The sequence below is a fragment of the Paenibacillus sp. 22594 genome (assembly GCF_052044425.1).
GTDB lineage: Bacteria > Bacillota > Bacilli > Paenibacillales > Paenibacillaceae > Paenibacillus_AQ.
In genome coordinates this window covers 288,357-346,027 of sequence record NZ_JBQENA010000003.1, presented here as the reverse complement: position 1 = coordinate 346,027, position 57,671 = coordinate 288,357, and the positions used below count along the sequence as shown (strand labels likewise).

General features: G+C 52.0%; 47 protein-coding genes (2 of these 47 cut by a window edge). 32 read left to right on the top strand and 15 right to left on the bottom strand.

Annotated elements, in window-relative coordinates:
• From ACTJKB_RS12235 to ACTJKB_RS12225, 3 genes are all read left to right on the top strand, one after another.
• On the top strand, window positions 1-330 hold the 3' portion of the coding sequence (locus ACTJKB_RS12235; protein ID WP_440834265.1) for a biotin transporter BioY. Its footprint begins 297 nt before the window's first position; only the last 330 of its 627 coding nucleotides appear in the window; the start codon falls outside the window, past its left edge; its stop codon occupies window positions 328-330.
• Window positions 331-775: 445 nt separating this feature from the next.
• Window positions 776-1,093: a transposase gene (locus ACTJKB_RS12230; protein ID WP_440834264.1), complete on the top strand. Its 318-nt coding sequence runs from the start codon at window positions 776-778 to the stop codon at window positions 1,091-1,093.
• Window positions 1,090-1,965, top strand: coding sequence for an IS3 family transposase (locus tag ACTJKB_RS12225; protein ID WP_440834749.1), 876 nt, complete (start codon window positions 1,090-1,092; stop codon window positions 1,963-1,965). Before ACTJKB_RS12230 ends, ACTJKB_RS12225 begins: the two co-directional genes overlap by 4 nt.
• A 295-nt stretch (window positions 1,966-2,260) precedes the next feature.
• On the opposite strand, the gene ACTJKB_RS12220 is transcribed toward ACTJKB_RS12225, so the two are convergent.
• Together ACTJKB_RS12220 and ACTJKB_RS12215 are read right to left on the bottom strand one after the other, a co-directional pair.
• Window positions 2,261-3,925, bottom strand: coding sequence for an alpha-amylase (locus tag ACTJKB_RS12220; RefSeq protein ID WP_440834263.1), 1,665 nt, complete (start codon window positions 3,923-3,925; stop codon window positions 2,261-2,263).
• Window positions 3,926-4,039: 114 nt separating this feature from the next.
• On the bottom strand, window positions 4,040-4,882 hold the full coding sequence (locus ACTJKB_RS12215; RefSeq protein WP_440834262.1) for a DUF72 domain-containing protein: 843 nt from the start codon (window positions 4,880-4,882) through the stop codon (window positions 4,040-4,042).
• Between the two features lie 277 nt (window positions 4,883-5,159).
• On the opposite strand from ACTJKB_RS12215, the gene ACTJKB_RS12210 reads away from it, so the two are divergent.
• Entirely contained in the window at window positions 5,160-6,014 is an 855-nt protein-coding gene (locus ACTJKB_RS12210) for an MBL fold metallo-hydrolase (RefSeq protein ID WP_440834260.1), read from the top strand.
• A gap of 488 nt (window positions 6,015-6,502) precedes the next feature.
• Window positions 6,503-6,805, top strand: coding sequence for a hypothetical protein (locus ACTJKB_RS12205; RefSeq protein WP_440834259.1), 303 nt, complete (start codon window positions 6,503-6,505; stop codon window positions 6,803-6,805).
• Here the strand turns inward: ACTJKB_RS12205 and ACTJKB_RS12200 are convergent.
• Window positions 6,792-8,384: a histidine kinase N-terminal 7TM domain-containing diguanylate cyclase gene (locus ACTJKB_RS12200; protein ID WP_440834258.1), complete on the bottom strand. Its 1,593-nt coding sequence runs from the start codon at window positions 8,382-8,384 to the stop codon at window positions 6,792-6,794. The genes ACTJKB_RS12205 and ACTJKB_RS12200 overlap by 14 nt on opposite strands.
• 378 nt (window positions 8,385-8,762) lie before the next feature.
• Here ACTJKB_RS12200 and ACTJKB_RS12195 point away from each other — a divergent pair, with 378 nt between their 5' ends.
• From ACTJKB_RS12195 to ACTJKB_RS12170, 6 genes are all read left to right on the top strand, one after another.
• Window positions 8,763-9,545 (top strand): ABC transporter ATP-binding protein, encoded by a 783-nt coding sequence (locus ACTJKB_RS12195; protein WP_074087412.1) that lies wholly within the window; start codon window positions 8,763-8,765, stop codon window positions 9,543-9,545.
• A 2-nt stretch (window positions 9,546-9,547) separates the two neighbouring features.
• On the top strand, window positions 9,548-10,360 hold the full coding sequence (locus ACTJKB_RS12190; RefSeq protein ID WP_440834256.1) for an ABC transporter permease: 813 nt from the start codon (window positions 9,548-9,550) through the stop codon (window positions 10,358-10,360).
• Window positions 10,285-11,262, top strand: a complete 978-nt coding sequence (locus ACTJKB_RS12185; protein WP_440834255.1) for an ABC transporter permease — start codon at window positions 10,285-10,287, stop codon at window positions 11,260-11,262. The genes ACTJKB_RS12190 and ACTJKB_RS12185 overlap by 76 nt, the downstream gene beginning before the upstream one ends.
• A gap of 144 nt (window positions 11,263-11,406) precedes the next feature.
• Entirely contained in the window at window positions 11,407-12,513 is a 1,107-nt protein-coding gene (locus ACTJKB_RS12180; protein ID WP_440834254.1) for an ABC transporter substrate-binding protein, read from the top strand.
• A 93-nt stretch (window positions 12,514-12,606) separates the two neighbouring features.
• Window positions 12,607-14,070: a CoA-acylating methylmalonate-semialdehyde dehydrogenase gene (locus ACTJKB_RS12175; RefSeq protein ID WP_440834253.1), complete on the top strand. Its 1,464-nt coding sequence runs from the start codon at window positions 12,607-12,609 to the stop codon at window positions 14,068-14,070.
• Window positions 14,071-14,101: 31 nt separating this feature from the next.
• A complete protein-coding gene (locus ACTJKB_RS12170) occupies window positions 14,102-15,469 on the top strand; it encodes an aspartate aminotransferase family protein (protein ID WP_440834252.1) in 1,368 nt (455 codons plus the stop codon).
• On the opposite strand, the gene ACTJKB_RS12165 is transcribed toward ACTJKB_RS12170, so the two are convergent.
• Window positions 15,435-17,123 carry a PucR family transcriptional regulator gene (locus ACTJKB_RS12165; protein WP_440834251.1) on the bottom strand — a complete coding sequence of 563 codons (1,689 nt, stop codon included), beginning with the start codon at window positions 17,121-17,123 and terminating at the stop codon, window positions 15,435-15,437. The genes ACTJKB_RS12170 and ACTJKB_RS12165 overlap by 35 nt on opposite strands.
• A 302-nt stretch (window positions 17,124-17,425) precedes the next feature.
• On the opposite strand from ACTJKB_RS12165, the gene ACTJKB_RS12160 reads away from it, so the two are divergent.
• From ACTJKB_RS12160 to ACTJKB_RS12140, 5 genes are all read left to right on the top strand, one after another.
• Complete coding sequence (locus ACTJKB_RS12160) at window positions 17,426-18,817, top strand: NAD(P)-dependent oxidoreductase (RefSeq protein ID WP_440834250.1); 1,392 nt, start codon at window positions 17,426-17,428, stop codon at window positions 18,815-18,817.
• 69 nt (window positions 18,818-18,886) lie between these two features.
• The gene (preA, locus tag ACTJKB_RS12155) at window positions 18,887-20,176 is read left to right on the top strand and encodes an NAD-dependent dihydropyrimidine dehydrogenase subunit PreA (protein WP_440834249.1); all 1,290 of its coding nucleotides are present in this window, start codon (window positions 18,887-18,889) and stop codon (window positions 20,174-20,176) included.
• 2 nt (window positions 20,177-20,178) lie between these two features.
• On the top strand, window positions 20,179-21,606 hold the full coding sequence (gene hydA, locus ACTJKB_RS12150) for a dihydropyrimidinase (protein WP_440834248.1): 1,428 nt from the start codon (window positions 20,179-20,181) through the stop codon (window positions 21,604-21,606).
• Window positions 21,607-21,846: a hypothetical protein gene (locus ACTJKB_RS12145; RefSeq protein WP_440834247.1), complete on the top strand. Its 240-nt coding sequence runs from the start codon at window positions 21,607-21,609 to the stop codon at window positions 21,844-21,846.
• Window positions 21,847-22,028: 182 nt separating this feature from the next.
• Entirely contained in the window at window positions 22,029-22,673 is a 645-nt protein-coding gene (locus ACTJKB_RS12140; protein ID WP_440834245.1) for a TVP38/TMEM64 family protein, read from the top strand.
• Here ACTJKB_RS12140 and ACTJKB_RS12135 read toward each other — a convergent pair.
• The 7 genes from ACTJKB_RS12135 to ACTJKB_RS12105 all read right to left on the bottom strand — a co-directional run bounded on the left by ACTJKB_RS12135 (window position 22,659) and on the right by ACTJKB_RS12105 (window position 32,031).
• Window positions 22,659-24,170 (bottom strand): aminotransferase class V-fold PLP-dependent enzyme, encoded by a 1,512-nt coding sequence (locus ACTJKB_RS12135; protein ID WP_440834243.1) that lies wholly within the window; start codon window positions 24,168-24,170, stop codon window positions 22,659-22,661. The genes ACTJKB_RS12140 and ACTJKB_RS12135 overlap by 15 nt on opposite strands.
• 194 nt (window positions 24,171-24,364) lie before the next feature.
• On the bottom strand, window positions 24,365-24,841 hold the full coding sequence (locus ACTJKB_RS12130) for a DsrE/DsrF/DrsH-like family protein (protein ID WP_074087401.1): 477 nt from the start codon (window positions 24,839-24,841) through the stop codon (window positions 24,365-24,367).
• A 134-nt stretch (window positions 24,842-24,975) separates the two neighbouring features.
• Window positions 24,976-25,857: an AraC family transcriptional regulator gene (locus ACTJKB_RS12125; RefSeq protein WP_440834240.1), complete on the bottom strand. Its 882-nt coding sequence runs from the start codon at window positions 25,855-25,857 to the stop codon at window positions 24,976-24,978.
• A gap of 258 nt (window positions 25,858-26,115) precedes the next feature.
• The gene (locus tag ACTJKB_RS12120) at window positions 26,116-26,439 is read right to left on the bottom strand and encodes a hypothetical protein (RefSeq protein ID WP_440834239.1); all 324 of its coding nucleotides are present in this window, start codon (window positions 26,437-26,439) and stop codon (window positions 26,116-26,118) included.
• 90 nt (window positions 26,440-26,529) lie between these two features.
• Window positions 26,530-28,674, bottom strand: coding sequence for a bifunctional diguanylate cyclase/phosphodiesterase (locus tag ACTJKB_RS12115; RefSeq protein WP_440834237.1), 2,145 nt, complete (start codon window positions 28,672-28,674; stop codon window positions 26,530-26,532).
• A 256-nt stretch (window positions 28,675-28,930) separates the two neighbouring features.
• Window positions 28,931-29,554 carry an acetate uptake transporter gene (locus ACTJKB_RS12110; RefSeq protein ID WP_440834235.1) on the bottom strand — a complete coding sequence of 208 codons (624 nt, stop codon included), beginning with the start codon at window positions 29,552-29,554 and terminating at the stop codon, window positions 28,931-28,933.
• Between the two features lie 80 nt (window positions 29,555-29,634).
• A complete protein-coding gene (locus ACTJKB_RS12105; protein WP_440834233.1) occupies window positions 29,635-32,031 on the bottom strand; it encodes an EAL domain-containing protein in 2,397 nt (798 codons plus the stop codon).
• A 211-nt stretch (window positions 32,032-32,242) separates the two neighbouring features.
• On the opposite strand from ACTJKB_RS12105, the gene ACTJKB_RS12100 reads away from it, so the two are divergent.
• The 5 genes from ACTJKB_RS12100 (at window position 32,243) to ACTJKB_RS12080 (ending at window position 39,152) form a co-directional block, all read left to right on the top strand.
• Window positions 32,243-33,196 carry a 1,4-dihydroxy-2-naphthoate polyprenyltransferase gene (locus ACTJKB_RS12100; RefSeq protein ID WP_440834231.1) on the top strand — a complete coding sequence of 318 codons (954 nt, stop codon included), beginning with the start codon at window positions 32,243-32,245 and terminating at the stop codon, window positions 33,194-33,196.
• 93 nt (window positions 33,197-33,289) lie between these two features.
• Entirely contained in the window at window positions 33,290-34,291 is a 1,002-nt protein-coding gene (locus ACTJKB_RS12095; RefSeq protein ID WP_440834229.1) for a Gfo/Idh/MocA family protein, read from the top strand.
• Between the two features lie 171 nt (window positions 34,292-34,462).
• The gene (locus ACTJKB_RS12090) at window positions 34,463-35,263 is read left to right on the top strand and encodes an ABC transporter ATP-binding protein (RefSeq protein ID WP_074111370.1); all 801 of its coding nucleotides are present in this window, start codon (window positions 34,463-34,465) and stop codon (window positions 35,261-35,263) included.
• The gene (locus tag ACTJKB_RS12085; protein WP_440834227.1) at window positions 35,256-36,911 is read left to right on the top strand and encodes a hypothetical protein; all 1,656 of its coding nucleotides are present in this window, start codon (window positions 35,256-35,258) and stop codon (window positions 36,909-36,911) included. The genes ACTJKB_RS12090 and ACTJKB_RS12085 overlap by 8 nt, the downstream gene beginning before the upstream one ends.
• A 231-nt stretch (window positions 36,912-37,142) precedes the next feature.
• On the top strand, window positions 37,143-39,152 hold the full coding sequence (locus tag ACTJKB_RS12080) for a putative bifunctional diguanylate cyclase/phosphodiesterase (protein WP_440834226.1): 2,010 nt from the start codon (window positions 37,143-37,145) through the stop codon (window positions 39,150-39,152).
• Between the two features lie 309 nt (window positions 39,153-39,461).
• On the opposite strand, the gene ACTJKB_RS12075 is transcribed toward ACTJKB_RS12080, so the two are convergent.
• Window positions 39,462-41,156, bottom strand: coding sequence for a methyl-accepting chemotaxis protein (locus tag ACTJKB_RS12075; RefSeq protein WP_440834225.1), 1,695 nt, complete (start codon window positions 41,154-41,156; stop codon window positions 39,462-39,464).
• Between the two features lie 211 nt (window positions 41,157-41,367).
• Between ACTJKB_RS12075 and ACTJKB_RS12070 the strand changes: the two genes are divergently transcribed.
• The gene (locus tag ACTJKB_RS12070; protein WP_440834224.1) at window positions 41,368-41,799 is read left to right on the top strand and encodes a MarR family winged helix-turn-helix transcriptional regulator; all 432 of its coding nucleotides are present in this window, start codon (window positions 41,368-41,370) and stop codon (window positions 41,797-41,799) included.
• Window positions 41,800-41,907: 108 nt separating this feature from the next.
• On the opposite strand, the gene ACTJKB_RS12065 is transcribed toward ACTJKB_RS12070, so the two are convergent.
• The gene (locus ACTJKB_RS12065; RefSeq protein ID WP_440834748.1) at window positions 41,908-43,794 is read right to left on the bottom strand and encodes an LTA synthase family protein; all 1,887 of its coding nucleotides are present in this window, start codon (window positions 43,792-43,794) and stop codon (window positions 41,908-41,910) included.
• 255 nt (window positions 43,795-44,049) lie between these two features.
• Between ACTJKB_RS12065 and ACTJKB_RS12060 the strand changes: the two genes are divergently transcribed.
• Both ACTJKB_RS12060 and ACTJKB_RS12055 read left to right on the top strand, forming a co-directional pair.
• A complete protein-coding gene (locus ACTJKB_RS12060; protein ID WP_440834223.1) occupies window positions 44,050-46,353 on the top strand; it encodes a helicase C-terminal domain-containing protein in 2,304 nt (767 codons plus the stop codon).
• 52 nt (window positions 46,354-46,405) lie between these two features.
• Entirely contained in the window at window positions 46,406-47,374 is a 969-nt protein-coding gene (locus ACTJKB_RS12055) for a Gfo/Idh/MocA family protein (RefSeq protein WP_440834221.1), read from the top strand.
• 90 nt (window positions 47,375-47,464) lie between these two features.
• Here the strand turns inward: ACTJKB_RS12055 and ACTJKB_RS12050 are convergent, their stop codons facing one another.
• Window positions 47,465-48,145 (bottom strand): CidB/LrgB family autolysis modulator, encoded by a 681-nt coding sequence (locus ACTJKB_RS12050; RefSeq protein WP_440834747.1) that lies wholly within the window; start codon window positions 48,143-48,145, stop codon window positions 47,465-47,467.
• Window positions 48,145-48,516: a CidA/LrgA family protein gene (locus tag ACTJKB_RS12045; protein ID WP_074087383.1), complete on the bottom strand. Its 372-nt coding sequence runs from the start codon at window positions 48,514-48,516 to the stop codon at window positions 48,145-48,147. The genes ACTJKB_RS12050 and ACTJKB_RS12045 overlap by 1 nt, the downstream gene beginning before the upstream one ends.
• 136 nt (window positions 48,517-48,652) lie before the next feature.
• On the opposite strand from ACTJKB_RS12045, the gene cidR reads away from it, so the two are divergent.
• The 8 genes from cidR to ACTJKB_RS12005 form a co-directional block, all read left to right on the top strand.
• Window positions 48,653-49,576 carry a cidABC operon transcriptional activator CidR gene (gene cidR, locus ACTJKB_RS12040; RefSeq protein WP_440834746.1) on the top strand — a complete coding sequence of 308 codons (924 nt, stop codon included), beginning with the start codon at window positions 48,653-48,655 and terminating at the stop codon, window positions 49,574-49,576.
• A gap of 109 nt (window positions 49,577-49,685) precedes the next feature.
• Entirely contained in the window at window positions 49,686-49,970 is a 285-nt protein-coding gene (locus ACTJKB_RS12035; RefSeq protein WP_440834219.1) for a Spo0E family sporulation regulatory protein-aspartic acid phosphatase, read from the top strand.
• A 135-nt stretch (window positions 49,971-50,105) separates the two neighbouring features.
• Complete coding sequence (locus tag ACTJKB_RS12030) at window positions 50,106-51,506, top strand: DNA-binding protein (RefSeq protein ID WP_440834217.1); 1,401 nt, start codon at window positions 50,106-50,108, stop codon at window positions 51,504-51,506.
• Between the two features lie 29 nt (window positions 51,507-51,535).
• Window positions 51,536-51,694: a hypothetical protein gene (locus tag ACTJKB_RS12025; protein WP_440834215.1), complete on the top strand. Its 159-nt coding sequence runs from the start codon at window positions 51,536-51,538 to the stop codon at window positions 51,692-51,694.
• 222 nt (window positions 51,695-51,916) lie between these two features.
• Window positions 51,917-52,303: a MarR family winged helix-turn-helix transcriptional regulator gene (locus ACTJKB_RS12020; RefSeq protein ID WP_440834213.1), complete on the top strand. Its 387-nt coding sequence runs from the start codon at window positions 51,917-51,919 to the stop codon at window positions 52,301-52,303.
• Window positions 52,296-54,056: an ABC transporter ATP-binding protein gene (locus ACTJKB_RS12015; protein ID WP_440834212.1), complete on the top strand. Its 1,761-nt coding sequence runs from the start codon at window positions 52,296-52,298 to the stop codon at window positions 54,054-54,056. Before ACTJKB_RS12020 ends, ACTJKB_RS12015 begins: the two co-directional genes overlap by 8 nt.
• Window positions 54,053-55,966: an ABC transporter ATP-binding protein gene (locus ACTJKB_RS12010; protein ID WP_440834211.1), complete on the top strand. Its 1,914-nt coding sequence runs from the start codon at window positions 54,053-54,055 to the stop codon at window positions 55,964-55,966. Before ACTJKB_RS12015 ends, ACTJKB_RS12010 begins: the two co-directional genes overlap by 4 nt.
• Before the next feature lie 303 nt (window positions 55,967-56,269).
• Window positions 56,270-57,671, top strand: partial view of an MMPL family transporter gene (locus ACTJKB_RS12005; RefSeq protein ID WP_440834210.1) — the 5' portion only. It continues 824 nt past the right edge of the window; 1,402 of the gene's 2,226 nt are visible here — the first part of the coding sequence; the start codon lies at window positions 56,270-56,272; its stop codon lies off the right edge, out of view.

Below are 57,671 nucleotides of genomic sequence, written 5' to 3'. Positions count from 1 at the left end.
CCGGTGGTGGCCTTCCTGATCGGCCTGTCTGCGCAGCGTATCGGGCAGACTAAATATACTTTCGTGAAGCTGCTGGCGGTGAATTTCTTGTTCGGGGCACTTCTTGTGTACCCTGGCGGCGTATGGTGGCTGGCCCACTCTACAGGCATGACTTCTCTCTCCAAGGCATTAACGGCAGGCATGTGGCCGTTCCTCCCCGGTGACCTTATCAAAGCAGTCTTAAGCGCTGCCGTTGTAACCGCCGTATGGAGAGTCTATCCGATTGAGCGTATCCTGAATACGGAACCGGACACTTGGACCGAAGGTGGAAAATCAGCGGTCAACCGTTAATGGATTTTTCCTGACAACATAAGAGATCACACAAATAGGTGACTCCGGCCATGGCTGGGGTCACCTATTTGCTTGAAGCCTCAGTTACGATTGCCGACTTCCGCTCCGCGGGATTGTTGGAAGGGGTTGGACTTGCTGGACTGTTGGACTAGCTGAACTTGCCTGGTGAAATCTTATCAGTCGACTCAAAAAAAATTTTGTGTATCAGCATGTGATAAACCCGATTGGACTTAGCGTATTTTTGCAGAAACGCTCGCGTTATTCAAATGGCGGACTGTTCAACGAACGGTGTGCATAGGTGAAAATGTATGCTAAGTGGAATTAGTAAAACTAAATTTGTCGAAATCTATCCGCAGTAGTGACTAGTGGGATTTTTGCAATTAGAATAAAAAGTGGACACCCGTTAAGAGAGCATGAATAATGAACTTAACGAGGAGGTGTTCACATGGGTGAACAACGGCAGCGGTACAATGAAAAATTTAAAAGAGAAACCGTCAAGTATATCCAGGATCAGACGAAGACGGTGGTGGAGATTGGGGAGGAGCTGGGCATCTCCCCTGGTGTGCTGCACAACTGGCTGGCGAAATATCGGGAGTTTAGCAATGAACCTGTAAACAGTGCGGAAAAGGTTCGCAAGCTCGAGCAACGACTGCTGGAACAAGAAAAAGAATTACAGGCAAGAGCACAACGAATTGCAGACGTTGAAGAGGAGCTTGCCATCGTAAAAAAAGCCGTGCACATCTTCAGCAAACCAAAGAGCTGAGATTTCAGTTCATCGAAGATCACCGCTCCGAGTTTCGAATGGAGAGGATGTGCAGTGTTCTTAAAGTGTCCCGGAGCGGGTATTACAAATGGAAAAGCATTACCGTGAGTCCGCAGGCAGAGCGTAAGGCACTTGTACTCCAGCGAATCCACTATCATTTCAAAGATAGCCACAGACGTTATGGCAGCCCCAAAATCACCGACCTTCTGCGAAAAGAAGGGCACACCCTGAGCGAGCGGACGGTAGGAAAATACATGCGAGAGCTCGGATTACGTTCGTGTGTAGCCAAGCGGTTTCGTGTCAAGACGACGGATTCCAATCACGATCTCCCCATTGCCCCCAACCTGCTGAATCAAAAATTTGCGACAGACGAACCCAACAAAGTCTGGGTCACAGACATTACCTACATTCCCTGCCGTCAAGGTAGACTGTACCTAGCCAGTGTGCTCGACCTCTGCACGAGAGAAATCGTCGGATGGAGACTGGAGGAGCGAATGACGACCGACCTGGTACTGGGCGCACTAGACGATGCCTACAAAGCCAAGCGGCCCCCAAAGGGACTCATTCATCACTCCGATCGGGGATCCCAGTACGCCTCTGCTGACTACCGTAAACGTCTGAACAAATACCGTATGAAGGCGAGCATGAGCCGCAAGGGGAATTGCTATGACAATGCCTGCATCGAATCTTTTCATAGCATCCTAAAGAAAGAGTTTGTCTATTGCACCAAATTCAAAACAAAACAGCAAGCGCAGGATGAGATGTTCCAGTATATTGAGTTTTTTTATAACCGCAAGCGAATCCACAGTGCACTGGGTTATCTTTCTCCTGTCCAATTTGCAGCGAAGTTCAAAAAGAAAAAGACCGCATAAATCTGTTTTTTTATGTCTACTTTCTTGACGGAAGTCCATTTGTCCACCTAATTTCGATGAATGCCCTACATATGGAGCAATTTAGTAGTATTAGGTGTACTTTTTACCACTAAAGCTCGTGTGGGAATGAGACAGCGCAAATCAGGTGTACTTTTTCCATTTCAGCCCGCTCGCATTAAGGTGCATCACACCTCAGTTATTTAGCGGGTAGGGGCATATTTCCATCCAAGCTGCGCATCGCCGCTGAGGTGAGAGTGTTCCTTTGGTTCTCTGAGCAGAAATTATTTGCTTTGAATCATTTAACTTTTTCCCCGGTGACGGATTCGCCGTCAGTATCCCCACTGTCAGTATCCCCGCTGTCCGTAGTACCGCTGTCCGTAGCACCGCTGTCTGTAGTACCGCCGTCAGTATCCCCGCTGTCTGTAGCACCGCTGTCTGTAGCACCGCGGTCCGTGGTACCCTTCGCCTCCGCATTCTGCGCCTCTGCGGCAGGCTCCTCTTCTTCCGCATCCGGCAGTGCCCACACGGAGACACTTCCGCCGTTCACCGGGAATGCCACCCAGCCGTCTTCACCGATCGTTACGGACTCCCCGCGGTTATGGGTGAAATCGACCCATACTTCCCCAGCACGCTCTTCACCGAGGAACATCCGCTTCTCGCCGTTGTCTCCGTTCGAGATGACTACAGCGCAGCCCGAGCCTTCCATCTCTTCAATGCCCCGGCGCACCCAGCCGATGGTGTTCGGGTGATCGAAGTAATCATCCTGCTCACCGTAGGCTTTATGGCAGCGGGCGTACAGCAGGGGATTAATGGCTTCTTTTTTGCCTTCAATCGGAGCAGGTCCGCCGATACCGTAATAGTCACCGTAGAAGACTACCGGGTACCCGTCACGGCGCAGCAGAATGAGGGCATAGGCGCTCTGCTTGAACCAGTCCCCGACCCAGGATTCCAGTGCTTCATGCGGCTGGGAATCATGGTTGTCCACGAAGGTCACGGCATTGCCGGGATGGGTCTGCACCAGCGTGTCGTCAAAAATATGCGTCAGATCAAAGTCCCTGCCGCCAAGGGCAGCCGCATACAGCTTGTAATGCAGCGATACATCGAACAGGTCAATCTGATAGTCAACCGTATTGAGAAATTCCCGGCAGGCTTCGAGATTCGAGTTCCAGAATTCCCCGACGATGTAGAAGTCCTCGCCGCGTTTCCTGGTCATTTCTGCTGCGAATTCTTTAATGAATTCATGATTGATATGTTTGATGGCATCCAGGCGATAGCCGCTGCACTGCAGCGTATCCACCAGCCATTTGCCCCACTCCAGCATCTCGTTCTTGACTTCCTCGTGGCTGTAGTCAATGTTCGCGAACATAAGATAATCGTAATTGCCAAACTCGTCATCCACGTTCTGATTCCAGCTCTTGTTCTCGCCGTTGATCCGGAAGACTCCGCTTCGTTTCCCTTTGGCATCAAAGTCGGTGCCGTTGAAATGGTTATGATCCCATTTGAAGGAGGAGTACTCGTCACCGCGGCCAGGGAACGTGAACTTGGTCCAACCCTCGATTTCAAAAGGTTCGGAGATCTCCTTATTGCGGTCATTCCGATCTACCTCAATAACTTCGAAGACCTCGGTTTCATCTGCACCTGCTTTATGATTCATGACGAGGTCCACATACACGGCGATGCCGTTCTTGAGACACTCGGCAATAGCGTCGATCAGTTCCTGTTTGGTGCCATATTTCGTGCGGACGGTCCCTTTTTGATCGAACTCGCCCAGATCATAGAGATCATATACGCCGTAGCCCGTATCCTCAGCGGAGACGGCCTTGGTTACCGGAGGCACCCATACGGAATCAATGCCTATCGCTTTCAGCTCGGGAGCCATTTGGGCCAGCCGCTTCCAGTGCTCTCCGTCCGCCGCGACATGCCATTCGAAAAATTGCATCATAGTATGGTTTCTCTTCATTTTCTGTGGCCTCCTTCATAGAAATGAAACGGATGGATAGGTGTATTGTTTCGCTTAGTGCTTCAGCAAGGAGTGGAAGAGATTATGTAGACCTCCAGGCATCACCCGGGCAATTTAGAAAAAATTCAGCTGGCGCGGAGCCAGGCCGCCATCGATTCCGAGCAGCGACTGCAGCTCTTTTGCATTGTCAGTGGCGTCTCCACCAGAGTTATTATTAAACACAACATACAGCTCGCGGCATGTTTTTTCAAGTTCCAGCAGCCGGTCCCGCCACTCCGTCAGCTCTTCGGTGCTGTAGCGGTACAGGTAGCGCAGTTTGCGCCAATCCGGGTGGCTGCTCTGGTTCCAGCCGCTGATATTGCGTCCGTGCAGCCGGATATAAGTTGCATCAGAGGTAGTGGACACCGGCACGATGGGAATCGAACCGGACCCGGCCTGCGGCTCATCTGCCACTGTATGAATCCAGCCCTCCTTCTCCAGGAAGCTCAGTGTGTTGTCACGCATTTCAGGGCTGTACCAGGATTCGTTGCGGAATTCGATTGCGGAAGGAACATCCAGCATCCTTTCCTTGGCCTCGCGCAGAAACTCCACGTTGTCCTTGGTACAGTCGAACCAGGGCGGGAATTGAAAAAGAGCCATGGCCAGCTTTCCGGCTGTCCGTACAGGCTCTATCGAGGTGTGAAAAGCCTGATACATCTCTTCGGAGGTATCATAGTAATTCTTTTTACCGCGCAAGTGTCCGGTCATGCCCTGATATGCCTTGACGATGAACTGGAATTCATCCGGGGTCTGAGCTACCCATTTGGCGTAATTCCTGACCGGCTGCACCGCATAGAAAGAACTGTCGATCTCCACGATGGGGAAATGAGCGCTATAGACAGGCAACCGTTCAGCCGGTTTAATTTTGCCGTACAGCTCCTCATGATCTCCAAAGCCCGTTAGCCCGATTTTGATCATGGAATCTCCCCCTCTTCCGCTCGAAGCGTGCTTAAATGAATCGGTTATATAAGTTCACGTTCTACAACTCTTATTAAACTGAAAACCGCTATTCACAAACAACGGGCAGTTGATTAATATTTGGAATTCATGCAACATGGGAATATAGCTGCGGTACAAGCGGCGGAGCCGGTTATAGGGTTATGGGAGCTGTTATCACCCAATCATGCAGCAGATATACGATACAGAGTAATCTCTATTCAATGCCATAAAGGTGGACACAGAAAGGGAGCTATACATGAAGCATGAATTTCAGCAACTCAGTCCGCACATTTTGATCATGCATGCGGAGCATGAGACCGACCGGCCCATTCTGGCAGCAATTACGGGGGAAAGGCGCACCCTGCTGATGGATGCGGGGAATTCGCCAGCCCACGCGGAGCTCTTCCGCCAGGAAATGGCTAAGCGCGGTATGAGGCAGCCGGAGCTGATCGTTCTGACGCATTGGCATTGGGACCATTCCTTTGGTATGGCCACCTGGAAAGTGCCGGTTATTGCCCATGAAGGAACGGCAGAAGTGCTGGGTAATCTTGCCGGGCGCAGCTGGTCGGATGATGATCTGGAGGAACTGGTTCTAACCGGAACCGTCAGCGATGAGAGCGCGCAGCATATTCGTCTGGAATACGGGGACAATAGGAACATAACGGTTGTGAAACCGGATATCGTGTTTACGGAGAGCATTAATGTGGATTTGGGCGGAGTCACCTGTGAATTGAGCCATGTGGGCGGTGACCATTCGGCAGATTCCTGTATTCTTCACGTGAAGGAAGACAACGTCCTCTTTCTGGGGGATGTCCTGGGTCCTTCCGTATACGGTGGTCCCCGTCAATATAGCAGCACAGGCTTTCTGAATTTACTTGGACTTGCCTACGGCTATAATGCCCAGTGGGTTGTGGAATCGCACGGCATACCGATGAGCACAGAGGAATTTCGTGCCGATCTGGCACCGTGGGAACGGCTGGCCCGGATTGTGGATGTCTTCGGGCATAACCGCGAACGCGTAGTGAAGGAGCTGAAGGATTATCTGAAGCTCCAGGAGCTGCCGGCTGATCTGCTGCAGGGTGTGGAGTATTTTCTGGCCGGGAGTAAATGAATAAAGGAAGGAATAATGAATAAATGAATGAGTGAATGAGTGAATAAAGCCCATCATAATAAAATAATGCGCGTTAACGGCGGATGCCTAACGCAGAACAGCCCCGTTTCTTTGCAAGCGATAAGCCTGCTAAGAAACGGGGTCTTATTGTTGTTATAGGAAATGTAACGTCTCATGGACGGATTTGTACTTACCTAGGAAAGAAAAAGGGGTAGCGTGTGAGGAACTGCTGGATGTTGGAATTAGTTCACTTAATCAGACGAAAAAGCCATCTGCGGAGAGAATAGTAGGAAAAAGTAGACTTAATTTAAGCGAATTCACCCGAAAGGGAGGAAATCGGACGAATTAGTTCTACTTTTTCCAACATGTGCTTACTGGGAAGTGGGTGAGGACGAATTAAGTTCACTTTTTCCAATTAGCTCGGCGCCGCGTCTAATGAGGCCATTCGTGCAACTCTAAACTGGAAATTGCAACGGCTATGCTGTTAAGTGAAGTACGGTTTTAGCATCGCAACAACGGCAGAAACGCCGTTACTGAAGCGCCGCCGGCAGGTTTGCCCCGCAACAACGGCAGAAATGCCGTTACTGGAGCGCCGCCGGCAGGTTTGCCCCGCAACAACGGCAGAAATGCCGTTACTGGAGCACCGCCGGCGGGCTTGCCCCGAAACAACGGTAGAAATGCCGTTGCTGGAGCGCCGCCGGCAGGTTTGCCCCGCAACAACGGCAGAAATGCCGTTGTCGGAGCCCCCCCTCACCGCAGGCAATCACCGTGGGCTGCTTATACCGGTGTGAAATGGGTGATAGAGGAGCCGCTGGATACGTGAACCGCATTACGTCCATTTCGCTTGGAGGTATATAGGGCATGATCCGCTTCGGAGAGCAGCTCTTCGAGAGAGAGGTTCTTGCTTGAGGAATCCACCACTCCGAAGCTTGCTGTTACATGAATGGACCCGGAAATTGTATAGACGGAGCTGCGCTCAATATCCTCACGAATCGCTTCAGATAACAGAGCGGCCTGCTTCAACGGGGTTCCTGGAAGACAGAGGACAAACTCCTCGCCCCCGTAACGCCCGAAAATATCACCCTCCCGCAAATGCCGGCTGCAGACGGCTACAATATGCTGAAGTGCCATATCTCCATAATGGTGGCCGTATCGGTCGTTGATGCTTTTGAAAAAGTCGATGTCCAGCAAAATCACTGAGACCGGTGTCAGGTTGAGTGAAGCTTCCTCCAGGAGCTGCCGGCTGAGCTCCATAAAATGCATCCGGTTGTAAATACCGGTGAGACTGTCGATGGTGGCCAGCTGGAGCAGCTTCTCCTGTAGCAGTGTCCGCTCCGTGACATCAATCAGCATAATCATCCTTCCCACCAGATGTCCGTCGTGCTTCTGCACGGGAGAGGATCTGACCTGGTAATAACGGGTTTCACCGTGGATATTCCAGCCCAGCTCGCGCTCTTCACTGAGCTGCGGATCGGAGTTCATGACATAGTCAACGGCATCCTGACCCGCCGGAAGGAAGAGCTGGGCCAAAGGCTTGCCGATGGCTGAGGCATCCAGATCCTGAAGCATGTCCGTAGCAGCCCGGTTGTAATCCACCAGCATATCGGAGAGATCCGTAACCAGCACGCCGTCGCGCATGCTCTCGAAGAGATTCTCGCGCGCGATAGGAGCGGCGGTCAGCATACCTCTGGAAAGGATAGCCCATATATAGAGGGTCGAGGTTACACTCATAATCACGGGTACGGGGTCCATCCCATAAGGGGTTGCATCCATTAAATAGAGGAATGCCCCCAGAGCCGGGAGAAACTGCCCGATGAAGATGATGGACAGCTGTCTGCGGTAGACGCGCTTCATCCGGTTCCACTGCCAGAGAATCAGGCACATGCCCGCAAGCATGCAGCCAAAGGTCAGACTGCCCTGAACAATATACCAGGGTCCCATCACGATATCGATCAGCGGTGTGGGTGCGCCTTCCCGGAAATACATTGACTGATAGAACAAGTGATGATAATCGTTGGTCCATACGAGCAGGACGGAGATGAAGGGCACGGCATAGAGCGCGGTAACTAGCCCTTTTCGGATCAGCCGCTCCAGTCCAACGAAATACATAATCATAATCAGACTAGAGGGAGCAATGAAGGGCAGTCCGAGATACTCGACCTTAATCCAGAAGCTGATTTCCGGCATGGTCCGGCCCGACAGCTCCAGAGCGAAGCCGAAGGTATAGACTGCTGAAGTGAAGGAGCTGAGGATGAAGGCCCGGGTTCCTGCGAAATCGGTTCTTTTATAGTAGGCAAAAAGAGCCAGCAGCACATTCAACACACCGGAGATCGCAACAATCACAATATAATTCGAAATCATGGATCCCATCGTTCAGACCTCCATGGATGGACATAAGCGTTGAGCATAGGCAGATTGTCTCCTAATCGTCGAAAGATATAGTGAGATAGCATCAATCATAAATCGTGTAATCTTTGGTATGAAGGTTGTCCGCATGATGATATATACCTACTTTATCGGAAAAAGTCTCAATTTTTAATACTGAATAGGCTCCACCTAGACAAAGTGACGGAATTTTTCTGACGCTATTTTACTTTTTGTCTAGTGAGAGTCACCGGAGCAAAGTGTAACATGTTAGTTAATCCTACATAAATGAAGAAAAAGAATAGTAATACGTAATTATGTGTTATGTTATATGACATAAACGAGGGAATATAATCAGATTCAGGAGTAAAGGGGGAGCTGGATATGTCATTAGTCGCGGCAAGAATTCCTGAAATACAGCTGCAGAACGTAGAGATGCGCTACCAGACCGATACAGCCGATGTGCTTGCTCTGCATCAAGTGAGCCTGGATATTGCCAAGGGAGAGTTCGTCTCTCTGCTCGGCCCGTCCGGCTGCGGCAAAACTACACTGCTGAGACTGATGGCAGATCTTATAACACCAACCGGCGGGGACGTTACGGTGGCCGGCAAGAGTGCCCGCGAAGCCCGTCTGGCCCAAAAATACGGCATTGTCTTCCAGAGTCCGGTCCTGTACGACTGGCGGAAGGTGAAGCATAATATTACATTGCCTCTGGAATTGATGGGTGTGAAGAAATCCATACGTGAGGACAAAGCGCTGGAACTGCTGGATCTTGTAGGCCTGCAGGGCTTCGCAGACAAATATCCGTGGCAGCTCAGCGGAGGGATGCAGCAGCGGGTAGCCATCGCCAGAGCGCTGTCGATGGAGCCGGAGATCCTGCTGATGGATGAACCGTTTTCCGCGCTGGATGAATTCACCCGCGAGCGTCTGAATGAGGAGCTGCTGTCCGTCTGGAACAAGGTGCAGAGCACTATTGTTTTCGTAACCCACAGCATTCCCGAGTCGATTTTCCTCTCGGACCGCGTGTTCGTGTTATCTCCGCATCCGGGCAGGCTGTCCGCGATTGTGGATATTCCACTCCCTCGTCCGCGCACGGCGGAGATGAGAAACAGTCCGCAGTTTTTTGAACTGATCGCCCATATCCGCGACAGCTTCGAAGGGGTGTAGAGATGAAGGGGAACAGTACGTTTATGCGGGACCGCGTGCTGCCGCTGTTCGTCTGGATCTTCGGCTTGCTGGTGGTATGGGAGACAGTCTCCTGGTGGCTGCTGAATGTGGCGAAGACGCCGCTGGCCCAATCCAAGCTGCCTTACGTTCATGAAGTGGCGGCCACCTTGTGGAAATATAGCGGCACGCTCTTGAAGGAGGGGGGAGCCACCTTCGGCAATGCCGGAGTCGGATTTCTGATCGGTGCAGTGGCCGGAGTGGTCCTCGCGGTGCTGATGAGTCTCTCGAAGACGATTGAACAGCTTGCCTTCCCTTATGCGGTTGCCTCGCAGATGATTCCGATTCTGGGCCTGGCCCCGATCATCTACGGCATTGTGCGCGACGAGCAGGTGTCGCGGATTATCATCTCCGGCTACATCACCTTTTTTCCGGTCGCGCTGAATATGCTCCGCGGGCTGCGGAGCGTGGATCTGCCGGCGGTGGAGCTTATGCACTCCTATGCTGCGAAGCCCTGGGCGGTGTACTGGAAGCTGCGCTTTCCGGCTGCGCTGCCGGGCCTCTTCAGCGGCCTGAAGATTGCAGCTCCGCTCGCTGTAACCGGGGCAATCCTCGTGGAGCTCATGGGCGCACAGCATGGCATCGGTGTCATCATGCTGCGTAATCTCTATTACGGCCCCTCCCATACGTATATGTTCTGGTCAACAGTGCTTGTTGGAGCCTTGCTGGGGATGGCCAGCTATTGGCTGATGAGTCTGGTGGAACGCCTGGCAGCGCCATGGCAGCCGGAATTCCGTCCGAAAGGGGGCAGCCGCTGATGGAGAGCAATACTACTGTGCGGGATATACCATTCATTGCATCATCAGGCAAAGAAGCAGCAACGGCTCCAGTCACATCAACTAACAACGAAATTACAACATATCCTGATAAACGTCGAAGTCCCCGGCGGCCATCTAAATGGCTGAATCCGGGTGTGATTCTGCCCCTGCTGGCCGGTGTGCTATTTCTGATCCTTTGGGAGGTTCAGGTCTTCCACAAGCTCTTTGATCTCAAGAAATATCAGCTTCCATTGCCCTCGGCCATCGCGGAAGCAATACGGGATCATTTCAGCCTGCTGCTCTCCTATACCGGCTATACGCTGACCGAGGCAGTTTTGGGGATGCTGATCGGTTCGGCCTGCGGCTTCCTGATCGCCTTGGCCGCAACGGCCTGGCCCCGCTGGGGCGGAGGGAGCCTGACCCTGGTGGCTGCGCTGAACGCTGTGCCGATTGTGGCGCTTGCTCCGATTATGAACTTGTGGTTCGGGGACGGCATCGGGTCCCGGGCCGCAATTGTTACAGCGACAACGATGGCAGCGATGGCTATTAATGCCTACAAGGGTATGGCTGCGGTTGACCCCCTTGCTCTGGACCTGATGCATTCGTATGCAGCCGGCAGGCCGGCGGTATTCCGCTACCTGCGTATCCAGAACAGTCTGCCTTATGTGTTCACCGCGCTGAAGATCAATGCCACAGCGAGTATGATCGGAGCTATTGTCGGGGAGTTCTTCTTCTCCTCGCGGGGTCTCGGCTACCTGCTCTCCAATTCCATCAAAGTGGCCAAAATGCCGCTCGGCTGGTCCTGCATCGTGCTGGCAGCCATTGCCGGAGTCCTCTTTTACCTGATTGTGGAGCGGCTGGAGAAGGTGTTCATCAAGTGGCACTCCTCTCAGCGGTCCTGATACCCTGAATTCGTTACATCCGGTTTCTGCGAAGAGGGAGACAGAGAACCCCTCCGCAGGCCGTATGCATAGAGCATCACGCTGGTAACCATGCTGTGGCTTTTGCCGAAATGAAAACTCAAACGGGTAGGGGGAGTTATTTTGATGAACAGGAAGAAGGGCAAGTTTCGTGGCGGGGTGCTGGTAGCGGCGTTTATCATGATGATTTCTTTGCTGGCAGGGTGTGGCGGCAATAATAACAATGCGGCTCCGGCGGCTGAGGGGACGGCTGGAACAGAGGCTTCCGCATCGCCGGAAGCGGCGGCAACAACGGAACCCGCTGCAGATCCGGTCACGGTCAAGCTGCAGCTGAAATGGGTGCCTCAGGCTCAATTCGCCGGTTACTTCCTGGCCCAGGACAAGGGCTATTACGCGGAAGAAGGGCTGAAGGTTGAAATTCTGCCTGGGGGTCCGGACATTGTGCCGGAGCAGCAGGTCGCAGGGGGATCGGCGGATATCGGCGTGGACTGGGTCGCAAGTCTATTGACCAGCCAGGAGCAGGAAATGCCGCTGGTGCAGATTGCGCAAATCTTTCAGAAGAGCGGACTGGTGCTGGTATCGAAGAAGGATGCAGGCATCAGCGGACCAGCTGACCTGAAGGGCAAGAAGGTCGGCAACTGGATGGGCGGCAACGAGTTTGAGATTCTGGCACTTTTCGATAAATACAAACTGGATTCGAATAAGGACCTGAAATTTACCAAGCAGGGCTTCACGATGGACCAGTTCCTCGGCGGGGAGATCGACGCGGCTTCAGCCATGACCTATAACGAATATCAGGTCGTGCTGGAATCGGGTATCAAGGCAGAGGATCTGAATGTAATCGACATGAATGATGAAGGTGTGGCGATGCTGGAAGACAACCTCTTCGCTAACAAGGAGTGGCTCGAAGCCAACAAGGAAACGGCCGCCAAGTTTGTCCGTGCTTCCCTGAAAGGCTGGAAGGACGCGATTGCCGATCCGGAAGCGGCGGTTGACAGTGTCATGAAGCTGGCTGAGGAGGGCAGCACCACCCGGGAGCATCAGCTGACGATGATGACCGAGGTTGCCAAGCTGATTCAGCCGGAAGGCTTCGACGCTTCCAAAATGGGTTATACCGATGCGGCAGCGTTCCAGCAGACGGCAGATATCGCTCTTAAGTTCGGCGTCATCAAGACCGCATCCAAGGTGGATGAAGCCTATACGAACGAAATTGTGGAGATGGCGGCAAAATAACACGGCTCCACTCATATTCCTAATAGATGACCGCCGGATGGGGCGGTCATCTATTATAATCAGCAGCCCAGAAGATGGAAAGAGGTGCAGGTGATGTCTCTGCTTGTAAGGCAAACGGAGAAAGTGAAAAACTACGTAAATGGAGTTTGGGTGGAGTCCTCCTCCGGGCAACAGGAAGAAGTGTTCGATCCGGCGACCGGCGAGGTCATCGCTTATGTGCCGCTCTCCAGCCGGGAGGAGCTGGATGATGCGGTGAAAGCGGCAGCAGAGGCGTACTCTTCCTGGAAAAAGGTTGCTGTACCGCGCCGGGCCCGCTTTTTCTTCCAGTACCAGCAGCTGCTGGTTCAGCATTGGAATGAGCTGGCTGGACTGATCACGCTGGAGAACGGCAAAAGCCTGGAGGAAGCGCTTGGAGAAGTGCAGCGCGGCATTGAATGTGTGGAATTTGCCGCCGGCATTCCCACACTGATGATGGGCAGTCAGTTGCCGGACATTGCTACCGGTGTCGAGTCAGGCATGTACCGGTACCCGCTTGGGGTGGTTGGCGGCATTGCGCCATTCAACTTCCCGATGATGGTGCCCTGCTGGATGTTTCCGCTGGCGATCGCCTGCGGAAACACCTTTGTCCTGAAGCCCTCCGAGCGTACGCCGCTGCTGATGAACAGGCTGGCCGAGCTGTTTGCGGAAGCGGGATTTCCGCCAGGGGTGCTGAATGTGGTGCACGGGGCGCATGAGGTGGTGAACGGTCTGCTCGAGCACGAGGAAGTCAAAGCTATTTCCTTTGTAGGCTCCCAGCCGGTTGCGGAGTATGTCTATAAGCACGGAACATCGTTCGGCAAACGGGTGCAGGCCCTGGCAGGGGCTAAGAACCATTCCATAGTACTGCCCGATGCCGATCTCGATAACGCGGTCAAAAACATCATTTCCGCCGCCTTTGGCTCAGCAGGTGAGCGTTGTATGGCCTGCTCTGTGGTGGTTGTGCATGAGGGGATCGCGGATAGGCTGGTAAGCCGCCTGAGTGAAGCTGCTGATGGCCTGAAGATCGGCGACGGCAAGGACGAGGGAGTATTCCTTGGCCCGGTGATACGCCAATCGAACAAGGAGCGTACAATCGCTTATATCGAAGCAGGGATTAAGGAACAGGCGGAGCTGGTGCGGGATGGCAGACTGGACCATGCGGCAGCCGGAGCGGGTTATTTCATCGGTCCGACCATATTTGACCGTGTGCAGCCGGGCATGACGATCTGGCAGGATGAAATTTTTGCGCCGCTGCTGGCTGTAGTGCGGGTCAAAGATCTCGCCGAGGCCATTGCCGTGACCAATCAGTCCCCTTTTGCCAATGGAGCCTGCATCTATACGGACAGCGCCAAGGCGATCCGGGAATTCCGGGAAGAGATTGATGCGGGAATGCTGGGGGTTAACCTGGGCGTGCCTGCGCCGATGGCCTTTTTCCCTTTTTCGGGCTACAAGAAATCCTTTTATGGAGACCTGCATGCGAACGGCAGGGACGGCGTAGAGTTCTATACCCGCAAGAAAATGGTTACCGCACGTTATTGACTACTATGGAATGTTGAGAGGAGAGAGTGCCATGCAAAGCCTGGGGAACGATAGCGAGCTGGCCATCCAAAAGGATCAGCAGTATTTGTGGCATAATATTACCCCTTACAATGAAAAAAATCCGCCGATGATCGCAGTAAAAGCAAGCGGCTCATGGGTGACGGATATTGACGGCAACAAGTTTCTGGACGGCATGTCCGGCCTGTGGTGTGTGAATGTTGGCTATGGACGCAAGGAATTGGCAGAGGCGGCTTACAATCAGCTCCTTAGCCTGCCGTATTTCCCGCTTACGCAGAGCCATATGCCGGCAATTGCCCTGGCCGAGAAGCTGAATGAATGGCTGGAAGGCGACTATGTTATTTTCTTCTCCAACAGCGGGTCAGAAGCCAATGAAGCAGCCTTCAAAATAGCCCGCCAATACCAGCAGCAGATTGGCCAGCATTACCGTCATAAATTCATCGCCCGCTACCGGGGTTATCATGGCAGCTCCCTTGGTGCGCTCTCGGCCACTGGCCAGGCGCAGCGGAAATATAAATACGAGCCGCTGTGCGGCGGGTTTCTGCATGTAGCCCCGCCGGACAGCTACCGACGTCCAGCGGGCATGACTGTGGAGGAATTCAACCTTCAGAGTGCGCAGGCTATTGAGGATACGATCGTCTGGGAAGGCGTGGACACGGTAGCGGCAGTTATTATGGAGCCGGTCATTACCGGCGGCGGCGTCATTGTGCCGCATCAGATTTATATGGATCGGGTTCAGGAGATTTGCCGCAAGCACGGAGTCCTGCTGATTATTGACGAGGTGATCTGCGGCTTCGGGCGTTCCGGCCGCAAATTCGGGCATCAGAATTTTGGCGTGAAACCAGATATAGTCACTATGGCCAAAGGCTTGACCAGTGCCTACCTTCCACTGTCGGCAACGGCCGTCCGCAAGGATATCTACGAGGCCTTCAAGGACAATAGTGACGACTACGGGCATTTCCGGCATGTGAACACTTTTGGCGGTAATCCGGCAGCCTGTGCGCTTGCCTTGCGCAATCTGGAAATCCTGGAACAGGAGAACCTGGTGGAGCGCGCGGATATTCTGGGCAAGAAGCTGACTGCCGGATTCGCTGAACTGCTGGACCATAGGCTGGTGGGAGATATCCGCAGCTTTGGACTTGTCATTGGCATTGAATTGGTAGCGGACAAGGTCACTAAGCAGCCTGCTGATCTGGCTGTTGTTAAGGGGATTATTGCCGGGTGCAAAGCGAAAGGTCTGATCATTGGCAAAAACGGCGATACGGTAGCTGGCTTCAATAATGTGCTTACCCTTGCACCTCCGCTATCCTCCACCGATGAGGATATCCAGTTCATCATCGACACCGTTACAGCTGTGCTGAACGGGAGCTGGGGAGAGTGAATTTCTCGGGATACAGAAGCTGATAGGCGCGCAGGGCGACCTGGATGGAGATGCGGTTCTCCGGAAGCATGAAGTCTTCACCCAGCAGCTCGGTAATTTTGTCCAGCCGGTAGTAAAGGGACTGTCTGACGATGAACAAATTCCGGGCGGCAATCTGTTTCGAACCGTCGTGGTCGAGGTAGACACGCAGGGTGAGCAGCAGCTCGCTTCCTTTGGCCATATCATGGTCGATCAGCGGGCCGAGATAGCTGCGGATGAAGTTCTCCAGTGTCTTACCGTCATTCAGGCTCAGCAGCAGCTGGAAGACGCCGAGCTCTTCATAGAACAGAATAGACTTCTGATAACAAGAATATAGAGACAGTGCCTGTACGGCTTCCTGGTAACCGGCATAGGCGTGTTTCAGACCCCGGTGGGACTTGCTGACTCCGATGACGAGCTGCAGGTCCTTCAGCTTCTCGTCGGAACGGATGTGCTGCAGCGTATCCAGTGCCTGCTGCAGCCGCAGCTTGCCCGGCAGCTTGGACTGGATATCAAGGGCGATAACCGTGAGGCGGTTATTCTTCAGTGTAATCAGCGGCCGCAGAGAGTACTTCTCGAAGATGGAGCGCAGGATGAGCGACAGGTGAAAGGTGATCGACTCCCAGTCGTTCTCCGAGCTGTTCCATTTCACGTCGCGGGGATTTTCGATTTCGATCAGGCACACGCGGTACGGCAGCTCATTGACGACATTGAAGTCGGGACCGACCAGCCCTTTGAGCCGGTTGTCATCCTGGGTCCGGCCGCCAATCAGCTCATCCACCCACAGATTCTCCGAGAACAGCTTGCGTTCCTCCATATACCGTGTGCGCAGCAGCTCCTGTGCGATCGACAGTGAAGCAGAGTCGAGCAGCAGGCAGTCGAATTCCTGCGGCTTGTGATTGCAGACCATCAGAATATAAGCCCAGGTCTGATCGAGCGCGCCTACCGGCTTCAGGGCAATCGTCTTGTGGCCGTAGTCGCGGATATAAGGGGCAGCATCCGGCTGCACGCCTTCCATCTCTTCGCCGAAGGCTTCGAAGAAGCTCAGGAGCGGTGCCTGCTCCTCGGGCGGGAGCGCCGGGAAGAACAGGGGTTTCCCTTGCGGCTGCATATATACAATTTGCGTGCGGGTGCTTTTGCATAATAATTGCAGAACCTTGAGCGCACCTTGGGAGGTTAGCGTCAGACGGTGGAACTCACGGGAGATACTTTCTAGCTCCTGAAGCATGCGGTGATGGCGGTTGATAATGAGGGAATGCAGGTCAAGGGTGATATCTACAAAGCGTACAGTGCGGGTAAAAATAATCAGCGGGAAGTCATGCTGGTTGGCGAGATCAATCATTTCCTGCGGAATGCTGCTGAAATAGGCTCCCAGCTCAATGCATAAGCAGGCTGCGTTCTTATCAATCAGATTCTGCATAAAAGATAAGGAAGAGGGCAGATCGGCGCTTGCGCCTATGCCGGTGGTCAGAATCATCTCTTCCCCGTGGATCAGACTTTCAAAGCTCGCGCTCTCCAGCACATGCACCCAGCGGATGGCACGGCTTAAGCCGGTTCTTCCGCCGATGATTTCCGCTTCGGCGAACAACGGTCTTTTCAGCGCATCACGAATCGTAAATACAAGCTCCCAATCCATAAACTTCCCCCTCGCTTGACGTATGACCGGCTTCCTGCCTGGTGTAAAAAATACACTTTTGAAATTAGACAATCTGTCTAATGTAACGAAAAATGGAATTCACTATAGTTTCAATATAACATGTCAGAATAGTTGACCTATACACATAGAAAGTAGAAATGAAATCAGGTTTATTGTTCATTTTACTACAATAATCCTGAGAAGTAAGTAAAATATTAAGGCAATACTCGTAATAATGTTATATTATATAACACAAACATGCAGTTCAAGCGGAAACCACTCATACAGAAGGAGGGATACGGATGGAGCATTCTTCTCCGTTAAACACATTTACGCCCGATATGTTCATGCGGGGTTTCGCCGAGGCCGAACGTGGCCTTACCCGCAAAGGTGCAATCGAAGAATCCAATCGTTGTCTGTATTGTTACGATGCCCCCTGCATCAAGGCCTGCCCGACCAGCATTAATATTCCTTCTTTCATTAAACGTATTGCCACGGACAATCTGAAGGGCTCGGCACAAACCATCATGGATGCCAATCCGGTGGGCGCAAGCTGCGCACGTGTCTGCCCGACGGAGGAGCTGTGCGAAGGGGCATGTGTGCTGAATGACGCTTCTGCGCCGATTCAAATCGGGCTGCTGCAGCGCTATGCCACCGATTGGGCGATCAACAGCGGGATGGAATTATTTAAGGCAGGCGTTCCGAACGGCAAAAGAGTCGCGGTGATTGGCGGCGGTCCGGCCGGGCTGTCTGCGGCCAGAGAACTGGCGCGTGAAGGTTATGGTGTGGTGATCTATGAAGCGAAGGAGCTTGCCGGCGGACTGGATACACACGGAATCGTCTCGTTCCGGCTGCCGCAGTCCATATCCCTGTGGGAAGTGGAGCAGGTCGAGAAGCTGGGCGTAGAGATCCGTACAGGGGTGAAAGTGGGCGTTGATGTCTCCGTGGAAGAACTGAAGGCCGGGTATGATGCCATCGTACTGGCTGCGGGAATGGGTTATGTTCCGCCGCTGGGTATTGAAGGAGAGAAGCTCTCCGGGGTCTATGATGCTATAGAACTCGTGGAAACCACAAAGACAGGCATTCCGGCACTGGAGCTGATGGGCCAGCGGGTCGCCGTTATTGGCGCAGGCAACACGGCGATTGATGCGGCTACCTGCTCGGTGCGGCTGGGAGCGGCGAATGTGAAGATGGTCTACCGCCGGACGCTCGCGGAGATGACGGCTTATGATTTTGAATATGAATTCGCCAAGCAGGAAGGCGTGGAATTCAGCTGGCTGACTCTGCCCAAGCGGATCATCGGGGATGAGCTGGGCAATGTGACCGCTCTGGAGTGTGTACAGATGAAGCTGACCGGAGAGATCGGCAAGGACGGGCGTCTGACACCGATGCCTGTGGAAGGCTCAGAATTCCTCATGCCGGTGGACGCGGTGGTGGTGGCCATCGGGCAGAAACGGCGGGTTGACCTCATTGAAGCACTGGGCCTGGAGCACGAGTGGGGCGTCGTTAAGATCGATGAGCGAACCGGCCTGACCTCCGATCCTCAGATCTATGCCGCCGGGGATATCGTCTTCGGCTCGGGCAAAGGTGAAGCGATGGTGGTCTCCGCTGCCCAGCAGGGCAAGGATGCTGCTTATGCCATTATGAAGCAAATGTCGGGCCTTCAGGATAGCGTGTTAGGTTCTGCCGTATAAATTGGGGTTGCTGTGCGAATACAAGACCGGTTGCTCTTGCCGGACATACATGACAGGGAGGGAACATTAATGGCAGATTTGAGAATTGATCTTGCAGGAATCAAGTCACCCAATCCGTTCTGGCTGGCCTCTGCCCCGCCTACCAATACAGGCTACCAAGTGCAGCGCGCCTTTGAGGCAGGTTGGGGAGGTGCGGTGTGGAAAACATTGGGGGAGCCGGTGATTAACACCTCATCGCGTTTTGCAGCTGTGCATTTTAACGGACAGCGCGTAGCGGGCTTTAACAACATTGAGCTGATCACAGACCGTCCGCTTGAGGTGAACCTGAAGGAAATCTATGAAACGAAGAAAAGATTTCCGAATCATGCGATTATCGCCTCCCTGATGGTGGAACCCAAGCAGGAGAAGTGGCATGAAATCGTCAAGCGGGTCGAAGCTGTAGGTGTTGACGGGCTGGAGCTTAACTTCGGCTGTCCGCACGGCATGGCTGAGCGCGGGATGGGCGCTGCCTCCGGCCAGCAGCCCGATCTGGTGCAGGCCCAGACGACCTGGGTCAAGGAAGTGGCGACCACTCCCGTCATTGTGAAGCTGACACCGAATATTACCGACATTACGGTGGTGGCCCGCCATGCTGTCAAGGGCGGCGCGGATGCGATCAGTCTGATTAATACGATCAACAGCCTGGCCGGAGTGGATATCCACAGCTGGAATACCATTCCGAATGTGGGCGGGCAAGGGGCGCACGGCGGCTATTGCGGTCCGGCGGTGAAGCCGATCGCTCTCAGCATGGTCGCTGAATGTGCCCGCGACCGCGGTGTAGGTGTGCCGATCTCCGGGATCGGCGGCATCTCTACCTGGCAGGATGTGGTGGAGTTCATGCTAATGGGTTCAACGGGCATCCAGGTCTGCACGGCGGTGATGCATCACGGGTTCCGGATTGTCGAGGAGATGATCGAAGGCCTGAACAACTATCTGGATGACAAAGGCCTCGCTTCGGTCACGGAGCTGATCGGTAAATCAGTGCCCAAATACTCCAACTGGGGCGATCTGGACCTGAATTACAAAGTAGTGGCCCGGATTAATGAGGATAACTGCATCAACTGTAATAAATGCCATATTGCCTGCGAGGACGCCTCGCATCAATGTATCGATATGCTGACCAATGCCGAGGGCAAGGCGATTCTGCAAGTGCGTGAGGAAGACTGTGTAGGCTGCAATCTGTGTTCGATTGTCTGTCCGGCAGACGGTGCAATTGATATGGTCGCTCTGGACAGCGGGGCAGCGCCAATGACCTGGAATCAGCGGAATCAGGTGATCAGTGGTTTGAACGGCTCGTACTCGGAAGCGGAGGTGGTATAAGGATGAAGAAGATCATCAAAAACGGCATTATAGTTACCGCAGCGGACACCTATAAAGGAGATATCCTGGTGGAAGACGGGATGATCACCGGTATTGGTCTGAATCTGGAAGTGCCGGGTGCGGAGATCATCGACGCTTCCGGCAAATATGTCTTTCCAGGAGGCATCGATCCCCATACCCATCTGGATATGCCCTTTGGAGGTACGGTAACCGCTGACGACTTCGAGACCGGAACCATTGCCGCCGCTTACGGGGGGACGACAACGGTCATCGACTTCTGCCTGACTGCCAAAGGCCAGCCGCTGCAGCAGGCTGTGGATACCTGGCACCGGAAATCGCGGGATAAGGCTGTCATTGACTATAGCTTTCATCTGATGGTCTCAGAGCTGAACGATACAGTGCTCGGCGAACTGCCGCAGATTATTGAGAAGGAAGGCATCACCTCGCTGAAGGTGTTCATGGCTTACAAGAACACGTTCCAGGCCGACGACGGCGTGCTGTACAAGACGCTGCAGGCCGCCAAGCGGGAAGGCGCACTAGTGATGGTCCATGCTGAGAATGGCGATGTGATTGAATATCTGGTAGAGCAGGCCTTGGCTGCCGGAAACACCGATCCGATCTACCACGCCTTGACCCGGCCTCCGGAGCTGGAGGGTGAAGCTACCGGCCGGGCCGCTTATCTGACAGAGCTGACCGATTCGCAGCTCTATGTGGTGCATGTAACCTGTGCGGAAGCCGCCTGGAAGATCGCTGAAGCGCGCCGGAAAGGGCTGCGGGTCTACGGCGAGACCTGTCCGCAGTATCTGGTCCTCGATCAGACAGCGCTTGAGAAGCCGGACTTCGAAGGGGCCAAATATGTCTGGTCCCCGCCGCTGCGCGAAGAGTGGAACCAGGATGTGCTGTGGGATGCGCTCTGGAGCGGCACACTGCAGACGATCGGCTCCGACCAGTGCTCTTTTAACTTCAAGGGGCAGAAGGATCTGGGTCTGGGTGACTTCTCGAAAATTCCGAACGGCGGACCAACCATTGAAGACCGGTTCAGCGTGCTCTATTCCGAAGGTGTGCAGAAAGGCCGCATTTCTCTTCATAAATTTGTTGATATCATTTCAACGTCCAGCGCCAAGCTGTTTGGACTGTTCCCTCAGAAGGGCACCATTGCTGTAGGCAGCGATGCGGATATCGTTATTTTCGACCCTGCTGTGAAAAGAACCCTTTCTGCCGGTACCCATCATATGAACGTGGATTACAATGCCTTTGAAGGCATGGAGGTCCAGGGTGAGCCCGTCTCCGTGCTGAGCAGGGGGGAATTCGTCATCCGTGACAAGCAGTATGTAGGCAAGGCGGGCTGCGGCAAATATCTGCACCGCAAACGCTTTGAAGCCGAAGCGCCGCGTCCCGCTCAAGCAGAAATCAGCGGAGGAGTGGTCTAAATGTCTGCATATGCCGAGTTTGACAAGGAACGGCAGGAGGTTGACACTTTGCTGCGGCAGGGTTACTCCATTACCAGTATCCAGGAGGATCTGGACGGAGCGAGAGTGAAGTTCATCAGCAGTGATCCGGGTAAAAGCTCCCAAGAGCTGCTGCTGCTTACAGCCGATGCGCGCAAGCATGTGACGACGTTGCTTTTTGCCGGAATCAAACCAGGTACCCCCATAGAAACACATATCTGAGCTGTCATAAGCGTTACAAGGCTGCGATCTTAGGATCGCGGCTTTTTGGCATATTCCCGTGTCTCGCTTCTCTTCGCATGTCCATCCGATGTGCGTCAAGACACCGCATCCAGCGAAAAGTATTGTATAATTGAGGCTCAATGTTAAGCCATTTCAACTATGGATGAGGAGAGCGGAATCCTATGTTTTATTTAGATATGATGTCATGGCTTACGGAGGAGCGCCTCCGGCAGCTATTGGAGCAATACCGGTCGCTGGGGCCTCTGCCCGGAGTCGGGCTCACCTTTATGAAATCCTTTGTGCCGCCGTTGCCGACGATTGCGATCGTGGGACTCAATGGGGCGGTGTACGGGCTGTGGCTGGGTTTTTTGTATTCCTGGCTCGGGCTGGTTGCGGGCTGTGTAACTACGTTCCTGATTATCCGTAAAATCGCTTCGCACCCCTACTTGCGCAAGTGGGCGCTGCGGCCCAAGGTTGCAAAGAGCATGACCTGGGTCCGCAACAGCGGCTTCAGCTATGTGTTTCTGCTCAGCATATTCCCGGTCGGGCCGTTTGTCGTAATCAATATGGCTGCCGGGCTGGCCCAGATGCGGCTGCGCTCGTACCTGATTGCGCTGTGCGCAGGCAAAGCCATCATGGTGTTTGCAGTCTCCTATATCGGAAATGATATGGAACGGTTCATCCGCCATCCCGGGGAAATCCTCTACGTGCTGCTCTTTATCGGAGTCTCACTCTGGGGGGTTAAGGCCATTGAAGCCCGGTTTGCCCGGGCCGCGCGGGTAAGGGAGGAGGAGCTTCCTGCCGGTGAATCGCTACAACGCGAATAATTCGCGGACAGCAGTCCCGGTTCCGCCTTCTTCGGTAAAATGAAGCCAGCTGTTAGTCGCGCGGTTATAGCGGTAATCCTGCTGCCAATCACTAATGTGGCGGGCAATGCTGCGGATGGCGCTTACCATCCGCTCCACCTCGCCGTCAGTCATAATAGGGTGCAGGGAGAGGCGGACCCAACCCGGCTTAAGCGACTGGTCGCCAGCATGAATGGCCTGGATAAATTCACGCGAGCGTTCCCGGTCAAGACCCAGCAGATGATGGCCATAAGGTCCTGCGCACGAACAGCCTCCGCGCCCCTGGATACCAAACCGGTCATTAAGCAGTTTGACCACAAGATTATAATGAATCCCCTGTACATTGAAGGATACGATCCCATGGCGCCGCGTGTGTTCTCCAGCAAGGATCGTGCAGCCCGGGATAGAGTCAAGTCCGGCGAGCAGCCGGCTGCACAGCTGATGCTCTCTCTCCATCATGAATCCGCCATCTCCGTTCATGGCATCCTTCAGCTTCAGGCACAATGCTATTCGGAAGGCTTGCAGGAAACCCGGAGTCCCGCTGTCTTCACTGACTTCAACCGTATGGATATAGCGGCGCCCTCCCCAGGCGTCGACCCATATCACCGTTCCCCCGCCCGGCTCATCCGGCTGACGGCCTCGCTTTAAACCTGCATCGAAGACTAGTACTCCGCCTGTACCGGGGCCGCCCAGAAATTTATGTGGTGAGAAGAAGATGGCATCCAGCCTCTCCAGCGGATCATTAGGATGCATGTTGATGGGGATATACGGAGCGCTGGCGGCAAAATCAACAAAACAAACTCCACCGTGGCGGTGCATAACCGCGGCGAGCCTGTGATAAGGGGTCTGAATACCGGTTACGTTGGAGCAGGCAGTGAAGGAGCCGATCTTGAAGCGGCGGTTCCGGTAGAGCATCAGCAGGCGCTCCAGCTGCCGCAAATCTATCGTTCCATCTGAACCGGCAGGGACGGTGACGACATCACCGATGCCTTCCTGCCACGGCAGCAGATTGGAGTGATGCTCCATATGACTGACAAAGATGACCGGCCGGTCCTCGGGGGGGCAGAGATACTCTTCCTGCATCCATTCCGGGAGTTTCAGGCCCATCAGGCGCATCAGTTTATTCACTGCGCCCGTAGTGCCGTTGCCGCAGAAAAGCAGAGCATCCCCGGGTCCGGCGTTCACATGGTCCCTGATGATTCTCCGCGCTTCATTATAGGCCCCGGTCATCGTCAGCCCCGTGGTATTGGATTCTGTGTGTGGGTTGCTTACATAGGGGCCGAAGCTCTCCTGGATTTTACGCTCTATGGGTTCATACAGCCTTCCGCTGGCTGTCCAGTCGGCATAGAGCAGCGGCTGCCGGCCATAGGGCGTTGAAATCACATGCCGGCTCCCAATTGTATGCTCGCGAAAAGCTGCGAAATGCTCCTGCAAGGAAGCGGGCTCCTCTGCCGTAGAAGTGCGGTGGATACTCAGCACGGACAATCCCTCCAGCCAATAATTTCTTGAAAATATTAGGATACATGGGTTTCACATCATCAATCATCCTTATATTTCCCGCTGAAACGGATACCGTCCTTAAATGGCCGGCGAAGCCGTTTCTACTTATGGCCCCAGTATATGCCCGCTTGCAGAAATAGGTTAAAGCCCAGAGCCAGTCGGAAAGGATCTGGCTAGATGAACAGCTGCATATCGCTTTCAAGCGCGTCCTTCAGATAGGTGGCGGCATCAATGATCTCGACCTCGGGCAGAAGCTCCTCCGGCTTGAAGCCCATAATTTCAACACTCAGCTTGCAGGCGTAGAACTTGATGTTTTTTTTGCGGGCTCCCTTCAAAAAGTGAATCAGCTTCGGCGCTCCCTGATCCTCGATCATTTCCTCCAGCATCATCTTCCCGAGACCGCTGAAATTCATCCGTGAGAGCGGAAGCTGCTCCGGCCCCTTAGGGGTAATCACATCCATGAGCTTTTCGTAAATCGTTTTATCCTCCAGTGTCATTTTGTCCGGATCGCGGACCAGGAACAATCCCCAGAACGTGAAGAACATCGTGACCTCGACGTCAATATCCCGGGCGGTATTAGCTAGAATCAGCGCCGCCATGGCCTTGTCATACTCCCCGCTGAACATCAGCAGGTTCATTCGTTTACCCATTCCTCTTATCCCTCCATGGATAGCCAAGATGTCTTTAGTATGGTTATAGAGGGAAGAAGTATGCTTCCTTGAAAACTGAATTCCACAATAAAATAAGGGGTTTATTTGTATGAAATTGCGTAGGGGGATAGAGCTCAGAAAAAGAGACGGCTGTAATTCAACCCGCCGTTTCCGGACCGGAAAGAGCCTGGAGTCTGGCCCGTCAGCTTTTGAAAGACCTTGATGAAATAGCTGCCGCTGGAATATCCGACTTGGGAAGCAATAGTCTCAATGCTCCAATCGGTGGTTCCGAGGAGTTCTACAGCGCGTTCAATCCGGGTCCGATTCAAGTATTCATTGGGAGTCAGGCCGACATATTTGCTGAATGTACGCAGCAGGTGGAATTTGGAGAGTCCCATTTGTCCGGCAAGCTGTTCCTGGCCGATCATGGAGCTGTAATGGGTTTCGATGAATTGGACGGAATCCCGAATAGCTGCGGGCCATTCTATTGCGTCCCGTGGTCTGCCCAGAGAGAGTCTGCCGAGCTCCATCATGAATTGATGCAACAGGGAGGAGGCCATGTAGGGATCTGAAATTCTCCCCGAATGGGCTTCGCGGGCAATGTCGCGCAGGATACGGATCGGCCTGCTGCCGGGGACAATGGCCGGAGCGGCTCCGAGCTTGGACTTAATGTCTTCCCAGAGAGGCAGGAGGAGCTTCGGCCTGAAGAGCAGAAAATAAAATTCCCATGGCACTGAATCACCGGGATGATAATAACGGTGGCTGCCGGGGATTTCAGTCAGGAATGCCCGTCCCGGCCCGATGCGGTGAGTCTCCAGCTCCGTCTCGAACATTCCCTGTCCTTCTACGGTATATTGGAACAGCAGCAGTGGTCCATCCGTACGGCTCATGCCGTTCCAGTGATAGGAGGAGTCCGTCACGATTTCGTGTCCGACTGCGAAAAGATTGTAGAGTGACAGACGGTCAGGCTCGCTGAAGCGGAAGCCGTAGACCCCGTGGCTGTTTTTGTGTGTCACAGAATCCCTCCCTAATCGAACGTAAACTTGAGAATGTTTGTTTTAGCTTATTGTACATAGAATATACGGTATAGAACAACAAATTTAAAATATTTGTAGAACGGAAACTTATTTGGCGTCCATTGAGTCTTGACCAAGTAGAGCGAGAAGATGAGGATAATGTATTGCGAAAAGCATATGAATTCTTATCTTTATACAAAAACAGCCCCCTGCCGGGAGCTGCTAATAGGATGATAGGGTGGAAGTCTGCAGCTTCTGCTATTCTTTGCCTGCATCCTGCTCGGCAGATTCAACAACCTCTGGACGGCGCAAGTCATAATGGCGGGCGGCCAGCCAAATGCTGCCGGTGAACAGCACAATGAGGCCAAGAATGATCCCAAAACGCCAGTCCCCTGCCTTGAAGTTGAGCTGGAGAACCGTCAGCACAAGCGCGACCTGTGTCCAGACCAAGGTTCTTTTGCGGAAAGCAGTAATATTTCCAGCCATATTCGGCATACCGCGGATGACGCGAAATGCGATTAGGGCAAGAATTAGAGCGAAGGCAATAGTTGCAATCCATTCCGGTGTTGTTAGCGTATTCATGTTTCTCAAAATCCTTTCGGCTTAACTTCAGACTGCCACCGCCCCTTGAAGGACGGCACAGCCGGTTCTTCTTATTATACTGGCTATAGCTTATGAAGCAACCTTATGAATATCTTCGGGAGGCAGCGGCGGGAAGAAGAAGAAGCCCTGGATATGCGGGCAATTATGCTTAATCAGGAATTCAAGCTGTTCCTGCGTCTCCACACCTTCGGCGATCAGATCATAACCGAGCTGAGATGCGACGAATACAATGGATTTGATAATCGTTTCATCAATCGAACTTACGCCGATGCCAGTAATAAAGGTGCGGTCGATCTTAATTTTGTTCACGGGAAAATGCTTCAGGTAGTTCAGTGATGAATACTTGGTTCCAAAATCGTCGATCGAGACGATGATGCCATGATCGCGCATCTGCTGCAGCAGCGGATAATGCTCTTCGAGGAGGGCAGTGCTCTCTGTAATCTCGAACTCCAGCACACTTGTCTCCAGTCCATAATGGTCAAGAACGGCAAGCAGATTCTCGATCAGGTTACGGTTGTAGAACCAGCTGTTGGAGATGTTGATCGAGGTCCGAAGCAGCGGCAAGCCCATCGCTCTCCACTCACAGAGCTGGCGGCAGACCTCGCGGATGACCCAGTCTGTAAGCTGGATCATCAGTCCGGCTTCTTCTACGGCAGCAATGAAGGTCCCCGGTCCGATCAGGCCCTTCTCGGGATGGTTCCAGCGGATCAGCGCCTCCATGCCAATCATTTTACCGGTAATGGCGTTGATCTGCGGCTGATAATGAAGCACGAATTCTTCACGCTCCAGAGCGGAATGCAGATATTTGGCGATCATCGTCTTCTGCTCCAGCTTCTCGCGCAGTTCCCAATCAAAGATAAAGAAATTAGCGTCTTCCAGTGTTTTAGCCTGATACATCGACATATCTGCGAACTTCAGCAGATCATCCTTGTTCAGTGAATGCTCCGGATACAGGGAGACACCTATACTGGTCGATAAGCTCAAATGCGCGCCGGAAATAAGCAGCGTCTCCGAGATCAGCCCGCTGATCTGGCCGGCTATGACGCGAATGTCCTCCCGGGGCAGGTCGGCGAAGATCATGACGAACTCGTCACCGCCGGTGCGCGCGAACAGTTTGAAGGGCAGCGGGCCGCTTTTCAGCCGGCTGGCAAGGGTCTTGATCACCTGGTCCCCGATGGAGTGTCCCAGGGTATCATTGATTTCCTTGAACCGGTTGAGATCGAAAAAGAACAGCGTGTAGGTCTGGGTCAGCTCTGCAGATTGCAGCAAGCGTTCGAATTCGTCCATGAAATAACGCCGGTTAGGTATTTCAGTGAGACTGTCGTAATGCGCAAGCTTCTCATACAGACGTTTAGATACGCGCAGATCCCGTGTACGGATGCTGACCACCCGTTCCAGTTCACGGTTGAAGCGGCTCTGATGCCAAAAGATGTAGAGAATAAATGCGATGACAAGCAAAAAGGCGATATCGATCCAGAGCACGCTGCGCAGAACCTCCCATTTCTTCTGTGAGGGTACGGGGATGCTCATGAGCCAGTGCTGATTGTAAACAGTAACAGGAACTGTAAGCTGCTTTTCTTCCGTAGGGGAAGAGCTGCCAAACAGAAAGGTATGGTCGTCTGCAGTAACTGAAATTTGGGTATTCTTCAACGGAAGCTGGTCCACAATATTGTCAATCTTCAAAGTGACGGAGACGATTCCAGCAAATGCGCTGTTTTTGTAGATGGCTTGCCTGATCACCATACCGTAGTCACCTTGAGCCAGTATCCGTGGTCCGTCTATGGTAATGCCATGGGAGCGGATCGTTTCCTGTATCATTCCAGGTGAGGAGAGTGCCGAATCCAGCAGCAGGCTCTTGCCCAGAATCGCTGTATTGCCGGGGAGAGGATATAAATAGCGGATGAGGCCGTCAGGAGCGATCATGATATTCATAACGTTGTTTGAATTGTTGCGGTGTGCGTTGACTAAATACTGGTTAATCAGGTTTGGATCAGCGTCAAAGCCGACTGTTTGAATAAAGGAACTGACGCCTTTGACAATCGAAACTTGTTCTTCAATATTCGATGTTAGCATGACTGCTTGTGAGGACAAATCGGCTTTTTCAGCCCGGTATTCCCGCTCTACAGATAGAGAGTAATAGTAGAACAGAGAAAGCTGAAGCACGACTAAGAAGCCGAGGATGATGGTTAAGGGCTTTTTATTAATGAAAGCCATAAATTGCCTCCGATATCGAAAAAATTCATCATTAAATTTGTCGCAAGTAGAAAAGGCTACGCCATTAAATTGAAAGAGGCTTCGCCCGGGCTCCCCCACCAGAGGAAAATGTCGATATATGTCGTAGGTGTTTCTATAGCATGTCATTTTTATCGTCTTTGTGCAAGGGGGAAGCTTACAATAATCCTACAAAATCAAAACGGATAAACACGTTCTGCCTCAGAGCAGATTGTATTTATCCGTTGCGGTTGAAAGACTATTTTTTGAAGATCCCAAGCGGAGCTCCAACCGGCAGGAAGGTGCGTCCAAAATGAGCGTTAAGCACGGATGCACCACAGCCGTAAAGGGATACAATGCCGATAGCCAGTTCGGAGCAGGCAGCCAGCTTGTGGAAGAATTCAGCAGCGACTCCGAAGGAATCCATCGTCAGACCGAGGAACAGGAAATCAATTAACACAAAGATGATAAGCAGCACCCGGTTCGCTTCTACCGCACCAAGCGTCATGAATAGTGTGAAGACCAGATATCCGAGAAAAACAAATCCGAGCTGTTTGGGATCTACACCTTCCGCCAGAACTGTTCCAAATACTCCGAGCTTGATCAGCCAGCTTGCAGCCATGCCGAACCAGAAGAATGCATAGGCTCCAAAAGCAGTCATGCCGAAAGTGTTGTTGTGCTTGGCATCCTGAATGGATGCGAACAGCTGGGCGAAGGCTCCGAGGAAGATTGCCCATGGGATGCAGTAGCTGAGACCTGTTGTAATTTCGAGCTTTTGTGAAGAAGCAACCAGGGTAACGATAGCCAATCCGAACAGGCCGATGGCGCTAGGGTCGGCGGTGATGATTTTGACGGATTGAGTGTTTGGCGATTGCGCTGACATAACAATAAATGCCTCCAATTTTCAAAAGTGTTCGCATAGGATAACAGCACCCGATTCGGGTGCTGTTATCAGCTTGCCTATCATATCATATCGTCAGAACCTTGCCTATAAAGGAACCGTTCATTTTCTGAATTTTCCTGTGACAATAAGGGAGGGATTTCCCCTGCCTTAACGGGCTTGCTGATATAGAATCCCTGTAACTCGTCACTGCCCAGGCTTCGCAGCATATCGAACTGCTCCGGCAGCTCAATGCCTTCTGACACTACGCACAGCCCGAGATTATGACTTAGCTCAATAATAGCTTTGACCAGCACGTCGCCCTGCGGAGCCGGAGTCATTTCAGTGACAAAGGAACGGTCGATCTTAATTACATCAACAGGGAACCGCCGCAGATAGCTCAAGGAAGAGAATCCGGTACCGAAATCATCGAGCGAAATGCGGAATCCGTGTGCCCTAAGCTGTTGCAGCGACTGGAGAATGCTGTCTCCGGAGACCAGCACGCTCTCCGTGATTTCTAGTTCCAGGCAGGAGGCTGGCAGCCCGAATTCATTCAGCAAGCCCTGCAATAGATCCAGCAGTCCGGATTGCATCAGCTGGACTCCTGAGATGTTGACTGCAGCTGTTAGGAAGATGCCTTGCTCCCGGAATTTCTGTAAATCAGTGCAAACCTGCCGCAGCACCCAGCCCCCGATAGCGACAATGGAGCCGCTGGTTTCCGCAAGCGGGATGAACTCTGCAGGAGAAATGGGCCCATGGGAAGGAGTAGTCCAGCGCAGCAGGGCTTCCACTTTATGCACTTGCAGGTCCCTACTTCTGAGAATTGGCTGGTAATGCACCTCAAACTCATCATTAGCCGCTGCAGACAGCAGCAGCTGGGACAACACCTTTTTGCGCCGGATACTCTTTTCCAGGTCTTTGGAATATTGAAAAATGTTGTTTCTCCCCGTCTCTTTGACATGGAACATCGCCAGATCGGCCTGCTTCACCAGATAGTCGGCGTCCTCCCCGTCTTGGGAATAGATGCTGATGCCGATGCTTGCTGTATTATAGAGGAGGTGTCCCTGGATATGATGAGGCATGGAGAGAGCCTCCTGAATATTCGCTAACTGGGCGGCAATCGCTGCGGAATCGGGGATGTCTGAGAGGAGTATGGTGAATTCGTCGCCGCCAAGGCGTGACACCACATCATGCTGGCCGACAGCCTGTGTAATCCGGAAGGCCGTCTCTTTGAGCATAGCATCGCCGAAATCATGGCCAAGCGTATCGTTGACGGTCTTGAAATGATCCAGATCAATAAAGACGAGCGCAATCTGCCGGCTGCTCCCCTTCACGGAGGCAATCGCAGCGTTGAGCTTCGCGAAAAAAAGCGAGCGGTTAGGCAGCTGGGTTAGCGGATCAAGCGTGGATTGCTGCTTGAGCTCATCCTGGGCCTGTTCCAGAGAATTAATCATCCGGTTGAACTCATGCTCCACGTCACTGAATTCATCTTTTCCGGTGCTGGGGATGCGTATAGATAAATCCTTACTGCTGCCAATAGCGCGGATATTCGTAATCAGTAAAGACATTCTTTCCAGAATGGAGCGGTTCACGAAAACCAGACTCACTAGGCAGCTAAGAATGGTTATAAGAAAGAAGGATAGCCGGAAGCTGTAGATGGATTCCTGCCCGCTCTCATAGATTCGGCGGGGCTCCTTCAGTGTGATGACCATGCCCGGATCGCCGAACAGATCATCTACGATGGTGTGGGCCGACATCTTGCTATTGGAGACTGGACTCATCCAGAGTTTATTTCCCCTGCTTTGCGCCAGCATTTCTGAGCTCACTCTTGTAATTTGAATACTGGAGGAGCCTTTTCCCCAGACACGGGTGATTTCCTCCTGCTGCAGCATTCTTCCGGCAATGGCGGTGCCAATTACCGGTTTATCTCTGAGGCTGTTGACTATAGGTGTGAGTGTAATTAGCATTGGGCCCTTATCCAGAATCACAATCCCGGACTTACTGTCGTTTGCACCTGAAAATGCAGGGATCCGGCTGTTCATCAACCGGAATAGCGTTTCTAGCTCCGGTGTCAATGGGGAAATCTTCTTAAGGCTCGAATTATATATTCCTCCATATAGAGGCTGTCCCGACTTGTTCAGCAGGGCAATCATATCGAAGTGATTAACCTCGTAGATAGTCCTATTGAAGGTGTTGCGGATAAAAGCGTCGTCTGCGGCAACGGAACCTTCGGCCTTGCTGCCCGGCTCTACAAACCGGTACGTCTCATCCCGGAGTGAATAATTGAGCAACCCGGTCTTCATATCCCGCAGATCCTCCTGGTAGGACGAGAGTGCATCCGCAAGACTGTCCTTAAGAGCGGCTTCATCCAGCTTCTCGAAGCGGTTGAGCATGATGAGGTGCAGAAGCAGGTAGGTAACCCCTAAGGAAAGCAAGGCAACAACAAAAGTAAAGATGATCATTTTTTTGCGTAGCTTCATGATGCTCCCCTTTAATGAATTTCAAATGAATAGGAAATAAGTACCATGTTGAATAGTGTACCACGATTAGGGAATATTTTGCAGCGGTTTTCTCCCTAATGTGTCGAATTTTGATGTATAATAGTTCGATGAGAATGATTATTAAATAATAATATAAGGAGATAAGCCTTGTTCTAACCCGCGTTTATTTGACAGATAAGGATGTATGAACGTGAATGTGAAAAGTTTTTTGCGATTTGTCGAGCTGCCAACGAAGGTGGCAAGCATGCTGCCTTTTTTGCTGGGAACCTTGTACGCCTTGTACCGGTTCGAGGATTTCTATGTACTGCGCTTTGCGCTGATGTTCGTTTCCCTGCTCAGCTTTGACATGGCGACAACGGCAATCAACAACTATTATGATTATAAAAAAGCGGCCAAAACTCATGGTTACGGCTATGAAACGCATAATGCTATCGTTCGCCACAAGCTGAAAGAGAGTACGGTTGTTGTTACCATTGCTGTCCTGCTGGTGCTTGCGGTGGGCGGCGGAATTGCGCTGGTAGCCGAGACCGGGCTGCTGGTGTTTTTGCTGGGCGGCTTGTCCTTCCTGATAGGCATCCTGTACTCATTCGGTCCGATACCGATCTCACGGATGCCGCTGGGCGAATTGTTCTCCGGGCTGTTTATGGGGTTCGTGATCATCTTCATCTCGGCCTATATTCACTCGGATCAAAGTGTGGTGACGCTTCTGTTCTCCGAAGGCTGGGTTAGTCTGCACGTTAACATCCTGGAGGTGCTGTACCTCTTCTGGTTCTCCGTACCGGCGATTCTCGGGATTGCCGGAATTATGCTGGCCAACAATATCTGCGACATTGAGGATGATGTGGACAACCGGCGGTACACGCTGCCTGTGTATATCGGACGAAGCAACGCGCTTTTGCTGTTTAAGCTGCTGTACTATGTCTCCTTTGTAGACCTCGCCGTGCTGCTGCTGCTGGGAGTGAATCCGGTGTTGGCCGCGCTCCTGCTGCTGACCTTGATTCCGCTGCGCCGGAATATTGCGAAGTTTGCCCACAAGCAGGAGAAGGCTACCACCTTCATACTGTCCGTCAAAAATTTTGTGCTGATGAGTGTGGCCCGAATTGTGGTGTTGGGTGCGGCAATTCTGCTGAATGTCCTGCTGTGATAACCGCTTCCATTAATAGAGATATGCCCGATTCTGTGATATTGTTTCAATAGAGACAGCCAGAAAATCTATGACAAGGGAAGGTGTACACCGATGACACAAAAGCTGCGTTGGGGCATCATGGGCTGTGCGCAAATCGCGACAGGATCGGTCATGCCGGCCATACAGGAATCGGAGACGGGCGTGATTCAGGCTGTAGCGAGCCGGGGGCTGGACAAAAGCAGTGCCGTCGCTAAGGAATTTGGCGTGCCGCAGGCTTACGGCAGCTATGAGGAAATGTTGGCGGACCCGAATGTTGATGCGGTATATATTCCGCTCCCGAACCATCTGCACCGGGAATGGGCGATCCGAGCGGCGGAAGCCGGCAAGCATGTGCTGTGCGAGAAGCCGATTGCCCTGAATAGCCGGGAGGCGGCAGAGATGGTGGAAGCCTGCCGGAAGGCGGGGGTGCATTTGGCTGAAGCCTATATGTACCGGCATCATCCGCGGATTGCCGAGGTGCGGCAGATTATCGCCAGCGGCGAAATCGGTGAACTGCGGTCCATACGGGGAACTTTTACCTACAACGATGCCGAAGACACCTCCAATATCCGCTTCAAATCGGCATGGGGCGGAGGCTCCTTGTACGATGTCGGCTGCTATCCGCTCACTGCGGCGCGGCTGTTAATCGGCTCCGAGCCGGAGGCGGTTACAGTCCAGGCGATCTTTTCCCCTGAGCATGATCATGTAGATATGATGGCCTCCGGGCTGGTCGAATTCCCGGGCGGCGTCAGTCTGATCTTCGACTGCGGCATGTGGGCCTACAACCGCCAACTGCTGGAGGTGCTCGGGACAGAAGGGCGGATCGAGATTCCGATGCCTTTCAATGCCAGATTTGACGATGCTGAATTTTTTGTATACGCCGCAGGGGAAGTCAGACGTGCCCGGGCAACGGGGGCCAATCCGTACGTCCGGCAGGCTGATAATTTTGCTGCAGCTGTCTTTGGAGCAGAGCCAGCGGTTGCCGCTGATGACCCGGTACAGAACATGATGCTGATTGAAACCTGCCTTGCATCCGCACGGCGGCGGGAGAGAATCACTCTGAAGCCCGAGTGAGAATACAATATAGGGATTCTATATGGAGCGGCCTCCGGCCGTTCTTTTTCTTTTTTTCCAATGTTGCGATTCTTTATAGGTGGACGATCTGAAATTTGATAGAATAGGGTTTGTGTTGATAATTACATAAATATGGAATTGTATAACGTAATTTTGAAAGGGGCGCAGGTTATGGGACTTACAGAAGAACCGGTCATTTCGATATCAGGATTATGGATGAATTACAGTGACCGGATGGTGCTGCGGGGGATCGACCTCGAAGTCTACAGGGGACAGATTATCGGCTATATCGGACCGAATGGGGCAGGCAAGAGTACGACGGTAAAGATCATGCTGGGTCTGGTGGAAGGCTACACGGGTACGGTACGGATTTTTGGCAGGGATATCGCGGATGGAGATACCGCCTACAAGCGGAGAATCGGTTATGTGCCCGAGATTGCCGAGCTCTATGACAGCCTGACCGCCCGGGAGTATCTGACGTTCATTGGCGAGCTGTATGGCATGAAGCGGAACGAAGCCGATGCCAAGGCAGAACGGCTAATGGGCCTGCTCAATCTGGACAAGGCCTACGATATGCGGATTGCCTCCTATTCCAAAGGGATGAAGCAGAAGGTGCTGCTTATCTCCAGCATGCTGCATGATCCCGATATTCTGTTCCTCGATGAACCGCTCAGCGGCCTCGATGCGAACAGCGTCATGGTGGTGAAGGAAATCTTCGCTTCACTGGCGGCGCAGGGCAAAACGATCTTTTATTCCTCGCATATCATGGATGTCGTGGAGAAGATCAGCAGCCGGATTATTCTGATTAATGGCGGGGACATTGTGGCGGACGGAACCTTCGCACAGCTACAGGAACAGAGCAGGGAGGGGTCGCTTGAGGATATCTTTAATCAGCTGACCGGATTCGATAAGTACCGGGATATCGCAGGCGAGTTTGTGGCTGTTCTTGGTGAAGGTGCTCCGCATGAATGATTTCCGGGTATTGAAGCTGCTCGACCGGCTGCAGAGCGTATTCAAGCGAGCTGGTGTGGACTATGAGATGCTGCGCAGCATTCTGCAGGTGAAGCTGACCATGGACGGAAGGCGGACACCGACAGTGCTTGGAACACAGAAGAGCGGACAGGGAACCGAGGGTTCACCGCTCCGGGTACAGTGGATCTATCTATTGTTTGGACTTATGCTGATCCTCTTCGTTGTACCTGATAGCAACTACATGATGACCATGAGTGTGCTGTTTGCAGCTGTTATGTTTATGATCACCACCACCCTGATCTCTGATTTCTCTTCAGTCATGCTGGATTTACGGGACAAGAACATTCTGTTCTCCAAGCCGGTGGACCGCAGGACGCTGAATATGGCTAAGAGCCTCCATATTCTGATCTATCTGGTTTCGCTGACGCTGACCTTGACGGCTCCCTCGCTCGTTGTTGCCTTGTTTAAACAAGGGGTGCTGTTTTTTCTGATCTATGCGGTGGAAATTCTGCTGATGGATGGTTTTATTCTTGTGATTACCGCGCTGCTCTATTTGCTGATTATGAGGGTCTTTGACGGGGAAAAGCTCAAGGATATCATCAACTATATCCAAATTATTTTGTCCATCGGGGTTGTTGTAGGGTATCAGCTGGTTCCGCGGCTGTTCAATATGACAGACCTGACAGGCTCCTTCCAGCCCGTCTGGTGGCAATACTTCATTGCACCTGCCTGGTTTGCTGCTCCGTTTGAGGTACTGGTGGGTGGAAGCAGGGGAACGGAGTTTACGGTGCTGGCGGTACTGGCTGTCACCATCCCGCTGCTGCTGCTGTTTACGTATATTAAGCTAATGCCGCTGTTCGAACGGAGCCTGCAGAAGCTGGCGGAGCAGGGGGCTGCCGGTAAAGACAGTGGCCGCTATCCCCGCCTGTTGTCAGAACTTTTATGCCGGGATAAGGCAGAAGCCATGTTCTTCCGGTTCACTTGGGCAATGATGAGAAATGAACGGGATTTCAAACTAAAGGTATATCCGACTGTCGGGTTATCGTTAGTGCTGCCTTTTATCTTCATATTCAACCAGGTGTGGAGCAGTGATCCGGCAGTGCATACAGAATCCAAAGCCCATTTGTTCATCTATCTCAGTGCGCTGCTGCTGCTGACAGTAGTACAAATGCTCCGCTATTCTGCCAGCTACAAGGGCGCCTGGATTTACAGAACCATTCCGCTGCCCGAAACAGCTCCCGTGTACCGGGGAATGCTTAAGGCCGCACTTCTGCGGCTGATGCTTCCGTTGTTTGTTCTGGAGTCGGCCGTTTTCCTCTGGCTGTTCGGAGCCCGGATTCTACCGGATCTGGCCGCTGTAATGCTGGCATTACCGTTATTTGCGTTAATCTGCTTCCGGGTGCTGCCGCCGGCGCTTCCGTTCTCGGAGAAATACGAGGCCGCGAAGCAGAAGGAGTTCTCAGTGAGCGGATTTGTACTGATCTTTATCCTAATGGGAATGGCGGGCCTTCATTATATGTTCACTCTTATCTCACCGGGCGTTTACATCTATTTGGTAATTTTGGCAGTTGTAAATGTATGGGCTTGGCGCGCAGCCTTTCCGCGTAAAGGTTCGCAGTCTGGACAAATCCCAACCCTCGGCGCATGATGCGGACACGCAAATATGGACATTTTTTGCCGACACTAAAAAAAGGATGCAAAATCCAGTATTTACTTAGACAGTGTACTAAATACAGGGTAGAATACAGCTAAAGTTAACTTTCAGGGATGGCCTATAATCTTTCCGCACTCTTCCATTTATCTGATATTCGTATATTATTTATTAATTCATACATCTACTGCGGCGACGATGATAATTAAACGGGTGAAGAGGTCGACTATGGATCAAATGGGAATCCAATATAGTATATGGATTGTTTTACTATCTTTTGCGCTAGCTGCTTCTGCAGCCTATTCAGCGCTTAATTTGATTTCGCAGGCTTCCCGTTCGGCAGGGAACGTAAGACGCCTGTGGCTGCTCTCTGGAGCTTGTGTGCTTGGCAGCGGCATATGGGCTATACACTTTGTGGGGCTAATGGCCAGCCGTCTGCCCTTCGAGGTTAGATATCAAGGCGGCATGGCGGTTTTGTCGCTGCTCATCAGCATGCTTGCCAGTTATATGTCGCTATGGATTGCCACTATGCCCCGCCAGAGAACGGGGCGTTTGTTCCTCAGCGGTATGATTCTGGGCAGCGGGATTTCTGCTATGCATTATGTGGGCATGTCCTCCATGAAGATGGGGGCGAGAATCCATTATGAGATGCCCTCCCAAGGGCTAGCCGTTGTCGTTGCCTGTTTGGCCTCATATTCTGGAGTTTTCCTCTTTCGCAGGTTCAAGGATTATCCCGGTTTCAGCCGCTGGAAGCTGTACTCCTCACTGTTCATCGGAATTGCGGTTACGGGGATGCATTACATCAGCCTGCGGGCCAGTCATTTGGATGTTAACAGCTGGCTTGGTGCGAGGCCTGTTCTCGTCCAGACAAACGTCATTCTGCTGACGGGGGTTTCTCTTGTCACATTATTTATGCTAGCGGTATCCGGCGGCGCGGTTCTTCTCGACCGGCACGGACTGGAGCGTATGGCCTATCACGATCCGTTGACCGAGCTGCCGAACCGCCATGGGCTGGAACGGTACTTCAAGAATGAATTTTTTGGCGGGCCCTCAGGTGCTGTGTTTTTTGTTGATTTGGACCGTTTTAAGTCCATTAACGATACCTTGGGACATGACATTGGGGATATGCTGCTGCAGGAGGTTGCCGAGAGATTACGGCGTGTGATCGGTACCAAGGGCAGGGTTTTCCGCCTGGGAGGAGACGAATTTCTGATTGCCCTTCCGGTCTGCACCATGGAAGATGCCCGGGAAGAGGCTCAGCATATCCTAGGAGAAGTCAAAAAGTCCTATAGTATTGAGGGGAATGAGCTGTACGTCACAGCGAGCGTAGGCATCAGCATGACTCCTGTCCATGGGATTGACCGTTCTGCCTTGATGAAGGCTGCGGACACGGCACTGTATACCTCTAAGGACTCCGGCAAGAATAAGTTCAGTGTCTTCGATCAGGAAATGAACCGTAACCAGCTACGCAGGATGTCGCTGGAGAAGGATCTGCGCAAGGCGCTTGCCCGTTCGGAATTCATGGTAGTGTATCAGCCTAAATGGGATTCTCTTATGAATGTAACCGTCGGGCTGGAGGCGCTGCTGCGCTGGAGACATCCGGAACACGGTATTATTTCGCCTGCCGAATTCATTCCGATTGCGGAGGAAACCGGGCTGATCGTGCCGATTACCTACTGGATGCTGCATGATGTATGCAGCCAGAATATGCTCTGGCACAAAGCGGAGGTCGCGAATGTTGCCGTCTCCATCAACATGTCAGCCCGGATGTTTGAAGGCGGCTCCCTGTATGATGTGGTCGAAGAGGCGCTGGTCCGCTCTGGTCTGGAACCTCATTTTTTGGAATTGGAAATTACAGAGTCTATCGCTATGAACAATATGGAAGAGACGGTAGCGCAGCTTTCCAAGCTGCAGAACCTTGGAGTACGGGTATCGCTCGATGACTTTGGTACAGGCTTCTCCTCTCTGGGTAATCTGGATGAAATTCCGGTGAATACGCTGAAGATTGACCAGGTATTCATCCGCAAGAGCAAGATGCATTCCAAAAAGGCGATCATCAGCAATATCATTGCCATCGCCAGCAATCTCAACATGGAGGTTGTTGCCGAAGGCGTGGAGACACCTGAGCAGATTGAACTGCTGCAGTCCTTGGGCTGCCGGGTGATGCAGGGCTATTATTATGGAAGGCCGATGCCAGTCAGCGAGCTGGGCCAATGGTTTATTGAGAATACGGCGTAATCAATACATAGGCATAACCTGCCTCGGGCAGCAAAAAGCGCAGAACCTCAGCGAGGTTCTGCGCTTTTTGCTTGTACATGAAAGGCTATATAGATTGAACTTGAAAATGAAAAAAAGGGGAAAAGAGACGGAGGGGGATTTTGGAACTGGAGGAGCGAACGCGTCCGCCTTTATCATTGAATTTCTACCGCGATCAGCGGTTCAAATAAGGAAATTCAATGATAACAGTGGCCGGAAGTCCAAACATTTCCCGCAGTCACGGCCAGCCCCCGAATTTGTGGAATCTTAAGTTCAATCTATATAGTGTTCCTAGATCTTGAACTTCTCTACCAGAACCTGAAGCTTCTCCGCCAGCGATGAGAGGAAAGCCGCGGAGGACTCTACTTCCTCCATCGCTGCAAGCTGCTCCTGGGAAGTGGCGGAGAGGGTCTCGGCACCTTCAGCCGTATGATTGGAGATCCTGACAATATTCTGAATCGCTTCTACCAGCCCGCCTGAGATGGATCCCAGCTCACGGACTGTCGCAGAAATCTGCTGGCTTTGGGAAGACATGTCAGAGACTGAGGTTTCGATCTCGGAGAAAGACTGGCCGGCAGACACGATCAGTTCCTTGCCTTGCTGCATCTCTTCCGTAGAGCGTCTCATCGTTTCACCGGCATTGTCCATCTGGCTGATAATCAGACTGACCAGCTCCCCGATTTGTCCGGCAGACTTAGCGGAACGCTCAGCCAGCTTGCGGACGGATCCGGCGACAATGGCGAAGCCCCGGCCCTCTTCTCCGGCACGAGCGGCTTCTATGGCCGCATTCAATGCCAGAAGATTGGTTTCTTCGGCAATGCTGGCGATCGTGCCAACAATGTTCTCAATCTCCTTAGAATGGCTGCCCAGTGTAGTGATAATGTCTGAAAGATCCTGAATGCTTCCGCTCACAACACCTATCTGTGTGGTTGTGGAGTCAATGGATTGCCGGCCCAGACGGGCTTTTTGTGCGTTGCTCGCAGCAGTATCCATTGCACTGTCGGCATTGTCGGCGATCTGGGCGATGTAGCGGGACATATCCTGCACGGATTTATAGCTGCCTTCCAGGTCCTTCAGCTGAGTGTTCGCGCCATCGGCAAGCTCAATGGTAACATTCACGCTGTGTTCCCCGGCCCGGTTCGTCTCCTGGGCGCTGGCAGACAGCTCCTGGGAGGAAGAAGCTACCAGCATGGAGGTGTCATTCACTTGGGTGATTAGCTCTCGCAGGCTTAACGTCATATCATTGAAGTTGCGGGCCAGTGTCCCGATTTCATCTTTGCTTTTGAAGAGCAGCGGTTCATGGGTAAGGTCGCCTCGGGCGATGGTATTCACAGAACCCGACAGCTTGGTAAGCGGGCTGACCATACGGCGAATCACCAGATAAGCGGCAAGTATGGCTACGATCAGGATTGATGCGCCGATAATGAAAGGCTGAACAATAATATCCTTGGTCCGTTCCTGAATTAAAGGTCCGTCGAAATTGATTGCCATCAGTGCAATAATGGGTTTGCTGGGATCATGATCCTGATAAATGGGGCCATATCCGGTTTTGAGCGAGGTGTCTTGGTATGTATAAACTTTGGAGTATGCGGAATGCTTCATGGTAGTTATCATAGCTTTATCTTCTTCTGTGAAGTAGAAGGAATCACCGGCTTTGTAGCCTCTTTTCTTCATGCTGGCATCGGCGGCGAGAATCTTACCGTCCAGAGAAAGGATGAATGCTTCTTTAAAAATTGGCTTATGAGCCACAATCCAGCCGATCCGGTCTTCAATAGCAGCCACCTTGCTGTTATCTCCACCAACAAGTGCCGCAATGTCTGCGGGATCAATCAGGCCAGTCGTGATGTTGGCGCAGCCCACCAGTTCGATTCCAGCAGCCTCATCCACTTGATGATAAGCGGCGCGGTAACCAAAGAATCCAATGGAGGACCCGACCAAAAGCAACACAATAAGCATCATCCAGATTAATTTTGTTGCCAGCTTCATTATTTCTACCACCAACCCTGTTTCTAGTGTTTTCAGCAATACTTCTGCATCGCTTCTACGATTATAGCTCATCAGCGGCGTAAGAAAATATTGTATTTTTTGTGTCGGGAAATGACGAATAATGTAAGAAAAATCATATATAAAAACATTGAATCATGGTCTGTGATAATGTTACCCTTGAATAAGGACAAACGGACTGGAGCTGAAAGGAATGTCGCAACCCATTGATCCGCTGGTAGAACGTTTGGGATTATCCATGTGGAAGGTACAGCGAAAAATCACATCACAGATGTCCTTGCACAAAGAGATGGGTCTTACCGTGCCACAATTTGGTCTGCTTCGTATGATTGCCCAGGAGCAGAATGCACGGGTGATCCAGCTTGCGGACAAAATGGAGGTCAAGTCGAGTGCGGTAACAGTGATGCTGGATCGTCTGGAACTGCTGGGCCTTAGTGTGCGCGAGCCAGATGAGCAAGACCGCAGAGCCGTCATTGTGACCCTTACCGCCAAGGGAGAAAAGCTGCTGGAGGAAGGAAGATACCGATACTTGCTGCTGCTTAGCGAATATCTAGCTATATTGAAGCCGGAGGAGCTGCGGAATTTGGCTGACTATTATCTGATGCTGGACCAGCAGGAACGTTAATCTCAAAAGGGAAGGCAATTGCCGCTCCGGATAAAAATAATACAGCTTGCCTCTATAACAAAAAAGCCGTGCTCCCGATTACTGGAGCACGGCTTTTGGTTGATTGTCTTATTCTGCAGCCTTTGCTTTATCCGGGAGCTGCGTTACGTAGCTGTCCGAGAGCTGGCGCAGGCGCAGCGCGCGGTTGTACTCATCCTCGGTTCCGGCAGGAGCCTTGTTTCCCGAGGCCAGACGGGACTGCGTATTATCCTCAAAGCTGTTGCCGGGGATCAGCAGCCCGGAGCTGGCGATAAAGGATCCGGTAGGCAGATAATAACGCTGCGGCAGCAGGTTGTAGGCCTGGCTTGTCATGTCCTGTCCGAAGTGAATATTGTTGTCCATGGATACACCCAGCAGACTGGCTGCGGTTGGCATGATATCCACTTCGCCGCCGACATGATCCAGCGTTTGCGGTTGAATCGTCCCTTCATTATGGACAATCAGCGGGATATTGAGCATATCTGCATATTCGTAGTCATGCCCGTAAATTTCCGTCATTAACTCCTTGTCATCATGATCCAGCGAATAGATTGGCAACCCCATATGATCTCCATAGACCATGATCAGGCTGTTATCCCATACCCCATTTGCCTTAAGCTCATCCACGAACTGTCCAAAGGCATAGTCCGCATAATTCTGGGACCGGACATAATCGCCGACAAAAGTGCCTTCATACCGCTCTGGCAGCTTCATCTTGTATTTTTCCTCAGGAATGGTGAATGGGTGATGGGCAGACATCGAAATGACCTGTGCATAGAAAGGTTTGTTGTCTGTATCCATTTCCTTCAGCTTATCAGAGGTCTTGCGGTAGAGCGCCTCATCAGAGGGTCCGAAGAAAAAGGAATCCTCGTCTCCGAAGAACTTATGGTCGTAATAGTGTTCCCAGCCGAGTGCGCTGTAGAGCTCACCGCGGTTCCAGAACTCCACATCATTGGTATGGAAGGTAGCTGTCTGATAGCCGTTGTTCTGCAGCAGACGCGGCAGGCTGGGCAGCTCTTTGTCTACATAAGCCATGGTAGCCGCACCCTGCGGTGGAATATAGAAGGAAGAGTTCACTACAAATTCGGCATCCGATGTATTCCCCTGTCCGACCATTTGATAGAAGTTGGGGAAATACAGACTGTTCTCCATCAGACGGTTCAGGTTCGGTGTAATCTCTTGTCCGTCCACCTTAAGCCCCAGCAGAAAGCTCTGGAACGACTCCAATTGAATAATAATGAGATTTTTGCCCTTGGCTATGCCTTGAAGCGGTGAGACTGCAGCGGTATCGATTCCCTTCAGCTTGTTGATCGCATCCTGGGTGATTTCACTGGCATTCACAAGCTCTGGTTTGTCTTTGGCAAAAATCGTGTACGCCTCATAATTCAGAATGCCCATCTCCTGCGCCTTCTTGATCTCATTCATGCTGGCCTTGTTGGGCAGGATATTGAACAGGCAAAGAGCCAGGGAAACCGCAAACAGAAGACTATGCGAGAGTTTTCCGTTACGGTGATTAATGTTATCCTTCTTGTAGGTCCGGCCCTTCTTATTAATAAAGAAATAGAAGCCCAGGACGATGATGTCGGCAAAGATCAGCAGATAATACGGATCCATCAGGGAAAATACGCTGTTGCGTACAGCAGTGACCTGGTTGACCTGCTCCGCCGCATGGTAAGTAACGATGACACCGTAATATTTGAAGTACATAATGGCGGCAAAAAAGATTGCGGTGACGAGCAGATTAACCGTCATGTAATAGCCAAGCTTCCGTTTGGAAGCGAAGCGTTCGATTAGGGCAAATAAGGCCCAGACAAAGGGAATCTCTGTTAAGAGTGTTTTCCAGGAGACCAAATCTCCAAAGATTACGCCCCAAGCGAGAAAACTCTTCAGAATAAAAAGAATGGAGAAAAACACGAATGGTTTGATCAGCCATCGTTTAACGTTTAAGGATGACACAGCTTCGCCTTCTTTCTGCATAATAAACACCAATTCCCGGCTAGGAGGAAGCAGCGCAAGACATAAGAATTCCATTATCAATAGACCTAATTATGCAGCGCTGGGCGACGATTGTCAAAAATCAGAAATGCCGTATAGCCACCCGGTAAAGAGCAATTTGAAATGTAGACCTGTGAACCCGGGAAGATTAACTCTTAATGGCGGTATACCGTGGGAAAAGAGCGGAAATGGCCCCTTTTGGAAAAAGGTGCGGTTAGCGGTGGAGGAGGAAGGAACATGGACTGTGCAGAGGTATTTCTTTCGGTAAGAACACTCGTGGAATATGCTTTCAGCAGTGGCAGCCTGGAACCGGGTTTCCGGAGCGGTGCGGCTATGGCTGAGGGTACGCGTATCCACCAGCAAATTCAGAAGCAATATAAAGAAGGAGACCGCAAAGAGGTCTATCTCAAGACAGAAATTCCTTATGAGGACCTGCTGTTCATCATCGATGGGCGTTGTGACGGACTGTTAGCCGGAGAAGATGGCACTCTGATTGTAGAGGAGATCAAATCCATTGCCGGACCTCTGGATTCCACCCAGGAAGGGCGGGAGGTTCATTGGGCGCAGGCGCTAATGTATGCCTATATGATTACGCTTGAGCAGGAGCTTCCTTCTATAGGAGTGAAGCTCACCTATGTTCTCAGGGGCAGCGACGAGCAGCGCAGCCTGTACCGGAAGGCTACCCGCGAAGAACTTGCAGCCTTTGCCGCTGACACGGTTGCAAGGTATGCACCGTATGCGAAACTGAGGATACGCCATGGGGCGCTAAGGGATGAAAGCATCCGGAGTCTGACCTTTCCCTTCCCGGACTATCGGCAGGGTCAGCGGCATTTCGCTGCCGCAGTGTATAAGACGGCTGCCGAAGGTGTGAATCTGTTCGCCCAGGCACCCACAGGCATCGGCAAAACAATGTCGACCCTTTTCCCGGCGGTTAAAGCACTGGGTGAAGGGATAGTGTCAGGTATCTTCTATTTGACCGCCAAGACGGTTACCCGGTTTGCGGCGCAGGAAGCGGTCCTGCTGCTGGTTGCCAGCGGCCTTCATCTGCACGCTATCACCCTGACGGCCAAGGAGAAGGCCTGCTTCCGGGAGGAATGCGGCAAGGAGGGCTGCCCTTTTTCCGAGGGTTATTATGACCGGATAAATGCGGCGCTGCTGGACATGCTGGAGCATGAAACCCTGATGACACAGGAGATCATCGCCGGATATGCCCGGAGGCATGAGGTATGCCCGTTTGAGTTCTCGCTGGATGCAGCTTATGCCTGCGATATGGTCATCTGCGACTACAATTATATCTATGATCCACGGATCAGCCTGAAACGGTTGCCGGAGGAACGGAAGAAGAAGACGGTGCTGCTGGTGGATGAGGCTCATAATCTGGTCGACCGGGGCAGGGAAATGTTCTCCGCCTCGCTGACCAAGGCGCCGTTTCTAAGCCTGCAGCGGCAGTATAAGACGGTAAATCGCAAGCTTGGTGCTGCCTCCAAGGCGGTGAATGCTTTTTTCATTGCGCTGCGCAAAAGCTGTAGTGAAGATGGAGAGGGACAATGGGCTGAATATCCTGAGGAGATGCCGCTGCTGCTGGAGGCTTTTGCCTCTGAAGCGGAACTGGAGCTGCTGAGTCCATCCTCTTCGCTCATAGCCCTGCCGGATGAAGAGGAAGGCAGCCTGCTGGATACTTATTATGCGGTCCAGGGCATGCTGCGTACATTCAAGACCTATGATGAACGGTATGTTACCTACGCAGAGGTAAGGCGCGGCGATGTATTGCTGAAGCTGTTCAATCTGGACCCCTCGCATCTGCTACAGCAGATGGCCAAGGGCTTCCGCAGCCAGATTCTCTTCTCTGCGACACTCTCGCCCATGTCCTATTACCGGGACATGATTGGTTCGGCGGAGGAGGATTACAGCCTGCGTGTAGCTTCCCCCTTTCACAAAGAGCAGTGGGAGGTGTCAGTGCTTCCGGTATCCACCCGCTATCATGACCGTGCCTATTCTCTGGTGCCGCTCAGCGATGCACTGCGGGGGATGGCTGCAAAAAAGGGGAATTATCTTGTGTTTTTCCCTTCCTACGCGTATTTACAGAACGTCTTCGAGGTGTTCACGGACAAGTACCCTGAGGTTATGACTCTGGTGCAAGGCAGCGGAATGAGTGAACAGGCGCGGGAGGAATTCCTCTCTTCCTTCCGTCCGGACAACCCGGAAACGCTGCTTGGCTTCGCGGTGCTTGGCGGGATATTCTCGGAGGGTGTCGATTTGCCTGGAGACCGCCTGAACGGTGTGATGATTGTCGGCGTAGGCCTGCCGCAGGTCGGGCTGGAGCGTAATCTGCTGCGCGGTTATTTTCAATCTCAAGGTAAGAATGGATTTGACTATGCGTATGTCTATCCGGGCATGTGCAAAGTGCAGCAGGCAGGCGGAAGGCTGATCCGCAGTGAGAGTGACAGCGGTATTATCGTGCTGGCAGATGATCGTTTTCTGCAGCAGCCTTATGTGGACCTGCTGCCCGAAGAGTGGCGGGACTACTTTATCCAGACCTAAACGGGTATAATCTTTGAAAAGGCATACATCCAGAATTACAGGAGGTAAAATGATGACACTACACATAGGGATTGTAGGAACGGGCTGGTTCTCCAAGGTGCATGCCGACCTGCTGGCAGGAATGGAGGACGTAAAGCTCCAGGCCATCTGCGGCAGCACCAACCAAAAAGGCGAAGAGATGGCTCGTGCCTACAGTGCGGAAGGGTATGGAGAAATTACAGAGATGCTGGATGCACACAAGCTGGACGCGGTATATATTTGTGTGCCTCCACAGTCTCATGGAACGATAGAGCGGGCGCTGATCCGCAGGGATATCCCTTTTTTCGTGGAAAAGCCTCTAGGCTCGAGTACAGAGATTCCGGCCAGCCTGCTGCAGGATATTAAGGAGCATGGACTCTTGACCTCGGTTGGCTACCACTTCCGCTATCAGGAGAATATTGCCCGGCTGAAGAAATCACTCAGCGGTGATAAGGTGGGGATGATTGTCGGACAGTGGATGGGCGGCATGCCGGGTGTAGCCTGGTGGCGCGATCAGGAGCAGTCCGGCGGACAATTTACCGAGCAGACCACCCACATCGTCGATCTGCTTCGCTATCTGGGCGGAGAGGTGACAGAGGTCTACGGCATGTTCGGCAACCGCATCATGCATGAGCAGCATGAGGGCGTAACGGTAGCAGATGTAGGGACGGTGTCGCTGAAGCTGGACAATGGCATTGTTGCGAATATCTCGAATACCTGCGTGCTGCCGGGTGAAGTAGGCCGGGTAGGACTTAGCTTTTATAATGACAAAGGACTGCTGGATTGGAATCCTGAACGTCTGCTTGAGGTGCGCAGCGGCGACAGCAAGGAATATACCCATTCAGGCAACCCTTACGCTGCGGAGAGCGAAGCCTTCCTGCATGCCGTAAGGACCGGAGACCGGTCGCGTATTCTCAGTGACTATGAAGACGGCTACAAGACGCTGAAGGTGACATGTGCAGCTTATGAATCAGCGCAGAGCGGATTGCCGGTGAAACTGTAAGAACAGTCAGTGGAGAAACAAGTTCAAGCACAAAAATAGACCTGACAACTCTTCAGAGCTGTCAGGTCTTGTGGCCCAAGCCGGGGCGGCCTAGTGGAGGAAAACCGCGAGGAGAGCCGGCGCAAGCCCTAAGGAGAACAACGCCGTCAGAATCATCGCGATACTGGAGATGGTGCCGGTCAGCGAACTCAGCTCGAAAGCCTTGGAGGTGCCCGTACCGTGCGCGGCGGTTCCCAGCGATACACCGCGCGCAATTTCGTTGTCAATGCGGAAGAGGCGAAGGACAGAAGGCCCCATCAGTGTACCCAGTACTCCGGTCAGAATCACGAATACTGCCGTAATACTGGGAACGCCGCCGATACTTTGCGAGATACTCATGGCGATCGGTGTAGTCACCGAACGAGGTACCAGACTGGTTGCCAGATCGCCGCTTAGATGCAGCCATTTGGCTAGCAGCATCGAGGAGAGCACGGCCATAACCGTTCCTGACAGCACGCCTGCCGCAATTTCGGCGGCGTGCTTTTTGAGTACCTTGAAGTTTTTATGAAGAGGGATTGCAAAGGCGATGGTTGCCGGCTGCAGCAGATCCGAAAGCCATTTTCCTCCCGCATTGTAAGATTCATAGGGAATTCCCGTCATCAGCAGAAAGCTGATAATCAGCAATGGCGTGATGATGAGCGGGGAAGTATACATTTTGCCACTGGAAGCGTAGATTCGCTTCGCCAGCAGGTACACAGCGACGGTCAGTGCAAGCAAGAGCAGTCCGGTCATCATGAGCCTCTACGCTCCTTTACTTTAAATATGGCTCCCGTTAGCAGCCCTGAACTGGCCATCACGGCAAAAGTGCCTACGAGCACAACTCCCAGCACTTGAAGGCCATTTGCTTCAAGCAGCTTCGAATAATTCATAACACCTATAGCTGAAGGGATAAAGAACAGCAGCAGTTCGGCAAGCAGCCAGGAAGCGCCAACTTCTACCCAATTCAGACGGATGATACCGGATTCCAGCAGTGCGAATAAAAGGATCATGCCGATGATGCTTCCGGGAATGGGAATATGGAGATATGGGGTTAAGGAATTAACCAGCATCGAAAATACGGTGAGTCCGGCTACCTGCAGCAAGCCTATGCCAAGCTTTTTCATAAGGCTTCGCTCCTTTCGTTCAGAGGACAGCGTGTGCTTTCCTTGTTACTGAAAGTTTACATCCTTTTCTTTCATAGGTAAAATGAATAGATTGAATAAGTGACATTCCATTTATCTATACATGGAGGCGAAAAATTTGGATATCCGTCAGCTGCAGTATTTCGTCCAGGTGGCCAGGCTGAACAGCTTCTCCAAAGCGGCAGAATCGCTGTACATCTCCCAGCCCACCATAAGCAAAATGATCCGGGGTCTGGAAGTGGAGCTGGGAGCCGACCTCTTTTACCGTGAAGGGAAAAGCATTCGTCTGACAGATGCAGGAGAGATCCTGCTGACCAAAGCGCAGAATATCGTGGAATCATTCGTGAACCTGTCCTCAGAACTGGACAGTCTGCGCAATCTGGAGAAGGGGCATATCCGGATCGGGCTGCCGCCCATGGTGGGCGCAAGCTTCTTCCCTGCAGTCATCGGGCAATTTCACCGCCGCTACCCGGATGTCACCATCCGCCTGCATGAGGACGGAGCCAAGAAGGTGGAGGATGATGTAGAGACCGGGCTGCTCGATATCGGTGCGATTGTTCTGCCCGTGAATACAGCGCTATTCCACTGCTTCACCTTTGTGGAGGAGAAGCTGGAGCTGTTAGTGCCGGCAGGCCACCGCTTGGCAGGAGCCGCCTCTGTACCGCTCCGGGAATTGGCGGAGGAGGAGTTTGTGCTGTTCCGCGAGGATTTCGCCCTCCATGACCGGATTATAACGGAATGCGTAAAGGTGGGTTTTCAGCCGAAGGTCGTCTATGAGAGCTCGCAATGGGATTTGATCAGCCGGATGGTGGAGGCGGGAATGGGCATTGCCCTTCTGCCGGAGACCATCTGCCGGGACATGGACCGCACACGGATTGCTGTGGTTCCGCTGACCGAGCCAGTGATTCCCTGGCAGCTGGGCATGATCTGGCGCCGGGACCGCTATTTGTCCTTTGCGGCACGCGAATGGATTCATTTTGCCATGGGTGTTCTGGGAGAGCGTTATCTTCCGCCTGGTGAGGCCGGACGGGCACAACCATAAAAATTTTATTTGTGTGATGATCGACATATTTTTCTTTTTTTTCAAAATATGTTTTTTGGCATCATGAATTATGATAAGGGAGAAGTTGATAGAGAGAAGGTGAGTAACCGTGAACCTTTACCAAAATTCTCCGGTTGAGCTTGGAAAAGAATATAGAGAAGATGAGTTATTTATTACTATAGAGAGTCTTAGATGCGAATTGTTGGAGGTTGCACAGGAGCGCAGTCTCAGTGACCATGTAGTCCTGGAGCTCAGCCAACGGCTGGACGGTTATATTGTACTGGCCCAGAATAAAATGATGGAGAGTCTGCGCAGCCGCAAGAACACTGCGAACACCTTCGGGAAGAATACCAATAGCCAGAGAATACGTAATAAAGCTGCGTTGCAGCAGTAGTTTGTCCCCCGGTTAATAGCTTATAAAAATAATGGCCCCATTTTGTTGGGGTCATTTTGTTGTGCTTTCTATAAGCTTCACCTATAATGTCAATTAATAGAAGGTTCATCTTGAAATTGACGGAGGAGGTGCCGGGTGGAGGCAAAGTTGAAGACCATACGCTCCGAAATTGAGAAGCATCTGTCCCGCTCGGGCCATAATCTCGCTTCGTTTGCCAAGGTTTCCGGTCTGAACCGTGGAAGTCTGAGTGCAATTCTGCACGGGAATCCTCCTAAACCGATGTCTCTGGGGCAGCTGGATGCAGTCACGAGAGCTTTCGGTTTTCCTGAAGGATGGCTGTATCCGCTGTATGTGGACGAATGCTTCAGTGAGGAACGGATTTCCCGCAGAAGAGTCGAACCTTTTTTGATCCGCTGTGCAGAAATCGGCAAAATGCATTGTGTTGAGGATGTTCTGAACCGGATTATGGAGTACCCCAAGCCACTGGATATCCTGTACTCCGTGGCAGAGAAGTTGTTTACAGGCGGGAAGATTCAAGAATCACTGGTTTTTTACCGGATTATCGTAGATAACGAGCTGGATAGCTATTCCGAACGAATGGCTATTTGCCAATACCGCATCTTCAAGTCGCTGGAATCCATAGTGGATAAAGAGGAGCAGCTGCGTGCGGTCATTACCTTTGAGCCCTATCGCGGGCGTCTTCCGGAGAAGATGCAGCTCGATGGACTGCTGAAGCTGGCTAACGTCTGCTTCACACTCCATAAGTGGAAGGACGTAGAGAAGTTCGCCGACGAATTGAGAGCGCTGGCCAATGGGATTTACAGGGAACAACTTCGCAAGAAATCAAAGAGACGCGAGGAAGAATTGGATTTAGAACGCCCCCTGGTCATCTATTATGGTCATGGCTATCTGGCTAAGGCAACCGCACTTACCAAACAAGGTAAATACGAGGAAGCGAAGAAGTATACCGCCGGATATGCTGACCTAAGCTGGTTTGAAATTTTGGATGATGAGGGACGGGAAGTTGTTAAGGACTTCAGTCTTTTCGCAGTAGCCAACAGCTTTACGCTGGAGATGATGATAGGCAATAATGCGGCTCTTCCGGCCTATTCGGCCTTCTTGGCCAACAACCCTGGTGAGATTTTGCCCGGATTGGTAGTTATTGTCGAGGCTGCGAACCGTTACGGTTTCTCTGTCGATAAAGTGCTAGCGCAGTTTTCCCGTGAAATGGTGCGCTTTGAGCAATTTATGGACCCTATTAATATTGACCGGTTATATCGTCTGCGTTACCAGATTTCGATGTACCTTCTGGACCGTGGGCAGTATAATCAAGGAGTAGAGACTATTCTTCAGTCTCTTCATTTGGCCATTCGGCTGAATGGTGCGGGCAACGTGATTGATTGTGTAACTTTATTTGAGACGTACAGGAATTATGCTACGGAACAGCAACAGAAGAAATATGGTGAAACCATAAGGGAGCTGAGAAAAAATGAAGAAAACACTGTTAACGGCATTCAGCGTTCTGGCATTATTTAGCTTTATCTTGATCGGACCAGGAGTACCTGATGAAACCACAGGGGCAACAGGTGGATCATTTACAACAATGGAGCATGGAATGGGTTATTAAGATCTATTGCAGACTGGACAACCAGGTACAAAAAAGCCGCCGCTTCGGCGGTTTTTTTGTGCCTCTGATGGTTATGAAAGAGTTCTTCATTCCGTAATAATTGATAACGCATTCATGAATTGACAAAGTGCAGAACCGAAAATATAATTAGGTAGCCTAATTAATACATTGTTTAATAATTTGGTTACCTAATTAAAATCGAGGTGGAAGCATTGGGATAAATCATGAAAATCCAGTCGCACACAAGCTTTTTGCCGCTCTTCGGCAGTTGCGCAAAACACACTGGCAGCACACGGTAGAGGGCCATAAGCCAAGTGAGATGACTTTATTAATATCTATCGCAAAAAGGTCGCATGAAGGTGCCGTGGGACTGAAGGTTTCCGAAATCAGCCGTTTCATGGGACTTACACCCCCAACTGTCACACAGTTGATTAACAGCCTTGAGGCCAAGCACATGGTGGAACGAATGCCGGATGCAACTGACCGTAGGGTTGTGCGGATCAAGCTGACGGAACAGGGAGAACTGATTACCCGCAGGGCAAAGGATCATATGAACCAGACGCTAAACCACCTGGTGGAGTATCTAGGCGAAGACGAGAGCAACCAACTGGCGGAGCTGCTGATGAAGGTGCGTAGATTCGTTGAGGACAATCCGCCGCCCAATTTGGACCGGTTACAAATGAACGGAGATGAGAAACTTGATTAAATTAATGAGACAATTGAAGCCCTTTAAGCTGGCTATCGCAGCCGTGCTGATCCTTGTATTCCTGCAGTCCATGGGCGATCTGTATCTCCCTACCCTGATGAGTGACATTGTTGACAAAGGGATTGTACAGGGAGACCGCAGCTATATTTGGAGAATCGGCGGATTCATGCTGCTGGTTGCCGCTGGAGGAGCTATATGCTCCATCATAGCCAGTTACTTGTCGGCCAAAGTCGCCGCCGGATTCGGCAAAAATACCCGTTCACGGATGTTCAATCATGTGGAGAATTTCACTCTGCATGAATTTGACAAGCTGGGAACAGCCTCGCTGATTACACGTACTACCAATGATATTACACAAGTACAAACCGTACTGACAATGATGCTCCGCATGATGATCGGTGCCCCGATGATGATGATCGGCGGGATCATCATGGCGGTATCGGAGGATGCCAAGCTTTCACTGATCTTTGTGGTCGTTATTCCGCTGCTGGTGGGTGCGATTCTCTTTATAGGGATGAAAGGTCTACCGCTATTCAAACAAATTCAGGTTAAGCTGGATAAACTGAACCGCGTGCTGCGTGAACATCTGACTGGTATCCGAGTCATTCGTTCCTTTAACCGGATCAATCATGAGAACGAGCGGTTTACCGAAGCCAACAAAGATCTCACGGATACGGCCATCAAGGTTAATAAAATCATGGCAGGTCTGATGCCTCTGATGATGATTGTCATGAACTTTTCGATGATTGCCATTCTGTATTACGGCGGTATCCGGATTGGGGACGGCGATTTGCAGGTCGGCTCGCTGATGGCTTTCATTCAATATGCCATGCAGATTATGTTCTCCCTGATTATGGTCTCCATGATGTTCGTGCTGATTCCCCGGGCCTCCGCTTCAGCGCTTCGTATTAACGAGGTGCTGGATATGCAGCCTGAAATTACAGATCCAACCACGGGCCAGCTCCAAACCACAGCAAATGCCACCCGCAAGGATGGACGGGACAATATGCATGGCTTTGTAGAATTCGATAACGTGTCGTTCTCCTATCCCGGCGCCGAACAGCCTGCACTCTCAGGCATCAGCTTCAGTGCGAAGCCCGGTGAGATTACGGCGATTATCGGAGGTACAGGTTCAGGTAAATCCACTCTGCTCAGCATCATTCCGCGATTCTATGATGTCGACCAAGGTGCAGTACGTGTAGATGGAGTGGACGTGCGGGAGATGACGCAGGAGGAACTGCGGAGCAAGATCGGTTATATCCCGCAAAAAGCTGTACTGTTCACGGGTACGATTAACGAGAACATCCGCTACGGCAAAGAGGACGCCACGGATGAAGAAATCATCCATGCGGCCAAAGTCGCCCAAGCTTTTGACTTCGTCTCCGCCATGAAAGATGGCTTCAATTCAGAAATTTCCCAAGGCGGGGGTAACGTCTCCGGCGGCCAGAAGCAGCGTCTTTCGATAGCGCGTGCACTGGTAAGAAAACCTGAGGTATATCTGTTCGACGACAGCTTCTCGGCTCTTGACTTCAAGACGGATGCCAAGCTGCGGGCTGCGCTCAAAGGCGAGACTACAGAATCAACCGTAGTAATTGTAGCCCAACGGGTCAGCACAGTTATGGATGCGGACCGGATCATTGTGCTCGATGAAGGCCAGATTGTCGGAATGGGCACACACCGTGAACTGATGGACAACAGTGAAGTGTACCGCGAGATCGTATCCTCGCAGCTGTCAGAGGAGGAAATAGCATGAGTGAACAGAACAATGCAAGTAAATCGGCTCCGCGCCGGCAAGGCGGCTTCGGAGGCGGCCGCGGTCCTGGTGGACCGGGTGGTCCGGGCATGGGGCTGCCTCCTGAAAAGGCCAAGGATTTTAAAGGGACGCTGCGCCGTCTGATCCGCTATCTGGCGCCGCGCCAGTTCCAACTGATTATTGTTTTTATAATGGCTATAGCCAGTACTGTATTCAGTATCTACAGCCCAAAGAAGATGGGGCAAGCAACAACCAAGCTGTTTGAAGGCGCATATGGTATGCTGAAGGGCGTGCCGGGAGCAAAGATCGATTTTGGCTATGTGAATCACATCCTGATTATTCTGGCCGGTCTGTACCTGTTCAGCGCGTTGTTCAGCTATTTGCAGCAGTATGTGATGTCCGGTGTGGCCCAGAAGGTTGTTTTTGATATGCGCGAGCAGATCAACAGCAAGCTGGAACGGCTGCCGCTGAAATATTTTGATTCCCGGACCCACGGGGAAATTCTGAGCCGCGCGACCAATGACGTGGACAATATCAGCACTACGCTGCAGCAGAGCTTGACGCAGCTCATTACGGCCATCGTGACGATTATCGGGGTCATTATCATGATGCTGACCATCAGTCCTTGGCTTACCCTGATTACCATAATCACGTTGCCGCTGAGCTTTGTGGTTATCATGGGAATCACCAAACGTTCACAGTCCTACTTCATCGGCCAGCAGAAATCGTTGGGCCAGTTGAACGGGCATGTGGAGGAAATGTACACCGGGCACCGCATCGTCAAGGCTTTTGGCCGTGAGAAGCACTCGCTGGGCGAGTTTAATAAAATCAATGACTCGCTCTATGACTCCGGTTGGCGGGCGCAGTTCATCTCCGGTATTATCATGCCGCTGATGATGTTCATAGGGAACCTGGGTTATGTGCTGGTCTGTGTGGTTGGCGGTATTTTTGTCACCAAGAAAGCTATCGATGTCGGTGATATTCAGGCTTTTATCCAGTACTCACGCCAGTTCACCATGCCAATTACGCAAACGGCCAATATTGCCAACATTATTCAATCGACGATTGCTTCGGCAGAACGTGTATTTGAGCTTTTGGATGAAGAGGAGGAGATTCCTGAAGTCAGTACTTCCCTGGCCAAACGTCCAGCGGATGCGGAAGAGGGTTCAGTTGAATTCCGTCATGTAAAATTTGGCTACAAAGAAGATGCCATTCTTATTGAAGACATGAATATTGAAGTCAGCCCCGGACAGACCATTGCCATTGTAGGACCTACCGGTGCCGGCAAAACCACGCTGATCAACCTGCTAATGCGGTTCTATGAAATCAGCGGCGGTGAGATTATCATTGACGGTGTCAATATTACCCATATGAAGCGCAGTGAGCTGCGCAGCAAATTCGGGATGGTGCTTCAGGATACGTGGCTGTTCAACGGGACGATCAGTGAGAATATCGCTTATGGACGCGAAGGGGCTACGGAAGCCGATGTGGTGCGGGCGGCTAAGGCTGCGCATGCCGATCATTTTATCCGTACACTGCCGCTGGGCTACAACACCATCCTGAACGAAGAAGCGTCCAATATCTCGCAGGGGCAGAAGCAGCTGCTGACCATTGCCCGGGCAATTTTGGCCGATCCTTCCATTCTGATTCTCGATGAAGCGACAAGCAGCGTCGATACACGGACCGAAGTACAAATTCAGAAAGCGATGAATACGCTGATGAAAGGCAGAACGAGCTTTGTCATCGCCCACCGTCTGTCCACCATCCGTGACGCCGATCTGATCCTCGTGATGAACCAGGGCAGTGTCATTGAAAAAGGCACTCACGTTGAGCTGCTGGAAGCAGGCGGGTTCTACGCCGATCTGTACAACAGCCAGTTCTCCGATGAGGGACTGCCGGATGTTGGTTAAGCAGCGCTCATAATATACACCGGATAGTTTCATCAGATGCGGCGGTTGCCGCGTGAGAAGCTCCTCTGTTCCAGCAGGCTAGGCCTTGCTGTGAATGGGGGGCTTTTTGATATGCACACAAATGACAAAAAACATCTGATTCAGCGCAGCGCCTGCAGTTAAATATAGAGAATATAGGCTGCACACATATGGATAAATTGATCTTTTGAAAAAAAGGTTTGATTAAAATTTTTAGGGTATATATGATAAAGGTAATAAAAATGACCCGTGGTTCATTTTGAGGCCGGTGGGTACGAAGAGAGGATGAAAGGAATGTCAGGCTACGGAAAATGGGTGGCAGGCAGTAAGACCAAATGGATTACCCTTGTTGTCTGGATTGCAGTCATAGGAGCACTCACCCTGTTATGGCCTTCAGTGAATTCACAGGAGCTGAACAACGCGTCGAACCTGCCTGGAGACTCGCAGTCGGTGCGTGCGTCTGGGGTTGCAGAAAGGGAGTTTCCGGCCGGCAGCGGCGTTCCTGCCTTGCTTGTATGGCATAGGGAAGGCGGAATGTCTGAGGAGGACCTGGTACATATCACCGCTGTCTACAGCAAGCTTGAGCAGCAGCCCTTGGCACATCAGAACTACGTTCCCCCGCTGGGACAGCTGCCGCCGCAGGCGCTGAAGGCTTCGTTGTCAGAGGATGGCAGCACGCTGGTCACACCTGTGTTATTTGATAAGACGGCTGACAGTGACCAACTCGGTGAAGCTTTAACAGAATTAAAAAAGATGATAACCATAGAAACGGGCAGCGACCCCTCTGCGGCGACAACAGACAGTAAAAATTTGAGCCTTAGGGTAACCGGGCCGGTAGGGATTTCTGTCGATGCCACAGGACTGTTTCAGAACGCCGATGTATCCCTGCTGATCGCAACGGTTGTGCTGGTCCTGGTGTTCCTGCTGCTGATCTACCGTTCACCAATTCTGGCCTTGATTCCGCTGATAGCGGTGGGCTTTGCTTATGGAGTTACCAGCCCTGTGCTCGGTAAAATGGCCCAGGAGGGCTGGATTACCGTAGATTCCCAGGCTATTTCCATTATGACTGTGCTGCTGTTCGGTGCGGGTACGGACTATTGCCTGTTCTTGATTTCCCGGTTCCGTCAGATGCTGAAGGTCGAGGAGCATAAGGGCCACGCCTTGCTGCGCGCGATCACCCATTCCTCCGGTGCCATCGCCATGAGCGGATTTACCGTAGTACTCGCGCTGTTTGCGCTGCTGCTGGCTAAATATGGCGCGTACCACCGGTTTGCGGTTCCGTTCAGCGTCTCAATTCTGATAATGGGGATTGCCAGTCTGACGCTGGTGCCTGCTCTGCTGGCGATCTTTGGCCGGACATCCTTCTTCCCGTTCATTCCGCGCACTCCGCAGATGGAAGCCGCCCGGGCCAAGGCTAAAGGCAAACCGGCTCCAGAGCCCAATCCGACGCGTAAAAGAGGAATCGGTGATCTGGTGGTTTCCCGCCCTTGGGCGATTGTTGGCATAACGGTGGTCCTTCTGGGCGTCCTCGCGTCCTTTTCCAGCGGGATCAAGTTTACTTATGATATCCTCTCATCCTTCCCGAAGGATATGGAGTCTCGTCAGGGCTTTGACCTGATCGGCAAGCAGTTCTCTCCCGGTGAGCTGGCCCCGGCCAAGCTGATGATTGATACGCAGGGCAAGGTGA

Coding starts and splice junctions, on each gene's coding strand:
- ACTJKB_RS12230 (WP_440834264.1), top strand. CDS start 776: ATGGGTGAACAACGGCAGCGGTACAATGAAAAATTTAAAAGAGAAACC.
- ACTJKB_RS12220 (WP_440834263.1), bottom strand. CDS start 3,925: ATGAAGAGAAACCATACTATGATGCAATTTTTCGAATGGCATGTCGCG.
- ACTJKB_RS12215 (WP_440834262.1), bottom strand. CDS start 4,882: ATGATCAAAATCGGGCTAACGGGCTTTGGAGATCATGAGGAGCTGTAC.
- ACTJKB_RS12210 (WP_440834260.1), top strand. CDS start 5,160: ATGAAGCATGAATTTCAGCAACTCAGTCCGCACATTTTGATCATGCAT.
- ACTJKB_RS12200 (WP_440834258.1), bottom strand. CDS start 8,384: ATGGGATCCATGATTTCGAATTATATTGTGATTGTTGCGATCTCCGGT.
- ACTJKB_RS12195 (WP_074087412.1), top strand. CDS start 8,763: ATGTCATTAGTCGCGGCAAGAATTCCTGAAATACAGCTGCAGAACGTA.
- ACTJKB_RS12190 (WP_440834256.1), top strand. CDS start 9,548: ATGAAGGGGAACAGTACGTTTATGCGGGACCGCGTGCTGCCGCTGTTC.
- ACTJKB_RS12180 (WP_440834254.1), top strand. CDS start 11,407: ATGAACAGGAAGAAGGGCAAGTTTCGTGGCGGGGTGCTGGTAGCGGCG.
- ACTJKB_RS12175 (WP_440834253.1), top strand. CDS start 12,607: ATGTCTCTGCTTGTAAGGCAAACGGAGAAAGTGAAAAACTACGTAAAT.
- ACTJKB_RS12170 (WP_440834252.1), top strand. CDS start 14,102: ATGCAAAGCCTGGGGAACGATAGCGAGCTGGCCATCCAAAAGGATCAG.
- ACTJKB_RS12165 (WP_440834251.1), bottom strand. CDS start 17,123: ATGGATTGGGAGCTTGTATTTACGATTCGTGATGCGCTGAAAAGACCG.
- ACTJKB_RS12160 (WP_440834250.1), top strand. CDS start 17,426: ATGGAGCATTCTTCTCCGTTAAACACATTTACGCCCGATATGTTCATG.
- preA (WP_440834249.1), top strand. CDS start 18,887: ATGGCAGATTTGAGAATTGATCTTGCAGGAATCAAGTCACCCAATCCG.
- hydA (WP_440834248.1), top strand. CDS start 20,179: ATGAAGAAGATCATCAAAAACGGCATTATAGTTACCGCAGCGGACACC.
- ACTJKB_RS12145 (WP_440834247.1), top strand. CDS start 21,607: ATGTCTGCATATGCCGAGTTTGACAAGGAACGGCAGGAGGTTGACACT.
- ACTJKB_RS12140 (WP_440834245.1), top strand. CDS start 22,029: ATGTTTTATTTAGATATGATGTCATGGCTTACGGAGGAGCGCCTCCGG.
- ACTJKB_RS12130 (WP_074087401.1), bottom strand. CDS start 24,841: ATGGGTAAACGAATGAACCTGCTGATGTTCAGCGGGGAGTATGACAAG.
- ACTJKB_RS12120 (WP_440834239.1), bottom strand. CDS start 26,439: ATGAATACGCTAACAACACCGGAATGGATTGCAACTATTGCCTTCGCT.
- ACTJKB_RS12115 (WP_440834237.1), bottom strand. CDS start 28,674: ATGGCTTTCATTAATAAAAAGCCCTTAACCATCATCCTCGGCTTCTTA.
- ACTJKB_RS12110 (WP_440834235.1), bottom strand. CDS start 29,554: ATGTCAGCGCAATCGCCAAACACTCAATCCGTCAAAATCATCACCGCC.
- ACTJKB_RS12105 (WP_440834233.1), bottom strand. CDS start 32,031: ATGAAGCTACGCAAAAAAATGATCATCTTTACTTTTGTTGTTGCCTTG.
- ACTJKB_RS12095 (WP_440834229.1), top strand. CDS start 33,290: ATGACACAAAAGCTGCGTTGGGGCATCATGGGCTGTGCGCAAATCGCG.
- ACTJKB_RS12090 (WP_074111370.1), top strand. CDS start 34,463: ATGGGACTTACAGAAGAACCGGTCATTTCGATATCAGGATTATGGATG.
- ACTJKB_RS12085 (WP_440834227.1), top strand. CDS start 35,256: ATGAATGATTTCCGGGTATTGAAGCTGCTCGACCGGCTGCAGAGCGTA.
- ACTJKB_RS12080 (WP_440834226.1), top strand. CDS start 37,143: ATGGATCAAATGGGAATCCAATATAGTATATGGATTGTTTTACTATCT.
- ACTJKB_RS12075 (WP_440834225.1), bottom strand. CDS start 41,156: ATGAAGCTGGCAACAAAATTAATCTGGATGATGCTTATTGTGTTGCTT.
- ACTJKB_RS12070 (WP_440834224.1), top strand. CDS start 41,368: ATGTCGCAACCCATTGATCCGCTGGTAGAACGTTTGGGATTATCCATG.
- ACTJKB_RS12065 (WP_440834748.1), bottom strand. CDS start 43,794: ATGCAGAAAGAAGGCGAAGCTGTGTCATCCTTAAACGTTAAACGATGG.
- ACTJKB_RS12060 (WP_440834223.1), top strand. CDS start 44,050: ATGGACTGTGCAGAGGTATTTCTTTCGGTAAGAACACTCGTGGAATAT.
- ACTJKB_RS12055 (WP_440834221.1), top strand. CDS start 46,406: ATGACACTACACATAGGGATTGTAGGAACGGGCTGGTTCTCCAAGGTG.
- ACTJKB_RS12050 (WP_440834747.1), bottom strand. CDS start 48,145: ATGACCGGACTGCTCTTGCTTGCACTGACCGTCGCTGTGTACCTGCTG.
- ACTJKB_RS12045 (WP_074087383.1), bottom strand. CDS start 48,516: ATGAAAAAGCTTGGCATAGGCTTGCTGCAGGTAGCCGGACTCACCGTA.
- ACTJKB_RS12025 (WP_440834215.1), top strand. CDS start 51,536: ATGAAACCACAGGGGCAACAGGTGGATCATTTACAACAATGGAGCATG.
- ACTJKB_RS12020 (WP_440834213.1), top strand. CDS start 51,917: ATGACTTTATTAATATCTATCGCAAAAAGGTCGCATGAAGGTGCCGTG.
- ACTJKB_RS12010 (WP_440834211.1), top strand. CDS start 54,053: ATGAGTGAACAGAACAATGCAAGTAAATCGGCTCCGCGCCGGCAAGGC.